Raw genomic sequence first — 56,583 nt, 5'->3', positions numbered from 1 at the left:
TAGCTACAAGATGGTTGATCAGTCTTCAAATATTACAGAATGTACATTGATTACACACTTTGGCGAGAGATCCTTTAAAGGAAGCAATTTATTAATTGAAGCAACAAACGAATGGTAACTGAAAATACTTAACATATTTTAAAGCGCAAACTCTATTATTGATCTGTTTTTTGTATATAGTAAAATCCACAAAAAAAATCCCCCAGTTATTTTTAACCGGGGGATTTTTATTATTACTTTCCTGCATACACTCTATCTGTTAACCTTGATTATTTTCGATATTCTTTCTTCCTCCATTTTAAGTAAGTAAGAAAGCAAACTATAGCAGAAAGAACTCCTATAACAGAAAATAACCTAACATGTTCATAATTTTCACCATAAAAAGACTCAATCGTCCATTGAAGCATCACTACGTTAACAATTAAAGTTATAAATATGATTATCCAATATTTTTTATGAACCATGACGGACTTTCCTTCCAACTGCGTAAACAACTCCATTTTTTACTTCTAACTCAATCAGTGGTAATTCTCGCTGAGGTGGACCAGCTAGAGGCTGACCATTGTCCACGCTAAAGAATCCTCGGTGACAAGGGCACAATAGCTTTGATTCTTCCTTATCATAAAAAACAGGGCATTGTAAATGAGTGCATTTATTATTATAGGCCTTTAGATTACCATCTTTTGTGTGTACTAGTATCGCAGGTTCATCTGCTGTTGGATAATTAAAGTTTATTGAACTATCTTTTGGTAAGTCTTTCAAACTGATAATCTTTTGTCTGTTTAAATCTTCTTTCTTGTTATTAAGGGCAATAGCTGAAAATGGAACAGTTGCTAAACCAAGAGTAACAGAAGCACCTACAACGGATTTCAGAAAGGATCTTCTGTTTAATTTTAAATCTTCATTTCTGTTTAAGTTATCGATTAAGTTAATCATATCATCATTTGTTTCTTTTACATTTCGTTTACCTTTATTTTCTTGAGGCATAGGTACGTCTCCTTTCGCCTTATGTTGTTATTCTGTATACACTCCAAAGAATTCTGGAACATATTCCCACTTATTTCCTTCTTGTGGTTTTTTACCTTCAACGAGATTCATCTGAGATCTTTTTCTGCGCAGCTGCTGCATTTCATCAAAGTCAATAAAACGAATCGCATCACTAGGACATACAGAAGCACACATTGGTGCAATATCGTATTTTGAGCGATCGTAGCACATGTCACATTTGTACATTTTATTTTCTTCAAAATCGAACTTTGGAATACCGAACGGACATCCAAAAGTACAATTTCTACATCCTATACATTTCTCTTCCATTGCTGAAAGAACTACACCTTCCTCTGTTATTTGAATGGCATTCGCGGGACAAACTCGTGCACAGGCTGGATCTTTACATTGCATACAAAGCATCGGATAGGTTTGTCGACTTTCCATGAAATCAACATATTCCACATAGTTTCTTTCTTTTGCGTCATGATCACCGCATTCTCGGCAAGCTGCTTGACATGAACGACATCCAATACATCGCTCAAATTCTAAATACATGATTTTATTCATCGATCCCGACCCCTTTCAAAAGTTATTTATATTTCTCAATCTTCAGTGAGCATACTTTAAATTCTGGCATTCGCGAAATTGGATCTAAACAAGGATTAGTTAATTGATTGACCGCTAATTCTTTCCCCCAATGATAAGGAACAAATACCGTATCGCTTCTCGTTGCTTTTGTTAATTTCGTTTTTACAACCATATGGGAGCGCGGTGTGATCAGTTTTACAAGATCGCCATTCTCCAATCCATATTGGCTTGCAAGTGCCGGATGCATCTCAGCAAATGGTTCAGGACATTGTTCCATAAGGAACTTGACTCTCCTTGTTTGTGCACCAGATAAATAGTGAAACACTACCCTTCCTGTAGTTAAGAACAATGGATACTCCATCGTTGGAGTTTCACCTGCTTCTTTCCATTCAACACTTGGGAGGTTTGCTTTACCATCTGGCGTTCCAAACTGCTCTGTAAACATCGTTGGAGTTCCTGGATGATCTTCAGAAGGACAAGGCCAAAACACTCCGTCTTCTTTATCAATTCGATCCCATGTTATTCCGTAGTAGTCTGCTTTCCCACCTTTAGTGGCTAAGCGAAACTCTTCAAAGATTTCTTCAGCATTTTTATATGGAAAATATTTACCTTTGCCCATTCGTTCGGCAATTAAGCTAACAATCTCCCAATCTGGCTTTGATTCACCTAAAGGCTCACGCACTTTACGGATTCGGATCACTCGGCCTTCGAGGTTTGTTGTTGTTCCGTCATCCTCTGCCCAAGTAGTGGCTGGTAATACTACGTCAGCAAACTCTGCTGTTTCAGATAAGAAGAAATCACTGACAACTAAGAAATCAAGCTTCCTGAACCCGTTCCAAATATGTTCTAGATTCGGTGCAGAGACTGCAGGGTTACTACAAATAACATGCATACCACGAATGTTACCTTTTTGAATTTCATCAAACAGTTCATAAGCAGAAACACCAGGCTTTGGCATTTCGCTTGGATCGATGCCCCATACTTTTGATACATACTTCACCGCTTCTGGGTCTGTTAGCTTCCTATATCCTGGTAAAAGGTCGGCTTTTTGCCCGTGCTCTCTTCCGCCTTGACCATTTCCCTGTCCAGTAAAAGTAGCAACCCCGGAAGCAAATTTACCTATTTGTCCCCTAAGCAGTGCCATCGATGTATAAAGTGAAACGTTATCTACACCTTTTGACTGTTGCTCAACACCTCTTGCAAACATAACAACTGATTTTTGAGATAGTCCATAAATATGAGCAGCTCTTACAATCTTCCCAATCGACACGCCTGTTATCTTTGAAGTATATTCGGGTGTAAACTTTTCAACTGTTTTCTTTAGTTCTTCAAAATTATTACATCTTTCATTTACATAGCCTTGATCTACATAGCCATTTTTAATAAGTAAATGAAGCATTCCGTTCGCCAATGCAGAATCTGTTCCCGGCTTAAGATCCAAATGTACATCTGCAACACGCGCTGTTGGAGTCTCTCGCGGATCTGCCACAATCAGTTTAGCTCCCTTGTCCTTTGCTCTCCACAACCATTGAATGCTCGTAGGATGACACTCGGCTGTATTAGAACCAGCGATAAAGAAACAATCTGTATGTTCTAATTCAGGCCACGGAAGAGTCGAACCTCTGTCAGTTCCTAGTGTCTTGAGGAATCCTCCTGCAGCAGAACTCATACAGAATCGACCATTGTAATCGATAAACCTTGTACCGAGACCAACTCTCGCATATTTACCTACTAAATAACATTTTTCATTTGTCATTGATACTCCACCAAAAACAGATAAAGCATCCTTTCCACTTTCTTTTTGTATTCGAGTAAAGTTTTCTGCAATAAGGTCTAGCGCTTCATTCCAAGTAGCTTTAACAAATTCGCCATTTTTCTTAATAAGTGGAGTAAGGATTCGTTCATCGTGCTCAACAGTTTGGTATGCGGTTACTCCTTTTGGACACATTTTCCCTCTTGTAACTGGCCAGTCATACCTTGGCTCTACCCCTACTACCTTTCCTGACTTCTCATTTACACGTATATGCATACCACACTGCATTCCACAGTAACAACAATGGGTAGTAATTAATTTTTCTCCTGGTTTATGAAGGTTTTTAACACCTTCTTTGGCAATGTATTGGCTCATTTTTCACTACCTCCTTCTTTATATTGATTAAGATCTTTTTGTACTTCCTCTGGAAAACGATAATAGTCATCAGATCTCTTTTTGCTAAAACCAGACATTTGAATTCCATTAAGTGTAGATATTGGATTACTGCTCTTAAGATGTGGCTCTGAATTTAGTTGTTTCATGACTCTAATTCTTCTTCGGCATGGTAAACAATAGTCTGAGAGATAACTTCTATCTTCTAGTTGTAAATCAAAGCTTTGGACAGCTAATATATCTTTTACATCGCTGATTTGATCATCAGAACTATAAGGTGTCCCACATCTTTTACATGGCCTCGTATCTACCCTTAGTTCTTGTTGATAGTTCATTGGAACTGCTGTTGCTAATGGACGGATCGGTAAATGAAATAACTTTCCGAATGGAAAATAGATAAGTAAAATAACGACTGTCAATTGGTGAATAAGTGTTAAATAATGATGCATCCAACCATCTAAAAGTACATATGAGACAGTTAATAGAAGTCCTGTCACTGTTACAGCTAGTAGTAAATATAAAGGTAATAAATCAAATTCAGCTCTTTGTGTCACCTTCACATCTTGACTCATAATTCTTCTTACAATCGCCATGATTACTCCAATAAGAACCATACTAGCTGTAATGTTTAACCCGTTGTAAACCATTTCAGCGAATAGACCGTGTGCTGCCATTGTAATGGTATCTACACCCATAACAACAATCGTGTATGTATTTGGATCAACGAGCTCAAAGTGCATCCAGCCAAATGTCAAACCAAAGGTGATTGCAAAGGAACCGATGCATCCCCAAGAAATTAGAAAATGCTGTATACCTCTGTAAATTCCCCTTTTAAAGATAAATTTCTGTAAGAAAATATTTTCAAATGCTGTTTTAGTGATCGATAATAAATTGCGTTTTTTTCTAGTATTTTCTTTTAAATTTTTCAAACTACGCTTTATAACTTGATGTGTTGCCGGCCTGATAAGCCATGCTGACATCCTGATCGTTAAGCCTACTGCAAAAATGAGCGAAGAAATAAAATAACCCATTAATGCCATATCGAAGTGTAAAAACCTGTCCGTTCCAACCCACGTTGTAAAGAGTAGAAACAAAATAATGAAAAATGAAAACATACTGCTTTTTGAATAAAATGAGCGTTCGAGCGGCTTTCTCATCTCATGTTCAACCTCCATGTGACTTTTTTAACATCGAAGTGCCTGATAAATTGATAAAATTGGGTACATGATGAAGTCTTCTTCTTTGTCATAATTGTACAGAAAGTCTATTTCCAGGACTGTGAAGTACATCACACAATTGACCCTTAAAATTTAAAAAGAGGTGTGTACATGTTATCAGGTAATGTAATTGCTATTACAAGTGGAAAAGGTGGAGTAGGTAAATCAACCGTATCGACAAATCTTGCAGTTTCCCTTGCTAGACAAGGTAAAAGAGTTGCTTTAATTGACTTAGATATTTATGGATTTAGCATTCCTAAAATGATGAAAATCGACATCAGGCCAAAAACTTTTAACGGAAAAATCATCCCTGTGGAGTCACACGGAGTAAAAATTATATCGATGGGTTTTTTTATCAAAAATAACGATCCGGTTGTTTGGAGAGGCCCTATGCTAGGAAAAATGGTTGAGCATTTCAGTAAAGATGTCATTTGGGGTGAATTAGACTATTGCATTTTAGACATGCCTCCAGGGACCGGTGATATTGCACTCGATATGCATCACATCATTCCTCAAAGTAAAGAAATTATTGTCACTACCCCTCATCAAACGGCATCAATTGTCGCCGAGAGAGCAGGTACGATGGCCCTAAAAGCGAACCATGATATTCTTGGAGTAGTTGAAAATATGTCTTACTTCCAACCTAAAGAAGGATCCGAAAAGTACTATATATTCGGAAAAGGCGGAGGCGATTTATTAGCAGATCGATTAGGAAGAAAGGTACTTGCTAAACTTCCGATTGAGGAAGTTATCGAAAATTCACCTACTCCGTCCATTTATGATGAGAATACTAGTTTGTTTCATCATTATAACGAGTTAGCTACTACAATTAATCTGAAATTTAACGCTTTAAATGCTGTTATAAGGGATTGAAATATACTAAAATAGCGACTTCATTTAGTAGAAGTCGCTTTTGTATATTGAAACTTCGCAGTAAAAAAAAGCAGAATCTACAAAAACAGAAAACTAGTTACCACTAAGAATATGACAGAATTGATAATCTCAATGATTCCCAATTGCATAATAGTAAGTTTTTTATTATGCAAGGAAATTGCTCTTATTAAACTAGGAAAGAAAGGAAGAATCCAAAGCCAAGAATCTTTTAAAGTAAAAATTAATAATAAGACGATTAAATGGTATCCCCATGAATACCAACGGAATCTCTTATTCTTTTTTTCTCGAATCATTGATTTCACAAAAAATGTACTACCTAAAAAGAACAAAAATACTAAGAGTGCTACACTCCAGCCTTCGCTTGTAAGTACCCCCTTCCCTATATAAAAACTAGCCAATCCACCTATACAAAAAACGCTAATCGCAACAATGTCATTCGTAAAGGCTCGTTCGTTTTTTCTCTTAACGAAGTATATATTTAATAAAAAGAATGGAATCATCGCTAAACCGAAGTATATCAATCTCCACTCTGCAAACATCACGAGTCCTAAAAATACGAATGAAATGAAAAAATAACCTACCGCCCAATTAAAATAAAATGACACTTGTTTCCCTTTGATCACCATAATTAAAGGATAGGTTGCAAGGTATAGAAAAAACCAACCTATAAATAAAGGGATATGAATTAAACGAAACGAACTCGCGACAACTCCAAGTATATAAGGAATTAATAGCATTGCCCAAGCACCGTGTTGTTTTGGAACTATTATTTTCACAATATAGCACCCTCTTTACTTATTATTCTTACATCATACTGAAACAATTTTGGGGGTTCTGTGATATAGTTCACTAATCTTTCAATTATTGTCCTGTATCATAAAGTAAAAACTTACAATGGGAGGAACATCTATGTTTGAGACTAATTTCGATAAGGACCCATTTATTGTGATATGGGAATTAACTAGAGCCTGTGAGCTCAATTGTCTTCATTGTAGAGCTGAAGCTCAGTACAAACGGCACCCTCTTGAACTTGACTTGGATGAAGGTAAAAAACTTATTAATGAAATTTATGAAATGAATAATCCAATGCTTGTATTCACCGGTGGCGACCCACTCATGCGACCTGACGTTTATGATCTTGCTTCTTACGCGATTCAAAAAGGTGTGCGCGTTTCCATGACACCTAGTGCTACGCCAAATGTAACAAAAGAAGCCATTGAAAGGGCAAAAGAAGTAGGTCTTGCTCGTTGGGCATTTAGCTTAGATGGTCCAACTGCCGAAATCCATGATCACTTCCGAGGTACTTCAGGATCATTCGATTTAACAATGAATGCAATTAAATACATTCACGAGTTAGAACTTCCATTACAAATTAACACTGTTATCTCGCGTTATAATATCGATTTCTTAGAAGAAATGGCAGATTTGATTCAACAATTAAATTGTGTACTGTGGAGTGTATTTTTCCTTGTTCCAACAGGAAGAGGCAAAGTAACTGACATGATTTCACCGGTAGAACACGAAAAAGTATTCCGTTGGCTAAATGAATTAAGCAAACGAGTACCTTTTGATATTAAAACAACTGCTGCACAGCACTATCGACGAGTAGTCATCTCAGAAAAAATAAGAAAAAATAAAGATACTCAAAAGAATATTCAATACCAAGATGCATTAAATGCTGGTAAAACAGGACAGTTTGACTTGGGTAGAGCACCAAGAGGCGTAAATGATGGAAATGGGATATTGTTTATTTCTCATATTGGTGACGTTTTCCCTAGTGGTCTGCTTCCCATTAAAGGCGGCAATGTAAGAGAAAAATCTCTTTCAGAAATCTACCGTTATTCTCCAATTTTTAAAGAATTAAGAAATCCTGATAAATATAAAGGAAAATGTGGAAAATGTGAATATCGCTATGTTTGCGGTGGATCTCGTTCTAGAGCTTATGCACTCACTGGTGATTACTTAGAAAGTGAGCCAGCATGTGTTTATATTCCTAAGGTTCAATCTTGAAAGGAGTATTCCAATGATAAAAAGAGATGATATTAAAAAGCATCTGCAAACAGTTCCATTATTTAAAGAGTTATCAGAAGAAGAGTTAGAACCTATTATCTCAATTTCTTCACCGAGAAAATATAACGCTCATTCCATCATTTTTATGCAAGACGAACTGTTAGACAGAGTATTCTTTATCCATACTGGTACAGTGAAAATTTATAAAACTGATGCGAATGGCAAAGAACAAATTGTATCTGTCCTCCAAGAGGGTGAAATGTTTCCTCATGCTGGCTTTTTCCGAAAAGGGACGTTTCCTGCAAATGCAGAAGTAATTGAAAATGCACAGCTAATCGTAACACCAATAAATGATTTTGAGAAAATTTTAATAAGTTATCCTGAACTATGTATAAAAATGTTTCGAGTATTGGGAGAAAAAATTGTTGATTTACAAAATCGTCTTGAAGAAAAAATACTTCACAATACATACGAACAAGTGATTATGCTTTTAATACGATTATCTAAATCAAATGGCGAGAAAATTGGAGACTCCTACAAACTCACAACCAAATTCACAAACACAGAACTAGCCAATATGATTGGAACTTCAAGGGAAACAGTAAGCAGAACTCTAACCCAGCTACGAAAAAAAGCTGCCATTTCACTTGATAGCAAAGATTTTTACGTCATTAATCTATGTAAATTAGAAGACGAAATCAATCATTAAGGATGTCAATCACAAATTAAGTTGAAACTTAGAATATCGTTTCTCTTAATTTATTGACATTTCTTAGTATTCATGAGAAATAGAAAAGCCCTCATCAGGGCTCTTCTGTTTCTCACTTTCTTCTAATTTTCGTACTCCATTTAATTCTCCAAACTATTTCACTGCCTTCTCATACTCTTGCTTAGGAACCCTACTTTTTTCTCTTACTTTTTTCAATAATTCCGTACTATTCAATTTAAGGAGCATTATACCAAGTAAAATTAAATCTGGTTCTTTTTGATTAAAAAATGCGAGTGCCTTTCACTTGATCGATTATAATCATCCTTTACTTGTTTTAAACGAAAGTAATGCGTTAGTTCAATTAGTTTATTTTATATAGACAACCTACCCTACAAAAATTGCAACTGCAATGTTCAGTACTCCTATTAACTTCATTTTTCTATTGTCATTTAGTAAATTATCGATTCTTTCCCTTTAGTTACACAAGAAAATCAAAATCTACTTTAACAGATCCTAAGATAAAAAAACTATTCTTTACAAGATAAAAAGCCCCTTAAAAAAGGGGCCTTTTCTATTCATCCTTCGCAACTCCACCGACGGACCAGTTTTCCTTTTGTATTTCGTTTATTAAGATCCTTACTTGTGGGGGCTGAACATCCAATGTACGACAAACAACTTCATTTAATTCTCTCATTAATTGTTTTTTTAATTCTGGACTTCTACCTTCAATCAGTTGAATTTGAATGATTGGCATAAAGTACTACCTCGTTACTTGTAGTGACATTGTCTCGATTCCATCAAAACGTGCTTCTACAACATCGCCCTCTTCAACGTGGATCGCTTCTGTAATACCGCCCGTTAAGATAATCATCCCTGGTTCAATTTGTTCGCCGTTTTTACTTAGCATCTGCACTAACTTTACGACAGATTCTACAGGATGATCTAGTACATCAGAGCTTACACCACTTTGTACTTTTACTCCATTTTTATATAATTCAACATTAATTTCATCCCAAGAAGTATATGTAGGTGAATATTGCTGTTTACCAATGATAAATTTTGATGAAGATGCATTATCTGCTACTACATCTGTTAACGTAAATGAGAAATTTTTATATCGACTATCGATTATTTCTAATGCAGGTACAATATACTCAGTTGCTTCCCATACATCTTTTGCTGTTACGTCATGTCCAAATAAGGGCTTGTTAATCATAAATGCGATTTCTGGCTCAACCCTCGGATGGATTGAACCTTCCATCTTTAATTCATTTTCTTCTAATTCCATCGATTTTGTTAAGCGTCCATAAATCGGCTCTTCAACATTAACAGATTTTTGTTTAGCAATACTTGTTAATCCCATTTTCCAACCAATTAATGGATCACCATTTTTAATCGCATTATCAATACTTAATTTTTGAATTTCATAAGCATTATTAACGTCTAATTCAGGATGTTCAATCGTAATTTTATCCATTTCTAGACCATTTTTTTGGTGCATATATATTTTATTCGCGATTTCAGTTATCATAAAACTCGTCTCCTCTCAAAAAACGGACAATTTTTTATTTGCTAACATACAAGCAACTTCTTGAATCATATCCTCTTGCCCACCGACTACTTTTTGTTTCCCTAATTCAATTAAGACATCTCTTGCATCAACATTCCATTTTTTAGCTGCTCGATTGGCATGTAATAGAAAACTAGAATACACTCCTGCATAGCCTAAAATTAGACTACCTTTAGTAATCTCTTGTGGTGTTTGAAGAATTGGTGCAACGATCTCCTCTGCTAAGTCCATCATCTTATAGAAATCAATTCCTGTCTTGATTCCTAATCGTTCTAATACACCAATTAACACTTCAGTTTGTGTATTTCCCGCTCCAGCACCTAAGCAGCGTACACTTCCATCAATTCTAGTAGCTCCTTCTTCAATCGCTACTAATGTATTTGCCATCGCTAGAGAAAGATTATTATGTGCATGGAATCCAACTTCAATATCAAGAGACCCTCGTAAAGCAGCAATTCGTTCTTTTACTTCATGTGGAAGAAACGCTCCTGCAGAGTCAACCATATATACAACATCCGCACCATAACTTTCCATCAATTTGGCTTGTTCAACTAATTTTTCAACTGGTGCCATATGGGACATCATTAAAAATCCGACAGTTTCTAATCCAAGCTCTTTAGACATAGAAATATGTTGTTTCGAAACATCAGCTTCAGTAACATGGGTAGCTATACGAGCCATCTTTGCTCCAATTTTTGCTGCCGTTTTTAATTCTTTTACTGTTCCAATACCAGGTAATAGTAAGACAGCAATCTTTGAGTGATTACATGAATTTACCGCTGCTTCGATCAATTCAAATTCATTTGTAGTTGATAAACCATATTGTAGTGAAGAACCACCTAAACCATCTCCATGTGATACTTCAATAAAAGGCATTTTTGCATCATCAAGAGCCTTCGCAATTCGAACGACTTGATCTACTGTATACGAATGAGCAATTGCATGACTTCCATCTCGAAGCGCTACTTCAGTTACAATGACTTCTTTTCCAAACATTGCACTCCCTCACTTTCTTTAGGCACTTTTTTAAACAGTTTTTACAGCTTCATATTGTGCAATCTCTTCTGCTACTTTTACTGCTGATGCAGTCATAATATCTAAGTTTCCTGCATAGCTAGGTAAGTAGTCCCCTGATCCTTGAACTTCTAAATAAACAGTTACAGTTGAACCATCTATAATTGGATCCATTCTTAAACGGTATCCTGGAACATACGCTTGAACCTTTTTCACCATTTGCTTAACGGATTGAATCATGCTTTCATGGTTAAAATCTTCATTCGTAACTTTGCAATAAACTGTATCTCTCATCATAATTGGTGGTTCTGTCGGGTTTAAAATAATGATCGCTTTTCCTTTTTTAGCTCCACCAATTTCTTCAAGTCCTCGAGCCGTTGTTACAGTAAATTCATCGATATTAGCACGTGTACCAGGACCGGCACTTCTTGAGCTAATTGTTGCAACGATTTCTGCGTACTCAACTTCTGCAATTTGACCTACCGCATGAACGATTGGGATCGTTGCTTGCCCACCACATGTTATTAAATTGACATTGCTTTCGATTATATGTGAACCTAAATTTACAGGTGGTACGACAAATGGCCCAATTGCCGCTGGCGTTAAATCAATCACCCGCTTCTTTAATTCACCAAGTACTTTTGCATGATGAAAATGAGCTTTTGCAGAAGTTGCATCAAACAATAAATCTGCCAGTTCTTTTCGTTCAATGAATCCTTGAATTCCATTATCGATTACTTCAATTCCTAATTCTTTTGCACGATTTAACCCATCAGATTCTGGATCAATTCCGATCATCGTTGTTAATTCTAGAAATGGATTATTCTGTAATTTCATCATTAAATCTGTTCCAATATTCCCCGAACCAATGATTCCGACTTTTAATTTATTCATAATTACACCTCATTTATTTAAATGAAATCGAGACGTCACCTAATAATGGAAATTTCGCAGTAAATAAGTCCCCAGCATTTACATTAATTGCAGCTGATAAAGCTCCTGATAAAATAATTTCTCCTGCATTTAGAGAGATTCCAAATTCACTTAATTTATTGGCTAACCATGCTACACAATGAATTGGGTTTCCTAACACTGCTTCTCCCTTACCTGAATTCATCAATTCTTCGTTACGATAAAATTCCATCGTTACATTCGGTAAGTCGATTTCCTTTACATCGAAACGCTCATTGCCAAGAACAAATAAGCATGATGATGCGTTATCGGCAACGGTATCCTCTAATCGAATTTTCCAATTTTCGATTCTACTATCAACTACCTCTAATGCTGGCACAATATAATCTGTTGCATTAACTACATCCTCAAATGTAATATTTGGACCGATTAAATCCTTTTTTAAGACAAATGCAATTTCAGCTTCTACTTTTGGTAAAATCATATTTGCAACTTGTACTTCACCGAAATTAGGAATATTCATATCTGTTAGTAAGTGACCGTAATCTGGTTCATCTACCCCTAATAACTCCTGCATGGCAATCGAAGTTAATCCAATTTTTTTACCGATAATTTTTTGCCCTTTTTTCAATTTTTCTTCGACATTTGTTAATTGAATTTGATAGGCTTCCCTTTCAGTTAATCCAGGAAAAATCTCAGTTAAAGCTTTTATACTAACCCCACTCTCTTCTGCTTCTTGTAGCAGAATCGTTAGCTCGTCTACACTAGTAATCTTCACCTTCTTTGGCCCCCTTTTTATCCTTATAATTTAATCGTAATATTCGATAATTCACTATAAAACTCAAAGCTATGAATTCCACCTTCACGACCTAAACCGCTTTGCTTCATACCTCCAAATGGTGTACGTAAATCTCTTAAATACCAAGTGTTTACCCAAATAATTCCTGCCTCAATTTGATGAGCAACACGGTGGGCTCTGCGTAAATCATTTGTCCAAATTGTTGCACCTAAACCATAATGAGTGTCATTTGCCCATTCAATCACTTCTTCTTCCGAATCAAAAGGCATAACTGTTACGACTGGACCAAATATTTCTTCTCTTACACATCTAGAATCACGACTTAGCCCAGTAATGATTGTCGGTGTGATAAAGCACCCTTTTTCAATTGATGCTGGTCTACTACCACCCGTTAAAATAGTTCCGCCTTCTTCTTTTGCAATCTCGATATAAGATAATACTTTATCATAATGTTCTTTACTAATGACCGCGCCGACTTTTGTACCTTCTTCAAACGGATCGCCAATTTTTAATTCCTTTGTTTTTGCGACAAATTTATCAATAAATTCATCAATGATTGATCTCTGAACATAAATTCTAGATCCACATAAACAAACTTCTCCCTGATTCATAAAAGATGATTTTAAAGTTGTTTCAATCACTTCGTCTAAATCAGAATCAGCAAAGATAATGTTTGGATTTTTTCCACCAAGCTCAAACGATAATTTTTTTAACGTTGGAGCTGCCGCCTTCATAATTGCTGAACCTGTTTTTGTTTCACCAGTAAATGTGATGGCATCAACATCTCTGTGCTCTGTTAAAGCTGAGCCTGCCGCATTTGCTCCAAATCCGTGTACAACATTTACAACTCCGTCAGGTACGCCTGCATCTTTACAAATTTCAGCTAAAACTGTAGCTGTCATTGGTGTCCATTCTGCTGGCTTCATAACTGCTGTATTTCCAGCCGCTAAACAAGGTGCAAGCTTCCATGTTAATAGTAATAAAGGTAGATTCCATGGGTTAATCATTCCGACTACACCAACTGGCCTACGATATGTATAATGTAAGGCAGTTTGATCTTGCATATGAGACTCAGAGCTTAAAGTTGTAATATAGTCAGCGAAAAAATAAAAATTATGAGCTGATCTAGTAATATCAACTTCTAAAGCAAGATCATATGGCTTTCCAGTGTCCATTGCCTCTAATGCCGCTAATTCTTCTTTTCGAGCTAATATTCCGTCGCCGATTTTCCTTAATACTGCCGCTCTTTGATTGCTTGTAAATTGTTTCCACTCACCTTTTAACGCTCGTTTTGCTGCTTTTACTGCTAAATCAATTTCTAACTCGCCACCTTCAGAAACAGAACCTAATACTTCTTCAGTCGCAGGATTAATATTTAAAAATGTTTTTTGATTAAAAGAAGGAATAGATTGTCCATCAATAAAATGCTTACAATCAATAGGTAATGTTTTATTTTTCTTCTCTGTAACTTGCATAATAGGCACCTACCATTCTAATAGAATAAAAGGTGACACGAGTGCCACCAAATTTTTCAATCCTCTATTTCTACAACCATTTCAATTTCGATCGCTGTATTGTGTGGAAGCTGTGCCATCCCAACAGCTGACCTAGCATGTTTTCCTCTTTCACCAAACACTTCTACTAAAAGGTCAGAAGCTCCATTCATCACTTTCGGATGATCATAGAAATCTTCTGTACTATTTACGAATCCTAATATTTTTACAATTCGTTTTACTTTTGAAAGTTCACCTAATTCGTACTTTAATACACTAATTAAATTTAACATTGACTCCCTAGAAGCTGCATATCCTTCCTCTAGCGTCAACTCTCGTCCAACTTTGCCATGGTACTCATCTACACCTTGACCAGATGTAAATAGTAGATTACCTGTACGAACAGACTTTACATAATTACCTGAAGCCGGTCTTATTGGTTTAAGTGCATAACCTAAACTTATTAATCTATCTTCTGGAGTCAATACTTTGTTTTCCATGAAGTAAATCTGCCTCCTTAATATTTAAAAATTTCATGGCATTTTTTCCTAAAATAGCTTCTTTCATTTCTTTATTAATATCCATTTGATTAATCACTCTTCCTGGTGGCGTTTCTCTTAATAAGAAAGGATAATCCGAGCCCATCACAATTTTGTCATAGCCAAATCGGTTAATTAAAAATTGGATATTAATAGGATCATAGTGAAGAGAATCAAAATAGAAATTACTTACATAATGACTTGGCGGATAGGCAGTTTTTCGCAAATGTGGCCATACCTTCCATCCTTGGTCTAATCTAGGTAGAATAAATGGGAATGAACCTCCGCCATGTGCAAAACAAATCTTTAATTTTGGATATTTTTCAATCACTCCACCAAATGTTAAGCTAGCAGCAGCTAAAGCTGTTTCACTCGGCATTCCAACCGTGTACATAAAGTTATGATCGGGTGTACGATCCTTCGCTAATGTTTCCCACGGATGAATAAACAATGGGACATTCCATTTTTCAGCCATTTCAAAAAATGGACTAAACTCGTCACTGTCTAAATTTGTTCCATTTACATTTGTACCAATTTCCAATCCACTTAATCCAAGTGTATGAATACAGCGATCCATTTCTTGAATAGCTATTTCAGCGTTCTGCATTGGTACTGTCCCTAATCCAATAAACTTTGAAGGATTCTTTTTAACTGTATTTGCAATAAAATCATTTTGAATTTGAGCCATTTCCAATGCAGCTGGAGCTGGTGCCCAATACGAAAAGGTAACTGGAATTGGCGACAGCACTTGCATTGTTACCTCTTCATTATTCATGTCCTCAATTCTCTTTTCAGGACTCCAAACTTGATCAGTTACTTCCCTAAATACTTTTCCAGCAACCATAATATTGGCACCGCATGAACATGTTGGTTGTAAAATCGGCCATCTTTCATGACCGTATTTTTCAAAAAAATTCGGTAAATCCTCTGGAATTATGTGTGTATGAAAGTCTATACGCATACCCATTCATCCGCTTCCTCTTTCATGACATGACCACAGTTTTTACATGTTCTTAATTCAAGGCTAGCATTGAATTGTTCAATCGCTTCTTTTACTTGCGTACCAATATCCGTTAATTGAACTGTCTTTTTATGCATTTCTTCATTACACTCATCACAGAACCAAACAAAGCTTTCTAATTCACCTTCAGCTCTTTTTCGTTCAAGCACAATTCCATATGAATCTTTTACTCTATGAGGTGAATGTGGAACAAAAGAAGGAAGCATAAAAATTTCACCTTCCCCAACTGTTACAACTTCACGCTTACCATCCGGTGTAATACACTCAACATAGCAATTGCCTTTAATTTGATAGAAAAATTCATCTGCAGGATCGATATGGAAGTCTCTACGTTTATTTGGTCCTCCAATAATCATTGCAGCATACTCTGAATCTTCCCAAATAACTTTATTATTAACTGGTGGTTTTAATAGCTCTTTATTATCCTCAATCAATTTGAAAATATTAAAAACTCGACTTTTAAGATTCATCTCTAATCCTCCAATTAATTCATTTTTATTTGAACTTAAGTAAGCGCTATCATTACGCATTAATATAACCAAGTTGATTTGAGACTGTTTTAGCAGTTTTCACAACATCCTGTATCATTCGACCAATATCTTGGCTCATCATATACGAAACTGGTCCAACCATATTTAATGCTGCAAAAGTTTGGCCAGTATATGTTTGAATTGGAGCTGCAATTCCGAATAATCCTAGATCATTTTCATTGTTGCTAATGCTATAGCCATTCTCTTTAATCGCAGTCATTTCTTTTTTTAATGCATCAATAGTCGTAATTGTATTTGTTGTATAAGCTTTAAAGCCTTTTTCAATCGTTGTTTTTAAGTATGCTGGATTATATGATAGTAGAATTTTACCGGTACTCGTACAATATGCAGGCCGTTTAGCTCCTATAAATGTTGGGACAGGTATCGAATGTTTAGAGGAAACTTTTAAGACAAATCTAACGTCCCCTTTATCAAACATTCCGATATGAACGGTACTATCATAATTTTTCAGTAGATTTTCTAATAATGGAATGGCCTCACTATATATGTCTTGTTGATACATAACGTGATTACTCCATTCAAGCAGCTTCCAACCAAGTCGATACTTTTTCTTACTATCCTGAATTAAAATCCCTTCAGCACAAAGAGTTCGAACTAAATGATGGACCGAGCTTGCATTCATATTTAACTTTTCAGCTATTTCTAAATTTCCTAGGACTGGCTCTTCTTCTGTAAAGCAATCTAATATTCTAGAAATCTTTTGAACTGAAGAGATCATTAGATCCCCTCCTCTTTGATGCTAAAACATTTCATAAAATCCCTGCTTTCTAAAATTAATCAGTTAACTTTAGAATTCGCTAGATTAGTCGATACTCCTTTTAAGTTTTTTGCTCCGTTTAATGCATCGTCCACCATACTAAACGTTCTCTTACGTTTCATTTGGTTATAGTAAATTGCTCTTTTTCGAATTGGATCACCAGTATAATATCTTTCATATTGAAGTGCTCTTTGTCCAAAAGCTTCTCCACATAAATCCCATGCAAGTTTGAATAATTGAACTCGGTCTAAAGAGGATACACCTTCACGTCCAACATAGTATTTATCCATAGCATCTCTTAGCTCAGGATGTTCAAAGTCTGCTTCTGTTGGTGACATTAATAATCCACCTGCACCAATTGTTTGAATCACTTCAATTGCTCTTGGGTACATAGTTGGAAGCAAGCCACGAATCGTCTCAAGTGGTTCCCATGCCGGTCTTACTTCGCCTGAAGGTAATGTCTCATACTCTATTTCGGAAACTCGAAGTAAAGCACGAATTGTTTCAACTGATTGTAGTAGCTCCCCTAAGTCATTTTGGACATTTAAATAAACATCTACTCCAATTGAATCAGCTAACCTGCATGCTACCTCTACTGCAAAAGCTAATTTTACGTAGCCTCTTACGCCAGACTGGTGAGCAGGCTGTTGTGCGATACCTGTTTTTGGATAAAGATTATTTGCAGCTTCAACATTATTATGAATAAATACACGATTCCAAGGAATTAACACATCCTCAAATACAAGAACAGCATCCATTTCTTCGAATCTAGATGCTAATGGATGATCAAAAAATGATCTTTTACCATCTTGCATCTGCTCTCTACATAAAATTTTTAATCCCGGCGTGTCAATTGGAAGCGCAAATGCTAAAGCATATCGCTCATCACCATCGTGGAATCCAGGGAATGAATAAATAATGACTTCATCTGTAATTGGTGCTAATGTCGCAAGCATTTTAGCCCCTCTAACGACTAATCCATCAACCGTTTCTTCAACAGCACCTAAATGAGTAAATAAATCTTTTTGTTCATAAGATGGCTTGCTGCGATCATTTTGTGGGTTAATAATTGCGTGCGTTAAGAAGATGTCGTTATCACGAACAAATTTGAAATAATTTTGGACATTTTTTGACCACTCTGGATTATATTTATCTAAAAACCATGAATTACTTGCCATTGAAGTTAAGACAATGTTCAAGAAATCTGGTGTTCTTCCCATTAAACCAAATGTTGACTTTGCATATGCTTCGAACAAATCTCCACGTTTTTTAATATCTTCAGATGACTTAGGCACTAAAAATGCATTAGAAATTCGCTCACCAGTTTCTTCACAAATATGTGTAATTTTGTCTTGATAAGCTGGATCGAACTGCATATCATATAATTTTGCAATCTCTAGAATCGGTTGTTTAAAAACTGGATGGTTTACGATATCTTCTACCTTTTCTCCACCTAGCCATACCTCTGGCTTTCTAGATCTTAGTCCATCAATATATTGCGCTCCTGTACGAATACCCATTTAATAATTCCTCCACTCCGATATGTAGTTTTTTTAAACATTTGTTTTTTAAATCGAATTCGGAAATTTTTTAAAGCGCTTTCAAAAAGATCAATTTCACTATCTTAAATTATTTACACCACCTACTACCTTTTATTTAACTTAATTTCACTATAAAAAATTATAAAATTTTGAACAATCAAAAAATTTCACAATGTGAAATTCCTTTATAAAAAAATGATTAAATTAATTTTTTACACGTGCAAAAAAAATAAGACGCCATTTGCGCCTTATTTAAAGTCCTTCCAAGAGATATTACTCTCGTTTAATAACTCTTCGAATGATTTATTTTTCTCACGTAATCTCTTTTCTTCACGAATACGGGATTCTTCTTCCTCTTTTAGCTTCGTTTCATTTTCTTGCAATTGTTTTTTTGTATTTTTTAATTTTTGAAGAATTTCTTCATTCATTAATGATCCTAATGATATTTTTTCTTTCTGTTCGTATGCCGGTTTTACAGGTTGCTGTGGTTTTCTTTTTTTCATTTTATATCACCTTCCATTTCCATTATTTTATCATTAATTTATAGTAGAAAGAGAAGTATTTCATCTTTTGTTATATTATAAAACTACTATTTCTCTTTTTTCAGATGCTAAAACTCAGATTCTTTTAGTTCTTCATAAAAACAATAGGATGCCGCAGGCATCCTATTGTTCATTTTTATATTTAAAAATCTGCATTTCCTGGTGTACGTGGGAATGGTATTACATCACGGATGTTTTTCATTCCTGTTAAATACATAACAAGTCGTTCAAATCCAATTCCATAACCAGAATGTTTTGTACCGCCGTATTTTCTAAGCTCCAGATACCACCAGTAATCTTCTTCATTCATACCAAGTTCTTTGATTCGCTCTACAAGGACGTCTTCTCTTTCTTCACGTTGACTTCCTCCGATTAATTCGCCAATACCAGGAACTAGTAAGTCTGTCGCAGCAACTGTCTTGCCATCCTCATTCGCTCTCATATAAAATGCTTTAATTTCTTTCGGATAGTCAGTTACGTATACAGGACGCTTGTAAATTTCCTCACTTAAGTAACGTTCATGTTCAGTTTGCAGATCTGTTCCCCATTCAACTGGGTAGTCAAACTTTTTACCAGAGTTCTGTAATAATTCAACAGCTTCAGTATAAGTAACTCTACCAAAGTCAGATTCTAATGCATTCTTTAATCTCTCAATAAGTGATTTATCAATAAAACTATTAAAGAATTCCATTTCTTCAGGTGCATTTTCAAATACGTAATTAATGACAAACTTAACCATGTCTTCACCAAGATCCATGATATCTGGTAGTTCTGCAAAAGCAACTTCCGGCTCAATCATCCAGAATTCTGCGGCATGTCGTGCAGTATTTGAATTTTCTGCTCTAAAAGTCGGACCAAATGTATACACATTACGGAAAGCAAGGGCATAAGCTTCACCATTTAATTGGCCACTTACAGTTAAGTTAGTTTCTTTGCCGAAGAAATCCGCGCCGTCATCCACTTTTCCGCCTTCAGCTTTTGGAAGTTGGTTTAGATCCATTGTTGTCACACGGAACATCTCTCCTGCGCCTTCTGTGTCACTTCCAGTAATAATCGGTGTATGTACATATACATATCCTTTTTCTTGGAAGAACTTATGAATGGCATATGATGCAAGTGATCTTACTCTGAAAACCGCTGAGTATGCGTTCGTTCTTGGACGTAAATGTGCAATTGTTCTTAGATATTCAAGAGAATGTCTCTTTTTTTGTAATGGATAATCTGTATCTGATAATCCTTCAATCACAATTTTTGTCGCTTTAATTTCAAAAGGTTGTTTCATTTCCGGAGTTGGAATAAATTCACCTTCTATTAAAACAGTAGAGCTAATCGGTAACTTCGTAATTTCTTTGAAGTTATCAAGATTGTCCTCAAATACTATTTGTACACTCTTAAAGAATGTACCGTCGTTTAACTCCATAAAACCGATTGTTTTAGAATCACGAAGAGTACGAATCCATCCTGAAATTTGAACGGTTTTGTCTTTAAAATTTTCTTGATTTCTGTATAAATCTTTTACTACAGTCTTTATCATAATTAGCCTCCTTATGTTAATTTCCCAATAAAAAAAGCCTTCTATCCCTATAAAAGGGACGAAAGACTAACTTCCGCGGTACCACCCAAATTGTCATAATATGACCAACTTTAAAGCTAACACTGCTTATCCCAGTTAATAACGTGCTGGTAACGTCTAAGCCTACTTAAGTGATCCCGTTCGGTTAGAACTCAAAGGTGTTCTTCATTCATGCTTCATCACTAGGCTTCCACCGTCCCTAGCTCGCTATCGAATATAGCAAAAACTACTTTCCTTTTCATCGATTTAAAATATGTAGTTTTTAAAGGAATTTTTCTTGTATAATTTATCATAAATCATAATCTCTTGTCTAGTTGTCCAACAAAATATATTCATTGGTATCTCTATTTTTAAACCCTTTAACTTAATTGAATCTATTTAATACACAAACATTTTCCACTTAGAGCCTTTACGGACCCATTCCTAACAAGTGCAAATAAAAAAAATGATCGACCAATTAGTCCATCATTTTTTTGTGTAAACAAAGTCCTAAAAAACTGGTTTTTAGTTGACCAACAAAAAAGGTTGATCTTTTGGATCTTCATCTTTTTTTGCTAAATAGTAATAAAAATGTGTTATTCATATACTATAAACTGGTTTCTTTCATCATCAGTAAGGTCTTTAGGCTCTAATCCTCTTTCTTTACAATATGTAAATAACGCCTTAACTTTTACTCTAGGTTCTTTTTTATAAATTGGTTCTACATAAACTCCATCAGGGAATCCCTTTTCAAACTTTTCAATTTCCTCAAGCATAGCATCACTCACCTTTTTATCAGTATCCCCTGCTATTGCATTAGTAAAAACTTTATAAGTTGAAAAATCACGTGCTATTTTAGCCATTGTATTACACCTCCCTGAAAATTTTCAGAGGCTAGTTTTTGTCCAATCTGCTCATCAAATACTATAATTTGACTACCTTCAAATAATTGCTTGCCTCCTAGCCCAAATTCTTCATTTGTATAAAATGGTATTGTCTCTGTTTTAGATTTTAAATATAAATACCCTTCACAGCCCTGATTTAAACTATATTGACAAGCAAATGCGACTAAATTGTAGCCTACACCTTTATACACTCTATCAAAATTAATACCGTTTGTCTTTTTACCGTTTATGTATACTTTATTAAAGTTAGTTGCCTCTATAGATTTAAGATACGTTGTGGACTCTTGTTTATTTGCTTTAAGAGCAACAATCCCTTGAACTGTTCCTCGATATTCTAATGTTTCTAAAACAAAAATTTCATAATCTTCTTCATAATCTAACTGAAAATCAAATACCCATCGAGGAGGTTTGTATTCAGCCACTTCACTAATTTCCACTTTTCGATAATAACAGTCAGCCCAATTTCTTGTCTTTAAATTGAATATCACTTATTTCAATTCACTTTCTACATTCATACAAAAATTATATCATAGTTGGATTATTTTTTTTGTGAACAAAAAGCGACAAAACTAAACTCGTTATTGTTCGCAATTTAATTACTCTTTTCTTATTTTTCTCAGATAAACTTTGCTTCTTATTTCAATTTTTCCTTTTTATTTTAACGTATTACTTGATTTAATTGTCAAAATCCCTTTATTAAATTTTCTTTTTCCTATGATACACTTTACTACAAAGGAGGGTTTTATTTATGGCTAGTGCAGAAGAATTGTTAAAGGATAAATTTGTTTGTTCGAAATGTAAACATACACACGCTAAAACTAAAGAAGTATCAATGTCGGGTTCAGGTTTAAGTAAGTTACTAGATATTGATTATAATCATTTTTTATTTGTTTCTTGTTTAAATTGTGGTTTTGTTGAGGTTTATAATCCTTCAATTTTAGAAGGTAAAACCCGTGGTGAGTTAACAACAATTTTTGATATTCTTTTTGGATAGAGAGTGATGGTTCTATTATGATGATCTGGCTTGTTGTAGTTGTTCTTTTTCTCATTTATTTTATTGGAGTTGGTTACTATTTTACGCAGCAAGTTTTGTTTATGAAAACAAATTCACTTGAGTTTATTTATCAGCGCGAGTTGGAAAACTTCCGATTTGATGAAGGATTGTATCGTTCTGTTCAAAAACAACCCTTTTCTATTCAATCTCGATATGGGTATGAATTAAAGGGATACTTGTTTGAGGCCTTTGATACAAATAATTGGGTCATTATTACACATGGTGTAACGGTTAATAAGAATAACTCAATTAAATATGCTGAGCTGTTTTTAAAGCTTGGCTTTAATGTACTTACTTATGATCATAGGCGACATGGGGAGTCAGGTGGACATACAACTAGCTATGGTTATTATGAGAAATATGACTTACAAACTGTTGTTCAATATTTAAAGGATTTAAAAGGTGAGATTGTTCTTGGCATTCATGGGGAGTCAATGGGAGCATGTACAATGTTACAATATGCTGGTTTTGTTGAGGATTCTGCAGCTTTCTATATTTCAGACTGCGCGTTCTCTACATTTGAGGAACAGCTTACATATCGTTTGAAAATGGATTATAAACTTCCTAAATGGGCAATCCTTCCAGTTTCTAGCATTTGGTTAAAGTTTCGGAATGGATTTTTCATTAAGGATATTTCCCCTTTACTGGCAACACATAATATTAAAAATCCCGTTTTATTTGTTCATAGTAAACCAGACCCTTATATTCCTTTTACCCATACACTTAAATTATTTGAAGCGAAAAATCAAAATAAGAGAGAACTATTCATTGCTGAAAATGGTGCACATGCTATGAGTTTAAATGAAAACAAAGATGATTACTATTCAATTGTTGCATCTTTTTTAAATAATATTGGCGTTAACCATCATTCAATATAAAAACTGGACAGAGTTATTTCTCTGTCCAGTTTTTATTCTTAAAGAGCTGCCTCTAAAATTTTCAATGCATCTTCTTGATCTAATTTTTTGAAGTTACCAAATGGACCATATTTAACCGTTTTAGCAGCCATTTCAGGTAGTTGCTCTTTTGTAATACCGTACTCGCTTAAACGACTTGGCGCACCGATCTGGTTCCAGAATGTGCGTAAAGCTTTAATACCAGCTAATGCCCATTCTTCTTTTGACATTGATTCTTGCCTAATATCAAATACTCTATCTGCAAATTGACAGAAACGATCAACATTTTCGCTCATTACATATTCCATCCAATGAGGGAAAATAATTGCTAATCCTCCGCCGTGTGGAATATCTGTTACTGCAGAAACTGCATGCTCGATATTATGTGTAGCCCAATCACCTTGGACACCCATACTTAAGATTCCATTTAATGCCATTGTTCCACTATATAATAGCGTTTCTCGAGCTTCATAATCATCTAATTTCTCTACTGCGATCGGAGCAGTTTCAATAACTGTTTTTAAAATCCCCTCACAGAAGCGATCTTGAATTTTTGTATTCGTTCCATGGTGGAAATATGACTCAATAACATGTGACATTATATCCACTGATCCATAAACTGTTTGATCTCGAGGAACTGTAAACGTATTTTGAGGATCTAGAATTGAAAACGTTGGGTAACTATATTTACTTCCCCAACCTAATTTTTCATTTGTTTCCCAATTTGTAATAACTGACCCAGCGTTCATTTCTGAACCAGTTGCTGCAAGCGTTAATACTGTTCCAAATTTTAATGCATCTGTTGGGAATGCTTTACGTGTAATAACATCCCAAATCTCACCATCAAATTTCGCACCAACTGCAATAGCTTTTGTACAGTCGATTACAGAACCACCACCAACAGCTAAAACAAAGTCAATATTTTCGTCTTTACAAATTTGTATACCTTTATGAACTGTTGATAATTTCGGATTTGGTTCAACTCCGCTTAGTTCATAAACTGTTTTATCAGCTTCTTTAAGAATACCTACTATTTGATCGTATAAGCCATTTCTCTTAATACTTCCACCACCGTATACAAGTAAAACATTCTTTCCAAAGCTAGCAGCTTTTTCTTTTAACTTTTGTACACTATCTTTACCAAATATTAATTCTGTTGGATTTGCAAATGTAAAAAAATTCATATGTATCCCTCCTATTGTTCAAACTTAATTTTAACTTAAACAATCGAAAGGATGCATCTTATACGACTTTTGTTTCGAATATTTTTTCATTTATTGGGAACACTAAATAATCGTATGAATGATTCATAATTGATCTAACTTTCTCATATTTAAATCCCACTTTTTCATATAATCGGCGAGCAGAAGGTTTGTCTTGATCTACATTTAATGAAACTCGTGAAATCCCTTTGTTTTTGGCAAAAGAAAGTAATCCTTCTAATAATTCAGTTCCAATTCCTTTGCCTTGATAATCTGGATGCACTGACAATGTATCAATATAAAAATCTTCATCATCTGCTTCCTTATCAACTTTAACATTTTGGATATTTAAATTACGACTTATTATTTCAAGCATTTCACGATCAAATACTGATAGTTCCATGGAATGGTAGGCTATAATCACTCCTACAACTTTTCCTTCAATTTCTTTTACTAAACAATTATGGTAACTTAGTCTATTTTGTTCAGATTGAACATAATATTCTAAAATTGGTGTTGCTTGTTCGTATGATGATGTCCCTGTTAACATAAATACAATATCTTCAATCGCTTGTACAATTAGAGGAACAATTTGTTTGGCATCTTCTTTTTTTGCTATTCGAATCATAAATTGTCACTCCTTAACTTAAATTTTTCTTAGTTTATCTTTAATTTTTCTTAGTAAAAAAAAACAACCTTTTCATTTTATAATAAATCCATGTTTCATGTAAAAAATTAATACTTTATTAAATTACACCATTTATTTTAACATAAATGTAATATATAATAATTTTAAGATGTGTAGGAGGAAATTAAATATGTCTGATGTTCAAATTAAGGTTTTAGATAATGGTCCTTTACGTGTCACTGGTACTGTTGAGTTAGTTGATGCTGAAGGGAATACATATCCGCAAAAAGCAGCTTTCTCATTATGTCGATGCGGCATGTCAAGTAAATTACCATATTGTGACGGTACTCATAAAGGAAAATTCGAATCTGTCGTTCGAGCTCCTAAAGAATCAGAATAATTTTATTTTTCTGGCGCCGATTATTGAGCAATTCTAAATAATCGGCTTTCTTATGCCCTCATGCCTTTAATACCTTTGCATCATTCATAAAACTGATCTAAACACACTTACATTCAGGGAATGCAGTATTAAGGGGGAAACAATATGAAAAAGGTATTGGCTTCAGTCGTTTTATCTGCGGCATTAGTAGTACCAGGTGTAACTGCATATGCAGCACCAGATGCAAATGAATTAAAATCTTATTTAGTTAGTATCGATCTAACTCAAAAGCAATTAGAGGATTATTTAAATTCTTACTACGGTGAGTCAATCTCTGATTTCGATTCAGTTGATGAGTTAAAAGATACTTTAGGTGAAAGACTTACACAAAAAACTTTAGACGATCTTCTAGATGAGTACGGTTACACTGAAGATGAAATTATCGATCTAGCAGTCTACTATGATGATATGGACAAAAATGCATCATTACTAGATACTTACTACTTTACTTCTGATATCGAAAACTTAATTTATTTAGATGAAGATGAGTCAGGTAGCAGTAGCGAAGATGATTTCCCTTCTATGGATGATATTTCTTCTGCTCTTTCAGAGTTCGGAATTACTGAAGCAGAGATTAATAATCTATCTGCATACTTAGAAAAAGTTGTAAATGATGATCCTGCTGTTGAAGCAAAATTAGAAGCATTAGGAGAACGTGCATCTGCATTAGAAGAAAATTATCCTGAATTTTTCTCAATGGATACTGAGGCTACTCCAGAAGAATTACCAGCTGAATTAAAAGTAGAATTAATGAATATCGTAAAAGAGCTTCAATCTACTTTAAAAATTGATATTAAAGTTGCAATTGAACAAAATGGCGTTAAAACTCCTTTAACTTTTGCTAAATTACTTACTATGGATGATTCTATGGATTCTATGGAAAATGTAAAAGTATATTTAGAGATTTATGACAACGCTGGTAATCTATTATTAGACGCTTTATTTTCACCTGAGGAACTTATTGGTGATGACGAAATAGTAGATATCGTTAAAGATACTCAAAAAGCAATTAAAAACCCAAAACCAACTGTTACAGTAAGAACGGAAAATGGCGGTAAACTTCCAACTACTGCAACTCATACAACTGAATGGACAATGGTTGGTATGTTAATGATGTTAACTGCTGTTGTTTTACGTAAAAAGGTAATTGTTAAACGATAAGCTATGAATCGTAAACGAAAAGTACTACTTATTTTTTCAGCACTCCTTTTTATTGTCGGATTATTTTTTGCTACAACAAATGCTTATTCTTTAATTAAAACTTATGTGCTGTATAAACAGTCTAAGGATGATTTCAAAAAAGAAATCAAAACAGAAACAGCAACTAAATTGAAGCAAATTAAAAGAGACGAACCGCTTTACAAGACTTATCCTAAATTTGGCGATGAAATGGGTTCATTAACGATTCCTCGAATTTCTGCAACTCTACCAATCTTCCACGGGACAGATGAGGATGAGCTTGCAAAAGGAATAGGTCATTATGCTAAATCTGTGATGCCAGGTGAAAGAGATAATAGTGTTCTTGCTGGACATCGAGATACTGTATTCCGCGAGCTTGGCAAAGTAAAAGTGGGCGATCCGTTAATTGTTAAAACTTCGGCTGGTACATTTACTTACAAAGTTCATAAGATTCGCATCGTTGATAAAGATGATCGCACCGTTATTATCCCAAAACCAAGACCAACTTTAACGGTAAGCACTTGTTATCCGTTTAATTTTATTGGACATGCACCACAGCGTTATATACTTGTAGCTGGTTTAGTTAAATCAGAAGTAAATAAATAAACAAAAAAATGCTTACTATTTAATAGTGAGCATTTTTTATTAGTAGTTTCATATTTTCATTAATTTTCTAGTGCAGCCCAAAACTTTTCGTTATTTAAATTGCGAACACTCCATTGGTAGTGTCCATCACTGCAAGTTTCCGAAAAGAAATTTGCCGAATAGATACTATAAAAAAGAACGTACAAATGGATTGTACTTCTAACTTCTTCGCCTAATCGATTAACTACTTTATTTAAATATTTTTCTAGCTTTGTTTCACCCAATTCATCATATAAATCAAATAAAATCCAGCTTAATGCAACATCAAATAATGGGTCTCCATATAACGTCATTAATCCGAAATCAATTACACCATTAATTTGTCCATCTGAATTTACTAATAGATTTGATGGATAATAATCACCATGTACTAATGCATATTCCCCTTCATATCCAACTGAAAATGCATCCATTAATCGTTTTAATTTCACTTCGTAATTTGATACATCTCTTTTTAAATAACGATCTACTTCTGTATTCTTTCTTAGTAACGATTGTTTTAAAAAATCGTTCCAGTCCTTTGAAGAAATTTCATCATAATCACTTAATAATTTGATGCCTTTAAAATGTTTTTCTAATTTAATTCTTTGAATACTTACTATTGTTGATAGATAGTTTTCAAAGAAAGAATCTAATACTTGCTCATCATAATTCGATAAATCCTTTTGAATATTTCTGCCTTCAATTCGTTTTTCAATTGTTAAAACAACGTCCTTCTCTTTTATAATCTCGTGAATTTTTGGTAATTCAAAATTTGCATCACTAGCATTCATTGATTCATAAAATTGCTTTAATATTTCTAGCTTTGAATATGCTGTTGGTTTATATAATTTTAAGACTCTTTTTTGATCATAAGAGTAAACTTCCGCTTCTTGTCCCTTTCCTAAAAAATTCGCTTCGCTGATATTGTACTTTTTCAAAATGTAACTTCTAACATTTTGTGTTATCATCTTTTGTTCCCCATTTTCCCTTATTAATCTTTTTCAATTCTATTCTCAACCATTCCTACTTCTTCCAAATTAGCCTACTATTTCTTATACGGCAATAAAAATTATTTAATGATCTTTCTGATTATTATCGGATCTACTCTTCCTTTGATACCCATGAGCCTTGTGCTTTTCGAATATAGAGGATTTGCCCAATATGATAAGCATTATGAGTACATAGATTAGATAACGCTCCCCACCAGATTGCATCTATGGGAAAATTTGGAATTTGTTCATAAAGCTTTGATTCATCTACTTCTTTTATAGCTTGCTGCCAATTCGCTAGATTCTCATCTAACCGCTCAACAAGCTCTTGCCAATCTTCCCTCGTTAAATTTTCCATCTCTCGAAAAGTTGAAGCATTACTTTCGACCACTTCAGTTGGGATCTCTCCTTTAAATCTTCTTAACCATCTTTCATTATAGAAATATAAATGGTATACGATTTCACCGATCGTATGAGTAGAAATTTTTTTCTCCAACTAATATTCTCTAAACTTAAATTATCCAATGCTACACTTAAAGGTTGAATCCAGCTTTCAACATTACGACAGACTTCTAATTGATCTAATAGAAACTCTTTTTTACTCATAGATCATTCTCCCTTTTTAATTTTATACTTTACGCTATGTACTTTCGTGGTTATTACTAGATTCACCTTTATTACTTTATGATTTTAACCTATTAAAAAATGCACTACTTTTTAAAAAGCAGTGCATTCTTATAACGGAATAGGGAAACTTCCCGAGGAGTAACGATTAAAACTTGTACTAATGAACTCTGAATAGATTAATTGTTGCTCCGGCACCTTGTAACAACTTAACATCTCCAACAAAGTCAAACAATTGAAGTGAAATTGTATCTCCAGCGTCTAATGGTAAGATCATTTGACTACCGTAAATGGATCTATTCACTTCATTTACGATTGCTGATGCATTAATAGGTCTACCGTTTATTAATATTCTTGTAGATACGGCTAATAGTGCATTTAAATTCACAGTGTAAGTAATAAAATAATTACCTGGTGCCTCAACTGTTAGTCGATCATTTGCTCGATCAATTGTAATTCCTTCACCTAAATACTGAAATGATGGAAAAGTTACAATTGTTCCTTCTATTATTACTGAAATTGTTCCACCACTATTTGTAACAAATGCAAAGCTTTCGCCAGGAGGCACTGGTGGAAAATGATGTCTTGGGTGTCTTGAATGTCTCATATTATCACCTTTCATTATTATTAGACATAAATCCTCTTAGGAGTAACATATTAAAGGCTTGTCTATATTGTTGATATAGTTTATTAATATGAAAGTTTTTATTTTTCGTTACAGTATGTCCCCTAGTTTTTTTATTTTTTTTATTTTAATAGAATAAAAGAACTTAGTCACCATCGGACTAAGTTCTTTTAAATTAAATAGTATTGCGAAAGTCTATGACCTCTCTAGTACATTTACAATCCGATTTAATAGTTCATTTTGCCTCTTTAATTCCTCGTTTCGGATTTTAAATAATTTATAGAAGTAGGAGATTACTACTATAAGACCTACAGGAATTGCTATGTTAAAAAGCATCATAATGATTGGAAATATACCTAAGGCTACATCCATTTTAACACTCCACATCCTTTATAGTTTATATTTAGATTATGTTAGCTTATACAAGCTTTATGTCTTTAAAATAGTAGAAAGGGAAAATTCGGATAAGAAACAAGCATAAGCGTTGATATTCAGTAATTTAAATGTTTGTGTTAGTTAAAAGGGAACTAATCATCGGCTCCCAAGTGATATTGAACTATTCAAATTGAGGGTTATATGCTGGTTTTCCATAAAATAATTGCTAATAATGCTTGAATTATAAAACCCAATATTAACAATACCCAAGAAACTTTATTTCTAATTGCAGAAGAAATCTCATGTCTCTTTAGCATTTGATCAATTCCCCAAATGGCAATAAGAAATCCTCCGATTACAAAAAACATAGCAACTTGAATAGCATTCATTTTTTTTCGCTCCTCAAAGGGTTATGGTATAAAATCAATCTTTGATATTGACTGCTTAACCATTAAATCCCTTCCAAAAACGAAAACAAAGTTTGTCTTGTGGATCTAATGTATTCGTATTGTTGATTTAATACCTCTAACATTCACATTCAATCCTATCAGTATTAAAATGCTTAAAGTTAACCAATTTAACGAACAAATGAGAGTTATTTTTAGCTACTATTTTTCTTCTTATTTATTATATTTCGTTTCTTTTTGAGTATGAAAGTTTCCTTGTTCTTATTCAACTAACCTGCCATTTTGTTCAATAAAAGAGACCGACAAATCGTCGATCACGTTGTTCAACTAATGCATGCGTTAGTTGAACAGGTAAACTAATTATCTTGATTTTTTTTCAAATAAGCACCATAGAAATCTGCTTCTTCTAAATCATCATATACGGGTGTAGCAATAATCGAATAGTTTTTCTTTTCATCTACTTTGAACAGTGCATAAGAAGGTATGTTGGCAACATTGATGATGGAAGCAGTTGTTAATCCATTTTTCCAAAAGTAGTAATCGTAGGCATCATTATCATCTTTTTCCAACGGTTTACCAAAGCGTTTTGTGTAAGTTGAAGTACTAATATTATCGTGTAGCTCTACTTTATCGAAGATTTCATTTGAAAGGTCTGTGGATTTTACAAATTTTGTATAGAATGGACCGTCTTCAAAGAATCTGTACGAATTAACAATCAAGCCAAATGCAATTAAAAAAATAAAAACGAAAATCATTTTTTTCTTCATAGAATCTCCTAACATTTACCCTTAACACATATATTTTACCATAAAATTCCAAATAATTATGCAACTAAACTGCCATTTTGTTCAATAAAAAAGGACCGACAAATCGTCGATCACGTTGTTCAACTAATGCATGCGTTAGTTGAATCATTAATCTTTAATTGGTACTGATAATAACTCTAAATCTCCATTAAAATTTCCCGTACATTGGCTAAGTACATAGTACTTAACCTCTTTTTCAATTTTTACTATTATATTTTTGCAGTTATACTTCTCAATAAATTTCCCATCGACACTATGTGAAACATTAATTTGTTCTCCATTAAATGTTAATGTTCTTACTCCACGTTGTCCCTCTATCCCATATTGAACATAATTTATTTCAGTTTCTTTTTGATTGTTTACATTATCAACAAAACTGTTTAACCCTTCTATATTCTCAATTTCATTATGCTTATTTACCACTTCTTGAGTATTACTAATATTTTTGTTTTTGGATTGACATCCTGCGATTACGAAAAGAAGTAGTGTTATCCCAATTAAAACACGCCACTTTTTATAGCCATCCCTAATTTTCATTAGCCCCTCCAAAAAGTATTAATATGACTATCAATTTATTACCTATCTCAATACTTATATTCTACAAATGAAAATTTTACCCTTTTCTTATTCAACTATCCTGCCATTTAGTTAGATAACGAAAATCAACAATCAACTTTAGCAGAGCCTAAGTAAATCAGCAACTTATCCCATAAAAAAAGAGAGCTCAAAAAGTACTTTAACTTTTGAACTCCCTCTTTTGCCAGTCTATAAACTAAATTTAATTAACTTTGCTTTAATTTTTGTTTTTGATCTAAAAAATGATAAATTGCATGAGCTACGCCTGCTTCTTCATTTGTTTTTGTAACAAATGTACAGTGACCTTTTAGCTCTTCTTTCGAATTTCCCATAGCAACTGGAAAACCTACTCGATTAAACATAGAGACATCATTAAAACTATCTCCAATTGCCATGCTCTCATTTAAATCTACTCCAAGGATTGGTGCAAGCTTTAATAATGCTGCTCCTTTACTTACATTTGCTGCATTAATTTCAACGTTATTTGAACCTGACGAAGTAATTAGCAGACCCTCTTCTTGCATTAGTTTTAGACGAATGCGGCTAATAACCTCTTCTTTATTGGAAAGAAATAATATTTTATATACATCAAGTTCATTAAAATCTTCAATAGAAGAATACGTTCGAACCTTTCTTAAAGTAGCTGTCACTTTGTGTGTCTTGCCAGTTTGCTTATCAGTGAAAAATTCATCATATAGTGTATCTCGACACTTTGTAAATGATCCTTCACTAGTACTAATAATAAATGTTTTATTTTCCGCTTCACATACGCTTAAGGCTTTCGCAAAAATTTCTTTATCCATTGAATCGTTGTGTAAAATTTTCGCCTCATAGTCGTATATTTGAGAGCCATTTAAACAAACAATTGGACATGTTAGACCAGCCTCATCTAATACTTCCTTCGCACTTTCATACATTCTACCTGTAGAAATGACAACATGGATTCCTTCCTTTTGTGCCGCCCGGATGCTTTCAATGTTTTCCATTGGTATTCCATTCTTACCATTTACCAGTGTACCATCCATATCAATTGCAATTAGTGCCATGTCGTTCTCTCCTTTTCTACTATTCTCTTATAATCTGAATGCTAACTATTCCCCAATTCTACTAAAGCATTCTTATTACAATTTAACTATTTTCTATTTTATGTTTTCATTCTTTATTATTATAACGCAAAAAAAGACCTTCTGCATTTCTGGACTTAACTCTGTCAAGTAGACATATTTAAAAAGACTGACTATGCAGCCGTTGTTAACCTGTAATTTACAGGGGAACAACGGTTTAGTCGTTTTTGTGTACGCTCATAATTGTAAAACTGTATGTACTCTGTAATTTCTTGAATAAGTTCCTGTTCTGAATTAAAATTAGATAGATACACCAATTCACATTTGAAGTGTGAGAAGAATGATTCAACGCATGCGTTGTCTAGACAGTTTCCTTTGCGAGAGTGGCTGCCTAATAGATTATTCTTTTCTAAGAACTGGCTGTATTTTGTAGACGTGTACTGGAATCCCTGATCTGAATGCAGGATACTTCCATACACGTTTCTTTTTTTACATAAATCTTTAACTGTTTCCATGACCAATTTAAGATCATTTCGATTGGAACACTTCCAAGACACAATTCCATTATTATAAAGATCTTGAATGACTGAAAGATAATAAAACCTGTCTCCAACTTTGATATATGTAATGTCAGTTGCGAATGCAACGTTCGGTAAATCTTGTTTAAATTGACGATTTAAAAGGTTAGGATAAACATTTGATGCTTCCTTCCCATAGTATTTTCTTTTTTTACGAATGACGGATTTTATATCTAATTCTTTCATAATTCGATAAACCTTTTCTATACTTTTTTACCCAATCTTTCAGTTGAGTTGAACTGCGTAAACCTAACTCCTCTGAAATTGAAACGTAACTTCCACAGCCATCCTCATATAACTTTACTGCCTTTAGTTTTAGTTCAGTTGAATAGTGTTTAAATTTTGTTCCTTTTAAAGCCATAATAAATCCCCCTATAGTAGACTGCCTATCCATTTTATCAGATAGGCTTTTTCACGTGTCTACTATAAGGGGATAATATCATTTCAGAAGGTCTTTAGACTGCCTACAAAACTCTTTTCCTAATAGAGCTTATAACTCAATCTCAATAATCTCCTTACCAACTAAGCGTGCGCCTTGTTTGGCTACGACAATTCCGCTTGTAGAAGTGAATACGTTGTTTGCTACAATTTTATCCATTACTTGATTGATTAATGTTGGATTAACTGGAATTGTTGGATTGTCTACTGTTAGCGTAACAACCTTTTCGTTTTCATTTAAAAATTTAAGCTCTAATGTTTGAATCATATCTCTTTCCTCCTTTTTTATAGACTGTTTAAAAGTAGTCCATTGCTTAATACTTCTAGCTCTACTAATGGTAGATCTTGCAATGATGCTAAGGCATTACCGATTTCACTTAGCTTCACTAAATCAACATCAACTCGGACATTTTTATATGCCTTCCTCTTGATAATGATTTTTCCTTGTGCATCTTTTCCTGCATGTAAATTTACATACAATGTTAGTTGTTGAGTAGCAATTTGTGCCATTTTCAACTCCCCCTTTCGATGTATATGTACTTAAAAAAGGGGGAATTTTCGTTAATGGTTAATTATTTTTTTGGATGTTCAAGATCCAATTTTCACGTCCACAATATCACTTAATAACAGCTCCATATATCCAGCCTGTTCTTCATAAATAGATAGCCTATTTTGGTGTAAATTAATTTTCCCTATTTTTCCTTTTACATTATGGTGATAGTGGTCTTTATAATAAGTAATTTGTACACTTTCATCTTCGTGAATTGCCTGTTGAAGATGACGGTTCATTTCCTCTAATAGTTGTTCATCTACATCTTTTTGTTGTTCATAATTTTGTGATACTTTCCAATCACGAAGCATTTTTACATGTTCTGGTAACATCATTGACGTCCATTTAATCGTGCCACGGTCACGAATCATCGGCATTCTTCTCCTTTTCTTCTCTTTTTACCTTAGGTAGAACTAGTGGCTTTCACTTGCAGGGGGAAAAGGACAAAAGGAAATTTTTTAACCTTTGTGTCCACCTACCAGCTTGCTTCGGGCAAGTGCTGTTCCTCCTTCCGCATAAGAAACAGCCCAGAGGAGCGAAGATGATCCGTATTTTTTTCGGACTGCGTCCATCACATATCCTAAATTGCGCTTTTGAGGTTTTTTCTGATCAAACAAATTTAACTGCATGATTTCGTCACTTACAATATTCGAAAGAGAAATGAGAATTTGCCGAACTGTCTTCCCTTCATAATATCGATCAAATAATTTCGTACATACTTCATATAAATCTGAAGTAATATTTGTAGGGTCATCCATTGTAAACGCATGAGAAAACCCTCCACCGAATTCTTCACGACTATATCCAATTCCTAATGTAATCGTCCGTCCTGCCTTCTTAGCATTACGAGTTCGGCGTGCAACCTCTTCACACATTTCACGAATAACAAATTTAATTTCTTCAACTTTCGTATAATCCCTCATTAATATTTGGCTTTTACCAAAACTAATTTGTCCGTTCATTATTGGTGCACCAAGCTCAGACAGATCTACTCCCCACGCATGATGATATAGTTGATTTCCCATCACTCCGAATTTCTTCTCCAGCAAATGAAGAGGATATTTCGCTAACTGTCCTACTGTAAAAATACCCATTGTATTTAAAGTTCGCTCGGTTCTTTTACCGATTCCCCACATTTCACTAAGAGGACTCACCTGCCATAGCTTTTTTTCTACATCTTCATAAGTCCACTCGGCTATCCCATCTTTTTTTCCTTCTAAATCTAAACAGAGCTTCGACAAAAGCATGTTCGGTCCAATCCCAATCGAACAAGGTAATTGAAATCTTACCATAATCTCAGAACGAATTTTTTCGGCAATCTCCCATGCATCCCCCCATAATCTCTTCACTCCATCCACCTTTAAAAAACATTCATCAACACTGTATACATGTAAATCTTCTAAAGGTACAAATTCATTTAACAACTTTACTATGTTTGTTGAGATTTCTAGATATTTTGACATTGAAGGATTTACAATTTTAATTCGCGGATCTTTTGGTATTTCAAAAACCCTTGATCCTGTTTTGATCCCAAATTCCTTTTTTAATCGTGGGGAAGCTGCAAGTACGATACTTCCTTCCCTCTCCACATCTCCAACAACTGCTAAATAACATTCTAATGGATCTAATTGGAGCATAACCGCAGAACAACTTGCATAAAAGCTCTTCATATCGATGCATAATATCCGATGATGTGGTAACTCTTCATAACAAATGCTCATACATATCACTCCGATTTTCCAAAAAATAGCAGAACTAATGTTCTTATTTTATTATAAACATATATTAAACGAATATACGTTCGATTTCAATAAAATTTTTTCGCTAGGAACAATACAAAATTTTAGCTATACTAAAATTAGCTTAAGGGAGGTAAGACTATAAGTGGATGGACAGTTTGTAAAGCAGATGATTAAACGAGCATTAATGCAATATAGAGGAGAACACGAACAGTGGATTACAGCTGATATGCTAGATAAACTGTACGAACAAATCGTTACCGAACAATTAAATGATGACCGTGAATTATATGAAATAGTACAAGATATTGTTTACGAATACGTAACGAATTATGCCTAAGCAATCGAAAAAACCCGAGAAAGAACATCCAGTTCTCTCTCGGGTTTTATGAATAGACAAATGATATTTCACTCGTAATTCCATCTTCTTCATCAAAACCAATAATAATTTCCATTGCATAGGATGAAAAACGATGAATTTCTTCCAAGTAAAAACCAATTGCGTCAGATATTTGTTGCTCATAATACAATACGTTCCGATAATTAGCCGAGACTTGGCAGCTTACTCCGTCATCCTCATCGAATTGAAACTCAATTTGCACACTTTCTAGGCGAATTCCTTCTAAATCTGCCACATATACACAAATTGCATTGGCAACATCTTGTTCATCAAAATAGATTTTCACAAGTCACCTCAAAAGTGGAAAGTTAATATCGGTTTCTACGAAAGATTTTCTTAATAAACCAAATAATCACTACTATTACTAAAAAATCTAATAATAATCCAAAAAATGAAAAACCAAACTGCTGACCACCATAGTAGCCACCAAATGGGTTTAGCATCGATCCAAAAAGAGAGCCTAACCCAAATGCACCTGCATACCCTAAAAAATTCCTTCCAGGACTTCTATATGATCGATAGCTCGATCTAGGTGCTGTTGGTCGAAAACTTCTATTAGAACGATACGATCTCCTAATTGCAAGATGCGTTGATGGTTGTTTGCTAGAAACAAAAGAATTAGTATTCACTTTAATACGTTGATGGTTATACGTATTACTACTTGCATCAACCGGGATTGACAAAGCAAGCATAAAAAACAAAATCCACATGGATATTAGAGAATTTATTTTTTTCAATATTGACCCTTCTTTCATCATCACATCTTTCTTAGTATGGATCTTTTTTAATAAAAAAATGTGACAATTAAAGAGGTTATAACCACTTAATACTTTGTTTTGTAAACAACTGATCCGCTAATAGGTGAGAAAAATAACCGACTGTACCAGCTAACCATAATCCATTAACATTTAAGTCTTTTTGCAGCAAATAACAAATTCCACTCCAAACAGCTAAAAAGTAAAGGGAATGAGTTGGGCCACGATGCTTTAATCTCGAAGAAACAGCAATAAATAATCCAAGCGCAAAGATTGACCAATAACCATAAAAGAAAAACCAACCAATAACTGCAATTAATATGCCTGTTAACATTAGTATTGTTTTTAAATTCCGTAACCAGCTAACACAAATAATAAATAATATGAGTATACCTACTGCATAAATCCATGATCCAGAATAAATTAACTTCCCTGTCTTCACAACAATAAATAATGTAACTGCTAAAAATAATAAGCTGAACAGAACTTTTAGCGGCATTGAAACTTTTTTTGTTAGTAAACCATTATGATGATCTAAATCAGGAGCCAAACTACTGATTGCACCAACTATAAGCGGGACGGTCATAGAATCATTTTTTGTTGCATACATTGTGACACCAGTTGCAAATAATCCTACAATTACATGACTTTTTCCATCCAAAATACGTACCATCCTTATCTTTCATACTCATACTTTTATTATAGTCGGATAAGGTTAGTTTTCATATGAATAAATTAACAAATGATGGTAATTTAAGAACAATTAATGTCTTTATATTCATTGACGATTGTTCTTTTTTCTGACAAAATATAGGAAGCTCAATATTATAGAAAACTAGTCGATTGGTGAGCCTTTTAGGCGAAGACTAAAGACGTAGTTGCACTTACACTTTATTCCTAGAATTGGCAAACTAAATCGAGTAATGTACATAATCGACATCGCTAGCCAATTTATACTTTTTAAAGTGTAATAAAATACTTTCACAGTTTGCTTTGGGGGAAATTATGCAAGAAAAAGAAATGAGTGTCATTGACCATTTAGATGAGCTTCGAAATCGAATAATAAAAGTTATTGTTGCATTCGTTATTTTTTTAGGGATTGGATTATATTATACGAAAGCTATATTCAATTTCCTTGTTCAAGATTTGCATGGAAAGCTTCTAGCGCTTGGTCCAAGTGATGTCCTTTGGATTTATCTAATGATTGGTGGAGTGTTCGCGATCGCGTGTAGTATCCCTGTCATAGCTTACCAAATATGGGCGTTTGTAAAGCCGGCCTTGCATGTAAAAGAACGAAAAAGCACAATGCTTTATATACCAGCTTTATTCTTATTGTTCGTTTGTGGATTAGCATTTGGCTATTATTTCATCTTTCCAAACGTTTTAAAATTTTTACAGGACATCGGAGAAGACTTAGTAACAGTTACTTTCACAGCTGAACGCTATTTTAGCTTCTTATTTAACTTAGTTGTTCCTTTTGCGTTTTTCTTTGATTTACCAGTCATTATACTATTTTTAACAAGTATCGGAATCGTATCACCAGCATTTTTAAGAAAATCTCGACGATTTGCATATTTTATCCTTATTATTATCGGAACAGCAATTTCACCGCCTGATTTTGTATCTGATATGATGACAAGCTTACCATTGTTAGTTATATACGAATTAAGTATTCTTGTTTCATCAATTGCATATAGAAGACGTATTAAACGCCTACAACATGAATCAGAATAAAAATAAAAAAATGGACAGCAATTAGTATGCTTGTCCATTTTTTTTTGACTATTCCTTATAATAAAATATGTGATGTATACAAAGTAACAACTAAACCTGAAAAACTATAAATTAGCGATGCTTTAATAGCAATTTTTCTTTGAAAATCTTTATGTAAGTCATTAAATTCTAATCCAGCAGCACGCAACCATTGATATCGCTGCAGAGGAGTATAACTTACTTTTTTAGCTGTTTTCCAATAAAGGAAGACCGTCGTAACGAATCCTACCATAATAGCAATATTACTAGCCGATGAATCCGAGAGAACACTAACAAGGAACGTCAAAATTACTTGTACAATTAAAATAGCAAAAACGTAAATGAACTTTTTCATGTTAATCCTCCTTATTTAAGCTTATTTAAATTATAACAAAGATGTATTTTTCAGAATAGTAAAAATTTTGTAGAAATCATGGGTAATTAGAACTGAATAGACAACAAAGTGATAAGAGAAAGAGTCTGTTTATAAGACAAAAATGTAAAAGATATGAAAAAATTCTATTCCCTTCTTCCTATTTAAGTTCGTACGTTCGACTTTAAATTTGCATAAAACGAACATTAGTTCTATAATAAATATAGAAAAAAGATTCCCACATATATGAGAATCTTTAAGTTATTAATTGTTAGTTTGAGCTGATCTCATCTTTCGATTTCGGCACGATGATGATTGTTTCTCCTTTTTTAGAGAACATGTATTGATCACGAGCATAGTTTGCTATAAAATCCGGATCATTTAATAGTCTAGTCTGTCTGTTTAAATCTTTTTCAGTTTTAGCTACTTTTTTTTGTTCGACATGTAATGTTGAAAGTTCATGTTGCTTTGCCGAAGAGATCTTGTTTTGACTATACATATATATACCAGACGCGACAATTAAAGACAAAAATAAGGTTGTCAAAATGATTCGATGGATTCGTATTGTTTTTCTTTTTTGAGTCTGCGGAAATTGATTACGAGAAGGCTTGTTTAATTCTTCTCTTTGTGGATTATATAGTTTTCGCGCTTCTGCCTTCACGTTAAAAACCTCCCTTTAAAAATATTATTCTACTCTAGTTTAACAATTAATATCTTTTTAGAAAAGAAAAAAAAGGTAAAACAAGTAAAAATTTGACTATTTTACACAAAAACTCGTCTTTTTTGTCGAGTTCTAGTCACGTATATTATCAATAAAAAGATACCACTAATTACCTTATTTTCTTATTTTTTGAATATTTTAAATTTTTTTAACAAAAGTGGTTGACGAATATTTTCCCATCATGTATATTAAATATAAATTAACTGAATATTTAAACAGTTAAATTTTAGTAATCATGTTATACACATCCCCCCAATCCCTATCACCCAATTAGATAGGGATCTTTTTATGTTCAAAATCACAAGCCAACAAATTACCAATTTAGGGAAAGTTGGATTATAATACTTTTTAAAGGAGGTACGAGAAAATGCAAAAATTAGAAATTGGTGCTGCCCAAGATGCACTTCAAAATTATATAAATCAAACAGTATATTTACATTTAGAAACTACAAATGGTGCATATGCTAATCACTTTAATGAAAAAGTAATGACGGTAAATGCCTTTATTAGAAATACGAAAGTAATCATTAGCCGTGCTACGATCACAGGCAAATACCCATACCGTGTCGGATTAAAGCTTGAAGAAGGCTGGGTTGTTGCAGAAGGATTAACTGATTTTGAAGTTGATGACCAAGGTCGCCTCCTACTAGCAGGTCATAATGAGGATGGAAAGCTTGCAATCGCAATACATTTAAGCTATACGCCATTTTAAGAGAGGAGCACTAAAAATGAGTCAAAAACAAGAAAAAGTATTACTTGTGTTCCCTCACCCTGATGATGAAGCTTTTGGGGCTGCTGGAACGATTTCGAAGTTTACAAATAAAGGGATTCCGGTTACATACGCTTGTTTAACATTAGGAGAAATGGGACGAAATATGGGAAATCCATTTTTCGCAACAAGAGAATCACTTCCTACAATACGTAAAAACGAATTAATCGACGCTTGTAGAGAAATGGGAATCCAAGATTTAAGAATGCTAGGATTTCATGATAAAACAATTGAATTCGAAGACCCTGAGGATGTAATTAGTCCAATAAAGGAAATCATCGACGAGATTCAGCCAACTTTATTAATTACTTTTTATCCAGAACACGGTGTCCACCCAGACCATGATGCAACTGCAAGAGCTGCTGTTGAAGCAGTTCGACGAATGGATAAAGATGATCGTCCAACAGTATGGTGTATTGCAATTACAAAAGAACGCTTTGAAGTTTTAGGGAAACCCGATATCGTGAATGATGTAATGGATGTTGCAACCCAGAAACTAAGAACGATGAAAGCACACCGCTCTCAGACAGAGGCGATGCTAAAAGACGTTGTAAAAATCGAAAAATTTGAGGATATACCTGATGATCGATTAAAATCATTTTTTGCGAAGGAATCATTCTATACCTATCAGTTTGAATAAGCACTTGCCAAAACCAATGTAAGAAGGTAAAAACCTTATATATGTAGAAAGAAAAAGAGATTAAACTATTCTGGAGGTTAATGAAATGTTGAAAATGAGGTATTTAATTTTATATGTTTCAAGTCTAGAAAAATCTCTTACTTTCTATACTGAGTCTTTAGGCCTTCCTATTCGTGGAAATCATGGTACGTATGTAGAATTAGATACTGGCAATACCGTACTTGCTATGATTGAACGTGGCAATGTTCAAGAACTGACTGGATTAAATTATAAAAATACTGAAGCATCCTCTCAAACCTTTGAAATCGGATTTATAACTGATGATGTGCATTCTACAATAGAAGATTTACGAACAAAAGGTGTAAACATCATCAAAGACCCCATTACAAAGCCATGGGGTCAAACAGTAGCATATGTAGCAGATCCAGACGGTCATTTTATTGAAATTTGTAGTTCAATGGACTAATAAAATAGCTAAAAAATCCATCTCTTAAATAAAGAGATGGATTTTTTTTATACTTACACAAAATTTCTAGTAGAACTATTACGACTAAACTTATAAATAGCAATTAAGAAAAATGCAGTCGCAAAAACTAGAAGGATTAAAATGTTTAAATATAAGCTTCCTAAACTACTTCCTTGTTGCAACTTCGTCAATGTCTCTAACGTCCATCTTTGTGGAAGAAAATCCGCAATTCTTTGTACTGATGATGGCATAATCTCAATTGGCCAGAAACAACCGGAGATCATAACAGTTGGAACAACGATTAAATTCTGCAATGCTCCAGATGATTTTGAACTATTAGAGAACGCCACAATCATTAATGAGATCCCGACTGAGACCAAAGCAAAAAGCATCATAACAATTGCCGCTTCCCAAAATGGAATATGAATATCGATATGAAACACTTTAGTCATAAAGATGAGCGTAATAATTACTTGGATAGTCATGACAATCATATTTACTACAACATTTGAGAAGATATATTTTCTAGCATTAATAGGTGCTGACAAAAGTCTGTAGTAAATTCGATTTTCTTTTTCCTTTAAAATAATTTCAGAAAGATTCCCTGCAGACATTAACATAATCATAATCAAAAAGCCTAAACTATATGTCGTCATATTTTCAGATTGAGATGAATCTGATAATGTTTTTGTTGCTACCTTGAAGCTTGCATTTTGGTAGTTGGAATACATTTCATTAAATTTAGTTTGGTCTGTTTTTGCCACTCTACTAATAGCTGAAACATTGTCGATATAATTGTATAAATAAGATTTTACAAAGCTCGTAATTTGAGCACCTTTTATAGAAGATATTTGAATATGATTTGGGTTACCAGAACGTACACTATCTGTAAAACCATCATGGAACGAAATAACACAATCAAGTGATCCTGAAGCGATCTTATCATTGGCATCAGAATTGTTTATTATTTCAATACGAACGTTATCTAAGTGTTCTAAAAACTTAATCGTATCATTTGCAATATATTGATGATCCTCATTGACAATCCCAACATGAACGATCGTTTTATTGGAACCACCATAAGCTAGAAAGGAAATAAAAATACCAATTAGAGGCACTAAAATATACATAATAATATTTTTCTTATTTTTAAAAGTAGCTCTTAAAGTATTCGAAATTAGCCAAAAAACTGTCTGCATCTTACAGCCCCTCCCTTCTTTGTAGAGAAATAGATGCAAGAAATAGGAATAATAAAGAAAAACCTATATTAAAGACAAGCGCCGGGATAGCAGCTGACAAGTCGTTTGCATAAATAATTTTTGTAATTGCAGTATTAACCCATGTAAGTGGTGAAAGCTGAGTAATGAATTTTAAAATCCCACTAGTATCGTCCAACTTAAAGTAAGCTCCACCAAAGAATGAAGACAGCTGCACAACAATCATGATGATTGCTCTAGATGATGCATTTGATTTCGTTATATAGCTTACAACTAGCCCTAAACTAATTGATAGAAGAACTTCCGTTAGTAAAACAATAAAGACTAATAATAGATGGCTACCCCAATTGGCTTTAAAAAAGTATTTGCTGAAATAGACAACTACAATAATGCACAGAAAGTTAGCAACCAAACTTCCAAGTATTTTCCCTATAAAAATCTCAAATTTAGAAATAGGAGAAACGATTAATCGATCAGCAGTTTTTCTAACTCTTTCTCCCGTGATCAATTTACTCGCAGACATAGCTGCATAAAGAACAATCATAGTCGTCATTGCAATCGCGTAATAATCCATCGAACCTGGCTGTTTATTTGATGAAATCGACGTGTCTTTAATATAATCATCATGAGCATTACCTAAAAAGACTTCTTTAACTTGAGTTGGATCGACTTTTGCAACTTCCACGCCAACATTATATTTATCTACAAAAGAAGTTAACATTCCTTGAATAACACTACCCTCAACACTGTTTCCTTCATTGATATAAAGCTTAATTCCGTTATCTTGAATAGAAATATAGCCATCATAATGATTTCGTTTCACTTCATTCTCGCCATTTGTATTACTCGCAGCTTTTTTAAAATGAATTCCAGACTTTTTCGTGCTTTTAATTAATTCGTTAAAATACTGCGAAAACTCACCAGTTGTTGATTGTTCTTTATATAAAACATGCACATCTTTAATCGGGACGGATGTTGAAAAGGCATTTGAAAGTGAAGTACCTAAGACAAGCATTAAAATGATTGGAAATGCTAACATAAAAAATAAGTTCCTTACATCTCGAAAGTCACGCTTAATTTCCATGAAAGCAATATTAAAAATATTCAAGCTAATTGCCTCCTTATTAAATAATTTTCCATGAAGTTAATCACGTAAATTTCGGCCTGTTAATGTAAGGAAAACAGTTTCTAAGTTAGGCGCATTTTCCTGTAATGAACTGATTTCGATTTCATTATTAATAAAATGTTGAATGATTTTATTTAAATTATTCACACCATTATCTGAAGTAATCGTAATAACATTATCTAAAATATGAACGTTCTCAACACCATTAATCGCTTTAAGTTCCGTAACATCAATATTTTCAGTCGTTTTAACTTCAATTCGAATATCCTTTGTATTCGTAATAATCGATTTAAGCTGTTCCTTTGTTCCTTCAGCGATGATTTTTCCATGGTCAATAATCGAAATACGTGAGCATATTTCTTCAACTTCTTCCATGTAATGGCTCGTATAAATGATTGTACAACCCATTTCATTAAGCTTACGTACACTATTAAGAATATAGTTTCGTGAATGTGGATCAATCCCAACAGTTGGTTCATCCATAATAATCAGTTTAGGTCGATGTGCAATCGCACACGCAATATTTAACCTTCTCTTCATTCCACCAGAGAAATTTTTTGGATATTCCTTAAATTTATCTTCTAACCCTACAAATTGTAAGGCTTCTTCTACTCTTTCATTTAATTCCGAACCTCTTAAACCATATAGTCCAGCGAAAAATCTAACATTTTCATAGGCAGTTAAATCTTCATAAATAGCTAAGTCTTGAGGTACCATTCCAATATTCATTTTTGCGAACTTACTATTCTTCTTACTGTTTTTACCTAGAATTTCTACAGTACCTTGATTACTTCGGAGTAGCCCTGAAATAATATTAATTGTCGTACTTTTCCCCGCTCCATTTGCTCCAAGAAATCCGAAAATTTCTCCTTCTTCAATTGATAAAGACATATTATCTACTGCTATAAAATCCCCGAACTTTTTAGTTAAATTTTTTATCTCTAAAACTTTCATCCTCTCACCTCTTAAGCTTTTTGTATGATGCTATTATAAGCAAAAGGGTGAACTAATATCAGTGTATTAGTTCACCCTTTTCACATGAGAATATTCATGTTTTTATTTAGGCAAAATCATGATGGACTTAATAGAAATTCATAACACATGTTAAGATTATTGGATTGGAAGCAACGTTGTAACTGAAAAACCATCATGACCATCCACTATTATTTTCCCGTTTATAGCCGCTGTTCTCTCTTCCATCCCAATGATGCCTAAACCTTTTTTAATTTTCACTTTCCCTTTACCATTGTCTTTTACATTTGTTTTTATCATTTTATTCATGACATGTATTTCAATCGAAACCTCTGTAGCATTTGCATATTTCATCGTATTTGTTAAAGCCTCAACTACATTTTCTTGAATTACTTTCCATTGAATTGGCGTAATAAGATCGAGATTTCCTTTATAGACAAACAATGTTTTTAAATCATGCTTAGCAGAAAATTCATCTATGAATAATTTCATATGATGAATTCCCATTTGTTCAGTTGGAGGCTTCATATTTTTTAAAGTGAGTCTTATATTTTCAATACCATCCTTTGAAATATTTATCGCATTTTGAAGCAATTCTAATGCTTTATCTTGATTAGTACTCATTAAATGTTTAGCTGCTTCCATTTGAAATAGCGCACCTGTCATTGAATGCCCTATTTTATCATGTATTTCTTGAGAAATACGATTTCGTTCCTCCAATTTAAAGGTATATTCCGATTGCTCAATAAACTCATTATGGTTATTTATCTTTTTTGACAGCTTTTGAATCGTTCTCCTCATTTTGTCAATTTGATCTTCTTTAAACCGTAATCTAGTGTTATACAAATTAACAAGCGAAAAAACGATAAAACTAAATAATGAAATTAATCCATAAATAGGCTGTAAAGAAATAGATAAGTAGAAAATTGGAAGTAGTGCCAAAAAGCAACCAATCCATTTTTTCGAAGTAAAAAAAGAAACAAGCTCTAAGATCGACATTGGCAGTAGTAAAAGAAATAATGGCTGAATCTTTAAATTGGAATAGACAATTAAACAAATTGATAAGATTAGTAAAAATTTTATCAACGATCTATTTTTAATTAAATAAAGACTAATATTTAAACAAAAATAAACAAGCAATGCAAACAGTACCCAAGAGAAATTAGGAATTTCTTTTTGAATACAAATTAAAGCTATATACAATATAACAGAGAGCTTATTTAAAATAATCCAACGCTCCATATGTAACTCCTTCGCGTTAGTCTACTTTCCCAGTAATATAGAAAATAGCAATTTGTGTTCGATGTTCTAGCCCTGTTTTTCCGAGAATTGAAGTAATATAATTAGCAACTGTTCCTTCAGAAATATAAATTTGCTTAGAAATTTCCTTATTCGAAAACCCTTTTGCAATTAGAGCCATTACATCTAACTCTCTTTGGGTAAACAAACTCGTATCTATTTTCGTATCTGCTGTATTTGCATTGCTTGTTAAATTCGTTCTAATTTTATCCAGTACTAAATCTTGCATGACTGTATTTCCATGATAAACACTTTTGATCGCTTCTCGAATACGTTCTGGTTCATTATTTTTTAATAAATAGCCCTTTGCTCCATTTTTCACAGCATCAATAATGTACTCATCATCATCAAAAGTCGTTAAAATAAGCGGCTTTGTTTTAGTTTGCTCGGAAATATGCTTCGTAGCTTCTACGCCATTCATATTTGGCATTCGAACATCTAAAAGCGCAACATCTACTTCATTATTTTGACAATATTTTAACGCTTCATTCCCATCATTTACTGTTTCTAATACTTCAAACTCTTCATAAGAGCTCAATATAATTTTAAGCCCTTCCCTAATAAATGAATTATCATCAGCAATAATTAATTTTATTTTCATTTGAATAGAGGGAGAAAATTTCTACCTCGTTTTCACATCCTTTATTCCACGAATTATATTTCCATTATATACCACTACTGATTAAAAACCATGAGAAGAACAAGATTAATCTTATAGGGTTCATAAAACAAATCACTTAATTACATAATTTTATTGTTTTACGAAGCTTTGACGTATTCATTAATAAAAAGGTATACAAAAACACGAACACTCAGAGGTTTGATTTCAAGCTCAAAATGAAATGGTAAGAAAAAATCCCCATGCATATGCAAAAGGGATTCAATAAAATTACTTATTTTCAATTAATACTTTACCATATTGAACTTCATTATTTTCAAAGTAATCATGAGCGTCCTTCACTTGATCAAATGTAAAAGATTTTGGATTGATTAGCGGTTTAAGCTTACCTTCTTCAACTAAAGTAGCAATTTTATTTAAAATAGCACTATGTTCTTTACGCCCTTCCTCAGTTTTTTGAGTAAGCAGAATAAAAATTACATGTAAAGATAAAGATTTGTTATGTAAAAGTGTTAAATCATGCGTCGAACGTGCTGCGATTGCTAGAACAGTACCTTTTGGTTTAACTGCAATAAATGATTTATCTAGGTTTTCATTACCGACAGTATCAAAAACAAGATCAAAGCCTTGCCCATCCGTTAGGCGGTTAACATATTCTTGGACGGTCTCTTCTTTGTAATTAATGACATGGTCTGCACCTAGTTTTTTAACTAAATCAGCTTTTTCATTCGACGAAACAGTTGTCGTAACAGTAGCTCCAAAAGCTTTCGCCAACTGGATAGCTAGATGACCAACACCACCTGCCCCGCCATGAATTAAAATATGATCACCTTGTTTTAAATTACCTCTGTCAAAAAGTGCCTCCCATGCAGTAATAGCTGTTAATGGTAAACTTGCAGCTTCTTGAATAGGTAAATTTTTTGGAGCTTTAGCAATTACTGTTTCTTCTATTAAAAAATAATCTGAAAGACTACCCGTAAAGACATTTAAACCGAAAACAAAATCTCCAACTGAAAAACGTGAAACATTTTCACCAACTTCAACAACTTCACCAGAAAAATCACTATGTAAAATCATCGGAAAATTAGGATGGAACGCATTCGGTACAATCCCTTTTCTAATCTTTGTATCAATCGGATTGATACTAGTCGCAGAAACCTTAACTAAAACTTGATGACCAGATGGCTTCGGTATTGAAAGTTCAACATTTTTAAACTCAGAGCTATCTCCATATTGATGAATGACAATTGCTTTCATAATAGCCTCCTCTTTCAAAATAGAAAATATTATTAAGTCATTTTAGCATAAAACAGATCGAAAAAAATACAATTTTAACTTCAAATCGAATCATAAGGTTTTGATTATAATGGTTAAAAATTTATAATTTATATTGTTTTTTCACATTGTTTCAGTATAATCAATATAAATCTTTTAATCTTAATTCATGGAGGAAAATGACTATGGTAAACAAGTTAGAGGAATTAAATGAGAGAAATACGTTAAACCATAGAAATATTGTAAAGTATGTAAAACACGTCTTTGATGAGTTAGACTTAAAAGTTAAAAAATTTCGTGAAGAAACAGCAATTAAGGCAGCTCATCATGCAAAACCAGATTTAGAAGAAGAAAAATTATTTTATAACAATATTCACCATATGAAGACGTTACTAATTGACGTATTAGAACGTACTACTGAAGATCTTGAACATATGGGAGATAAAAACTGGAATAAAAACTTCAAAGACGGCGTAAACGCTTAATTTAAATAAAAACGTATTTTCTCTATAAATAAGGATAGGAAGGTATTTAAACCTTCCTATCCTTTTGATTATTGCTTTATATCCGACTTCAAATTTCTTACATAATTTTTCAATACAAAAAGTACACTTTCATCAATTGGAATATTTATACCAAATCCATCACTTTTTTCAAGCGAAACAAAACCATGAAGCAAACTTCTAAAACCTCTTACCGCATGAATAAGTTCAATGTCCGTTAAATTATACGGTTTCATTAATTCATAGATTACGTTCAATATTTTATTCCCCGTTAAACGATACTCATCACCTGGTGTTTGAGACGGAGATAAGGTAGCTTTATATAAACCAGGATGGGTTCTAGCATAATCAAGATAAGCAAAAGCTAATGCAAAAATTGCTTTCTCACTTTTTTTACCTTCAACCGATTCACGAAGTTTTTCATAAAGTTGTGTAATTCCATGTAATGCAACACTATTTTTTAGTTCATCCAAATTCTTAATATGATTATAAATCGATGGTGGTTGAATCGTTAGCTTCTTTGCAAGATAACTAATCGTTAAAGCCTCCCACCCTTCTGTATCGACAATTTTAATTGAAGTACTCAGTAATTGATTAAAATTCAATCCAATTCTTGGTGACATTACGAATTCCCCTTCACTTACTGCTTTTTAAGAGCACGGTCAATTGCTTCTTGTGGATGACTTAACATCGTACCATGACCGACTGCTAATAGTGTAGGTTTTAATTCACTAATTTTCTTAGCACTATTTAAAGCAGCATCTTTATTCCATGTTGCCATAGATGGAAAAGGAAATAAAATTCTTAATTGACCAGAGATCGCAAAACCACCTCTTAATGAAAAAGCATCACCAGCGATAATGGCATTTGTACGTTGATCTAAAAATGCCATTGAACCAGGTGTATGACCGGGAACTTCAACTGCTATTAATGACCCAATAGTGTCTCCTTCCTGTAGTAACCGATCCGGAATAGTTTGGATATTTTTAGGAACGCCACCTTTTATAGGAGTATTTGGCTCACTAGCTTCTAAACTAGTGTCTCCTTTTAATAATTTTGCATCCCTTTTTGAAATGGAGACGACTGCATCAGGAAGTAGTGATTTTAATTGATCAAGCGCTCCAACATGGTCACCGTGCGCATGCGTTAAAACGATATTCGTAATTTTTTTGCCGATTTGATTAGCTGCTTCAATAATTTTAGTCGCACTAAAGGATAGCGCTGTATCAATTAACGTAAGTTCGTTTTCTTCTTCAACTAAAAAACAATTTACAGGAAAGAAATTGGGTAAGAAGCTCAACTCATAAAGATAATTATTTTTCGTAATCTTCATTTTATCCCCTCCTAATAATAAAAACTAATACCTTTAGTTTTATAATACTAAAGGTATTAGTTTTTGTGAACAAAAATTCCAAATTTACAAAAAAATCGTTAAAATGACTAAAAAGCCCTTCCATCAAAATGAAAGGGCTATACTCTATAGTTATTTTCTAGATAAGTCCATCTCTTTATAAGAAACAACTTTTGTTTTGTGTTTAACTTTATAACCTAACCAAACAATTAAAAACACAGGAATTCCAATGTATGAAACAAGTACACCTTGCCAATCAATTGCATTACCAGTAAATGCTTGCCAGTTTTGAGCTAGTACAATAAATAAACAAGCTAAAAATGCTAAGATTGGACCTAATGGGAACCATTTTGCGCGATAAGGTAGGTCATTCAAATCTTTACCTTGAGCAACATAAGCCTTACGGAAACGGTAATGAGAAATCGCAATACCTAACCAAGCAAGGAAACCTGATAATCCTGATAAATTTAATAACCAAGTATACACTTGACCTTCACCGAAGAATGAAGATAAACAAGCAAGTGAACCAACTGCAAGTGTTATATATAAAGCATTAGTAGGAACACCATTTTTATTTACTTTTGTTAAGAATTTAGGAGCTTTTCCTTCGATTGCTAGAGTATATAACATACGAGTAGATGCGTATGTTCCACTATTACCTGCCGATAAAACTGATGTTAAAATAACTGCATTCATTACAGAAGCCGCAAATGCAACACCTAATTTTTCAAATACTAAAGTAAATGGACTAACAGCCACGTCGTTTTTCACTAGACCAGGATCTGTATAAGGAATTAATAAACCAATTACGATAATAGCTAAAACATAAAATAAAAGGATACGCCAGAAAATTTGACGGATAGCTTTTGGAACATTTTTTTCTGGATGTTCTGTCTCACCTGCTGCAACACCGATTAACTCTGTACCTTGGAATGAGAAACCTGCAACAATAAAGATTGATAATACACCTAAAAATCCATTATGAAACGGAGCATCTCCAACAGTAAAGTTTTTGAAACCTGCATGATGTCCACTTAAAATACCAAAAATCATTGCAATACCAACAACTAAAAAGACAACAACAGTTACAACTTTAATTAATGAAAACCAAAACTCTGATTCACCATAGCCTTTAACTGAAAGTAAATTTAAACCTAAAATAATCACTAAAAAGATTCCGCTCCATAAAACAGCTGGAGTATGTGGGAACCAATATTTCATCAGCATTGCCGAAGCTAATAATTCAAATGCTAAAGTGATTGCCCAGTTATACCAATAATTCCAACCCATAGCAAAACCAAATGCTGGATCAACATAGCGAGATCCATAAGTACTAAATGAACCAGAAACTGGCAAATAAGTCGCCATTTCACCTAAACTAGTCATTAAGAAGTAAACCATAATACCAATTAGTCCGTAAGCTAAAACAGCTCCACCAGGTCCAGCTTGGCTAATTGAAGTTCCACTAGCTAAAAACAAACCTGTCCCAATTGAACCACCAATTGAAATCATCGTTAAATGTCTTGCTTTAAGGCCCCTTTTTAAAGAACCATCGTGAGTATTCGATACTACTTTATCATTTTTAGGGTTTGTTAGTCCCATCTTATTGCCTCCTCTTCATTCTTGCAATCTTATCTTTACGCGAGAATATGGGACGGTAAAAAAGTGTTGTATGATGTGTATTTTACTCAGTATTTTCGTCAATATGTAAAGAATGGAAAATCTGGTAAAATACAAAAAAACACGTGAAGCAATGTTCACGTGTTTAAGACTCAAATATATGTGTCAAACAGCATCAACATCTCTTCAATAGCCCTCCACAAGAAAATCTTGTGACAGTCCTATGCTTATTCAGCAATAGGCCCAGTAATAAATTTAAATGGTAAATTTATTACTTCGGCAGTTTCACCTTTTATTACTTTTCACAGGTACCATAAACCTCAAAGTAACGACTAATCAAAACTGCGCCTCTATCCATACGAGATAAAGATTATATTAAATTAATTTTTATAAACTCAATATACAATCTATTAATCTAGTTTGTCAATAAATTTTTCGACAAAAATAGACTCAACCTTAGAAATCTATTTCTTGATTTTCGCTTCATGATGCTCATGTCTTGTACCTAGCACTTATGTTTTTGTATAATAATTCTATGTACTTCAAAGGAGGAATTTTTCACATGACAATTTATAAGGCATTGACACTTGCGGGATCTGATAGTAGTGGTGGAGCTGGATTACAAGCTGATATTAAAACGTTTCAGGAACGTAATGTTTATGGCATGAGTGCAATTACAACTTTAGTAGCAATGGATCCTCATAATCATTGGCATCATCAAGTATTTCCAATTGATATAGATACAATTGCAGCACAATTAGAAACAATCGTTGTTGGCGTTGGAATTCAAGCAATGAAAACAGGTATGCTTGGTTCAACTGAAATAATTGAGTTAGCTGCAAAAACAATAAAAAAACATAATATCGATCGAGTTGTTGTAGATCCAGTTATGATTTGTAAAGGAAATGACGAGGCTCTTCACCCAGAGACAAATGATGCATTAAGAGAAATCTTAGTACCACTTTCAACAGTTGTAACACCAAATTTATTTGAGGCAGCTCAATTAGCTAAAATGCCACCAATCTGCACTGTAGAACAAATGGAAGAAGCAGCACGCAAAATCCATGAATTAGGTGCTAAATATGTTTTAGTTAAAGGTGGAAGCAAAATTCAGCATGAAAATGCAATAGATGTGTTATTTGATGGTGAAAAAATCGAGCATCTAGAATCTGACAGAATCGAAACTACATATACTCACGGTGCGGGTTGTACTTATTCTGCAGCGATCTGTGCAGAGCTTGCTAAAGGAGCAGAACCAAGAGAAGCAATCTACACTGCAAAGAAATTCATTACTGAAGCAATTCGTCACTCATTCCCACTTAATCAATACGTTGGCCCAACAAACCACATGGCATATCGATTACATGGAGAAGGCTAATATCAAATAATGGGGCTGTCTCATAAGTCAGATTAAATGACGTATGAGGTACCCTTTTTTTAATTGTAAAAAAGGGTGAATGTACTGATGCCTAGGGGAAATCTCAACAGTGCTTTAACTTGAGGCTGATATGAATGATCTTTTTAGATAAATAATAGAATTTATCAAGTTTTTATTCGGTTTGGAACAGATTTACTAGTTTTTGATTTAAAAGTATCTACTATTGTCTAATTTGAAGGTCATAATACCTTAACTGGTAATGGTAATTTTTAATTTTATTTGCGATTCCATGGAATTTAATTGCAGTTTCGCCAAATTTAATTGCGGTTTTCGGATTTTATTTGCAGTCCACTTATATTTTTTTTAAAGAATAAAAAAGGGTAAAGGTTTCCCTCTCCCCTATGTTTCCACTTTTCACTTAACAATTCCCTTAATTGCCCTAAATGCATTTCTTCCTTTGAAATAAACAAATCTTTCCCATTTAGCTAATAAACCATTTCCATTTTCACCATTTTCAATCTGAAGCGCGTGCTGTTTATGAAAATCAGCAACTCGTTCATTATGTTTTGTATGCAAAGTGTTTAGACGCTTGTGAAGATGTAATGCATGTTTGTTTTGTCCCATATGATCACCTCCTCCTATAGTTAATACACAATTAATTTTTCTATTAATTTCTACTCTATTTTCTATATACTTTTACATTTTCAATAATTTTTTAATACTAAGTCAAATTACCATGATTTAACATTTTTTTATGTATTACATGTTATTATATATAGAAAGGAAGTGGATTTTATGAGAAAAAATTTTTCCATATTAATGATAACATTTATGCTTTTTTTAGTAATTGGTTGTGAAAAAAATAATAACGAAAATATCCAAGGGATTGCATATGCTAGCTTAACAAGAACTGAACAGGCTGCGTTAAGTGATAAACATGGAGTCGTTAAAAAAGTAGAATCTATACCTAATCAAGCGACTATATTTAATAAAAATTATCATAAAGATAAACTATATTCTGTTACTTTTAATGGAGATAATCCTGAAGAGAAGATCGTTATCTATATAGATACTGAGACAAACAAAAAAGTAGGAATGATTGGTGAGGATTAATTTTTAATCCATATAACCCCTAAAAATAAAGAGCAATATTAGTCATTAATCGCTCTTTATTTTTTAAATTGGTTTTAATAAAACTAATCATTTAATCCTTTTCCATCGAGAATTTGATCAATGTATTTTTCAACCCTAGACGTACGTGTTTTCGATTGTTTCGGTTGAGAAAAATAATAAATATAAGCTCTTTGACGTCCTGGCGTTAATGCTTCAAAAGCCGTTTTTAAGGCCGGATTTTCATCTAATTTAAGTTGTAATTCTTCAGGAACTTCATAATCTGAAGTCTTTTTTAATTCTACTTGTAAACCTGCTTTTTCCACTTCAATGGCTTCTTTAATATAGTCCTTTAAAACGCTTTCCATTTCAATTATTTCCTGAATATTGGTGAACCGGATCTGACGTGCTGATTGCACATTTTCTGTTTGTTGAATCAGGATACCTTTTGGATCTTTTAGCAACGCACCTTTGTGAAACAGAAGTGCACAATATTCTTTAAACCCATGAATTAAAACGATATTTTTATTATCAAGCGTGTAGCAAGGATGCATCCATTTAAAATCTTCAGTCAGTTCACAGTCAATGACGATTTCCCTTAACTTATAAAATTCTTCTTGCCACTTTTTCGCTCTTAATAAAAATGCTTCAACTTTAGGATGCATATTATTATTTGTCATTGATAAACACCTCTCATTAATTACACTTTTTTAGCATTACATAAATATAAATTCACATTAGAATTTTCATCTCAATATTATTAGTAGTACTTCATCAAAAATCTTCGTTATAAATTTTACTATACATGTTTTTATAATACCACTCGGATTGGCTCATCCACATTATTCTTAGCTAGTTAGATGGAAAATTAGTCCCCTCCAAAAAGTTATTCTTTAAACGGACGCAAATTTCCTTCAAGCAAAAAAAGAACAGGTCCAAGGTTTCCCTTTTCCCTGTTCTTCATAATCTTCTTAGTGCTTAGTACTGATCCCAAGCAACAACTTCATCTAAAGTTAACCGAACTTTTTCGAAGCCTGCTTTGATTCCTTTACCAACTGAAATTAACATAACTGGTTTGAAGTTTGCTGGTACATTGAATGCTTCTACAAACTTCGCTTGGTCAAATCCACCCATTGGAACTGTATCTAAACCTTTTGCTTTTGCTGCAAGCATAAATTGCATTGAAACTAATCCACCATCAACCATCGCAACTTTTGTTGCAATTTCTTCTGGTAAACCACCGTAGTTTTTCACGATTGATCCTACGTAGAAGTCTTTCACTTCCTGAGTCATCATGCCTTTTTCAACTAATTCATCATAAATGCGATCAGCATTTTTGTATGCTTCTGTATCACCTAAAACAGCGATTACCGCAGATGCATCCACAACTTGTTGTTGGTTATTAGCGATTGGTAATAATTTTTGTTTAGTATCTTGGTCCTTAATGACAAGGAATCTCCAAGGTTGTAAATTTGAAGAAGATGGAGCTTGAACTGCAATTTCTAGTAATTCCTTAATTTCATCATCAGACATTTGAAAGCTTGGATCGTAGTGACGAACTGATCTTCTTTCCTTTGCTACAGTGAAGAAATCCGTACTATCAAGTTCTTTTGGAGCTTCCTTACCAAAATCTATTTCGTTTACTTTATTTAAATACTCTTCTTTTTCAGATTTAACATTAGACATATTTA

Annotated in this window: 69 protein-coding genes, 1 riboswitch and 1 other annotated feature (1 of these 71 cut by a window edge); of the genes, 17 read left to right on the top strand and 52 right to left on the bottom strand. The window is 33.5% G+C overall.

Annotation, left to right across the window (positions count from 1 at the left end):
- Positions 1-118, top strand: partial view of a hypothetical protein gene (locus ABEY15_RS21710; protein ID WP_429892131.1) — the final stretch only. The gene continues 419 nt to the left of window position 1, outside the view; only the last 118 of its 537 coding nucleotides appear in the window; its start codon lies beyond the left edge, outside the window; its stop codon occupies positions 116-118.
- A gap of 335 nt (positions 119-453) precedes the next feature.
- On the opposite strand, the gene ABEY15_RS21705 is transcribed toward ABEY15_RS21710, so the two are convergent.
- The 4 genes from ABEY15_RS21705 to ABEY15_RS21690 are packed head-to-tail and all read right to left on the bottom strand — an operon-like array spanning position 454 to position 4,881.
- Positions 454-987, bottom strand: a complete 534-nt coding sequence (locus ABEY15_RS21705; protein ID WP_429892130.1) for a Rieske 2Fe-2S domain-containing protein — start codon at positions 985-987, stop codon at positions 454-456.
- A gap of 27 nt (positions 988-1,014) precedes the next feature.
- Positions 1,015-1,557 (bottom strand): 4Fe-4S dicluster domain-containing protein, encoded by a 543-nt coding sequence (locus ABEY15_RS21700; RefSeq protein WP_098809554.1) that lies wholly within the window; start codon positions 1,555-1,557, stop codon positions 1,015-1,017.
- A gap of 22 nt (positions 1,558-1,579) precedes the next feature.
- Positions 1,580-3,706, bottom strand: coding sequence for a formate dehydrogenase subunit alpha (gene fdhF, locus ABEY15_RS21695; RefSeq protein WP_429892129.1), 2,127 nt, complete (start codon positions 3,704-3,706; stop codon positions 1,580-1,582).
- The gene (locus tag ABEY15_RS21690; protein WP_429892128.1) at positions 3,703-4,881 is read right to left on the bottom strand and encodes an MFS transporter; all 1,179 of its coding nucleotides are present in this window, start codon (positions 4,879-4,881) and stop codon (positions 3,703-3,705) included. The genes fdhF and ABEY15_RS21690 overlap by 4 nt, the downstream gene beginning before the upstream one ends.
- A gap of 171 nt (positions 4,882-5,052) precedes the next feature.
- Between ABEY15_RS21690 and ABEY15_RS21685 the strand changes: the two genes are divergently transcribed.
- Positions 5,053-5,814 carry an Mrp/NBP35 family ATP-binding protein gene (locus ABEY15_RS21685; protein WP_429892127.1) on the top strand — a complete coding sequence of 254 codons (762 nt, stop codon included), beginning with the start codon at positions 5,053-5,055 and terminating at the stop codon, positions 5,812-5,814.
- A 77-nt stretch (positions 5,815-5,891) separates the two neighbouring features.
- Here ABEY15_RS21685 and ABEY15_RS21680 read toward each other — a convergent pair whose 3' ends face one another.
- The gene (locus tag ABEY15_RS21680; protein ID WP_429892125.1) at positions 5,892-6,611 is read right to left on the bottom strand and encodes a YwiC-like family protein; all 720 of its coding nucleotides are present in this window, start codon (positions 6,609-6,611) and stop codon (positions 5,892-5,894) included.
- A 133-nt stretch (positions 6,612-6,744) separates the two neighbouring features.
- On the opposite strand from ABEY15_RS21680, the gene ABEY15_RS21675 reads away from it, so the two are divergent.
- On the top strand, positions 6,745-7,845 hold the full coding sequence (locus ABEY15_RS21675; RefSeq protein ID WP_429892123.1) for a TIGR04053 family radical SAM/SPASM domain-containing protein: 1,101 nt from the start codon (positions 6,745-6,747) through the stop codon (positions 7,843-7,845).
- Between the two features lie 16 nt (positions 7,846-7,861).
- Complete coding sequence (locus ABEY15_RS21670; RefSeq protein WP_429892137.1) at positions 7,862-8,554, top strand: Crp/Fnr family transcriptional regulator; 693 nt, start codon at positions 7,862-7,864, stop codon at positions 8,552-8,554.
- A gap of 571 nt (positions 8,555-9,125) precedes the next feature.
- Here the strand turns inward: ABEY15_RS21670 and ABEY15_RS21665 are convergent.
- The 15 genes from ABEY15_RS21665 to ABEY15_RS21595 all read right to left on the bottom strand — a co-directional run bounded on the left by ABEY15_RS21665 (position 9,126) and on the right by ABEY15_RS21595 (position 22,172).
- A complete protein-coding gene (locus tag ABEY15_RS21665) occupies positions 9,126-9,308 on the bottom strand; it encodes a tautomerase family protein (RefSeq protein ID WP_429892122.1) in 183 nt (60 codons plus the stop codon).
- Between the two features lie 6 nt (positions 9,309-9,314).
- Positions 9,315-10,085: a 2-keto-4-pentenoate hydratase gene (locus ABEY15_RS21660; protein WP_429892121.1), complete on the bottom strand. Its 771-nt coding sequence runs from the start codon at positions 10,083-10,085 to the stop codon at positions 9,315-9,317.
- Between the two features lie 15 nt (positions 10,086-10,100).
- Positions 10,101-11,120 (bottom strand): 4-hydroxy-2-oxovalerate aldolase, encoded by a 1,020-nt coding sequence (dmpG, locus tag ABEY15_RS21655; protein ID WP_429892119.1) that lies wholly within the window; start codon positions 11,118-11,120, stop codon positions 10,101-10,103.
- A 30-nt stretch (positions 11,121-11,150) separates the two neighbouring features.
- Positions 11,151-12,032 (bottom strand): acetaldehyde dehydrogenase (acetylating), encoded by an 882-nt coding sequence (locus tag ABEY15_RS21650; protein WP_429892117.1) that lies wholly within the window; start codon positions 12,030-12,032, stop codon positions 11,151-11,153.
- A gap of 13 nt (positions 12,033-12,045) precedes the next feature.
- Positions 12,046-12,822, bottom strand: a complete 777-nt coding sequence (locus tag ABEY15_RS21645; RefSeq protein WP_429892136.1) for a 2-keto-4-pentenoate hydratase — start codon at positions 12,820-12,822, stop codon at positions 12,046-12,048.
- A gap of 29 nt (positions 12,823-12,851) precedes the next feature.
- Complete coding sequence (locus ABEY15_RS21640; protein WP_429892115.1) at positions 12,852-14,324, bottom strand: aldehyde dehydrogenase; 1,473 nt, start codon at positions 14,322-14,324, stop codon at positions 12,852-12,854.
- Between the two features lie 56 nt (positions 14,325-14,380).
- Positions 14,381-14,842, bottom strand: coding sequence for a RidA family protein (locus ABEY15_RS21635; RefSeq protein ID WP_069033372.1), 462 nt, complete (start codon positions 14,840-14,842; stop codon positions 14,381-14,383).
- Positions 14,811-15,848: an amidohydrolase family protein gene (locus ABEY15_RS21630; RefSeq protein WP_429892114.1), complete on the bottom strand. Its 1,038-nt coding sequence runs from the start codon at positions 15,846-15,848 to the stop codon at positions 14,811-14,813. The genes ABEY15_RS21635 and ABEY15_RS21630 overlap by 32 nt, the downstream gene beginning before the upstream one ends.
- Positions 15,833-16,372: a 3-hydroxyanthranilate 3,4-dioxygenase gene (locus ABEY15_RS21625; RefSeq protein ID WP_114343061.1), complete on the bottom strand. Its 540-nt coding sequence runs from the start codon at positions 16,370-16,372 to the stop codon at positions 15,833-15,835. The genes ABEY15_RS21630 and ABEY15_RS21625 overlap by 16 nt, the downstream gene beginning before the upstream one ends.
- 52 nt (positions 16,373-16,424) lie before the next feature.
- Entirely contained in the window at positions 16,425-17,171 is a 747-nt protein-coding gene (locus tag ABEY15_RS21620; RefSeq protein WP_098233825.1) for an IclR family transcriptional regulator, read from the bottom strand.
- Positions 17,172-17,230: 59 nt separating this feature from the next.
- Positions 17,231-18,730, bottom strand: a complete 1,500-nt coding sequence (locus tag ABEY15_RS21615; RefSeq protein WP_429892113.1) for a 4-hydroxyphenylacetate 3-hydroxylase family protein — start codon at positions 18,728-18,730, stop codon at positions 17,231-17,233.
- A gap of 269 nt (positions 18,731-18,999) precedes the next feature.
- On the bottom strand, positions 19,000-19,254 hold the full coding sequence (locus tag ABEY15_RS21610) for a YqkE family protein (RefSeq protein WP_429892112.1): 255 nt from the start codon (positions 19,252-19,254) through the stop codon (positions 19,000-19,002).
- A 181-nt stretch (positions 19,255-19,435) separates the two neighbouring features.
- On the bottom strand, positions 19,436-20,827 hold the full coding sequence (asnS, locus tag ABEY15_RS21605; RefSeq protein ID WP_429892110.1) for an asparagine--tRNA ligase: 1,392 nt from the start codon (positions 20,825-20,827) through the stop codon (positions 19,436-19,438).
- A 51-nt stretch (positions 20,828-20,878) separates the two neighbouring features.
- Positions 20,879-21,117, bottom strand: a binding site (T-box leader).
- 324 nt (positions 21,118-21,441) lie between these two features.
- Positions 21,442-21,708 (bottom strand): hypothetical protein, encoded by a 267-nt coding sequence (locus ABEY15_RS21600; protein WP_429892109.1) that lies wholly within the window; start codon positions 21,706-21,708, stop codon positions 21,442-21,444.
- Positions 21,696-22,172: a hypothetical protein gene (locus tag ABEY15_RS21595; RefSeq protein ID WP_429892108.1), complete on the bottom strand. Its 477-nt coding sequence runs from the start codon at positions 22,170-22,172 to the stop codon at positions 21,696-21,698. The genes ABEY15_RS21600 and ABEY15_RS21595 overlap by 13 nt, the downstream gene beginning before the upstream one ends.
- Before the next feature lie 326 nt (positions 22,173-22,498).
- Here ABEY15_RS21595 and ABEY15_RS21590 point away from each other — a divergent pair, with 326 nt between their 5' ends.
- A complete protein-coding gene (locus ABEY15_RS21590) occupies positions 22,499-22,744 on the top strand; it encodes a zinc ribbon domain-containing protein (RefSeq protein ID WP_429892107.1) in 246 nt (81 codons plus the stop codon).
- A 17-nt stretch (positions 22,745-22,761) separates the two neighbouring features.
- A complete protein-coding gene (locus ABEY15_RS21585; protein ID WP_429892106.1) occupies positions 22,762-23,682 on the top strand; it encodes an alpha/beta hydrolase in 921 nt (306 codons plus the stop codon).
- Positions 23,683-23,720: 38 nt separating this feature from the next.
- Here ABEY15_RS21585 and ABEY15_RS21580 read toward each other — a convergent pair whose 3' ends face one another.
- Both ABEY15_RS21580 and ABEY15_RS21575 read right to left on the bottom strand, forming a co-directional pair.
- Positions 23,721-24,884 carry an iron-containing alcohol dehydrogenase gene (locus ABEY15_RS21580; protein WP_429892105.1) on the bottom strand — a complete coding sequence of 388 codons (1,164 nt, stop codon included), beginning with the start codon at positions 24,882-24,884 and terminating at the stop codon, positions 23,721-23,723.
- 58 nt (positions 24,885-24,942) lie between these two features.
- On the bottom strand, positions 24,943-25,530 hold the full coding sequence (locus ABEY15_RS21575; RefSeq protein WP_429892104.1) for an N-acetyltransferase family protein: 588 nt from the start codon (positions 25,528-25,530) through the stop codon (positions 24,943-24,945).
- Positions 25,531-25,720: 190 nt separating this feature from the next.
- On the opposite strand from ABEY15_RS21575, the gene ABEY15_RS21570 reads away from it, so the two are divergent.
- The 3 genes from ABEY15_RS21570 (at position 25,721) to ABEY15_RS21560 (ending at position 27,754) form a co-directional block, all read left to right on the top strand.
- Positions 25,721-25,930, top strand: a complete 210-nt coding sequence (locus ABEY15_RS21570; RefSeq protein ID WP_069033382.1) for a CDGSH iron-sulfur domain-containing protein — start codon at positions 25,721-25,723, stop codon at positions 25,928-25,930.
- Positions 25,931-26,074: 144 nt separating this feature from the next.
- The gene (locus ABEY15_RS21565; RefSeq protein ID WP_429892103.1) at positions 26,075-27,130 is read left to right on the top strand and encodes a processed acidic surface protein; all 1,056 of its coding nucleotides are present in this window, start codon (positions 26,075-26,077) and stop codon (positions 27,128-27,130) included.
- A gap of 3 nt (positions 27,131-27,133) precedes the next feature.
- Positions 27,134-27,754 carry a class D sortase gene (locus ABEY15_RS21560; protein WP_248268813.1) on the top strand — a complete coding sequence of 207 codons (621 nt, stop codon included), beginning with the start codon at positions 27,134-27,136 and terminating at the stop codon, positions 27,752-27,754.
- A gap of 59 nt (positions 27,755-27,813) precedes the next feature.
- Here the strand turns inward: ABEY15_RS21560 and ABEY15_RS21555 are convergent, their stop codons facing one another.
- The 13 genes from ABEY15_RS21555 to ABEY15_RS21495 all read right to left on the bottom strand — a co-directional run bounded on the left by ABEY15_RS21555 (position 27,814) and on the right by ABEY15_RS21495 (position 36,528).
- Positions 27,814-28,743, bottom strand: coding sequence for an aminoglycoside phosphotransferase family protein (locus ABEY15_RS21555; protein WP_429892102.1), 930 nt, complete (start codon positions 28,741-28,743; stop codon positions 27,814-27,816).
- A gap of 133 nt (positions 28,744-28,876) precedes the next feature.
- Positions 28,877-29,260, bottom strand: a complete 384-nt coding sequence (locus ABEY15_RS21550) for a DinB family protein (protein ID WP_429892101.1) — start codon at positions 29,258-29,260, stop codon at positions 28,877-28,879.
- A gap of 288 nt (positions 29,261-29,548) precedes the next feature.
- The gene (locus ABEY15_RS21545; RefSeq protein ID WP_429892100.1) at positions 29,549-29,995 is read right to left on the bottom strand and encodes a BclA C-terminal domain-containing protein; all 447 of its coding nucleotides are present in this window, start codon (positions 29,993-29,995) and stop codon (positions 29,549-29,551) included.
- 590 nt (positions 29,996-30,585) lie between these two features.
- A complete protein-coding gene (locus ABEY15_RS21540) occupies positions 30,586-30,777 on the bottom strand; it encodes a hypothetical protein (RefSeq protein WP_429892099.1) in 192 nt (63 codons plus the stop codon).
- Positions 30,778-31,151: 374 nt separating this feature from the next.
- Entirely contained in the window at positions 31,152-31,562 is a 411-nt protein-coding gene (locus tag ABEY15_RS21535) for a hypothetical protein (protein WP_429892098.1), read from the bottom strand.
- Between the two features lie 147 nt (positions 31,563-31,709).
- Positions 31,710-32,138: a DUF4362 domain-containing protein gene (locus ABEY15_RS21530; protein WP_429892097.1), complete on the bottom strand. Its 429-nt coding sequence runs from the start codon at positions 32,136-32,138 to the stop codon at positions 31,710-31,712.
- 245 nt (positions 32,139-32,383) lie between these two features.
- Positions 32,384-33,223, bottom strand: a complete 840-nt coding sequence (locus ABEY15_RS21525) for a Cof-type HAD-IIB family hydrolase (protein WP_429892095.1) — start codon at positions 33,221-33,223, stop codon at positions 32,384-32,386.
- Positions 33,224-33,414: 191 nt separating this feature from the next.
- Positions 33,415-34,005: an IS3 family transposase gene (locus ABEY15_RS21520; protein ID WP_429892094.1), complete on the bottom strand. Its 591-nt coding sequence runs from the start codon at positions 34,003-34,005 to the stop codon at positions 33,415-33,417.
- Positions 33,971-34,180: a transposase gene (locus tag ABEY15_RS21515; RefSeq protein WP_429892093.1), complete on the bottom strand. Its 210-nt coding sequence runs from the start codon at positions 34,178-34,180 to the stop codon at positions 33,971-33,973. The genes ABEY15_RS21520 and ABEY15_RS21515 overlap by 35 nt, the downstream gene beginning before the upstream one ends.
- 129 nt (positions 34,181-34,309) lie before the next feature.
- A complete protein-coding gene (locus ABEY15_RS21510) occupies positions 34,310-34,525 on the bottom strand; it encodes a DUF2922 domain-containing protein (protein ID WP_056475532.1) in 216 nt (71 codons plus the stop codon).
- Positions 34,526-34,542: 17 nt separating this feature from the next.
- Complete coding sequence (locus ABEY15_RS21505) at positions 34,543-34,767, bottom strand: DUF1659 domain-containing protein (protein ID WP_098234305.1); 225 nt, start codon at positions 34,765-34,767, stop codon at positions 34,543-34,545.
- Between the two features lie 78 nt (positions 34,768-34,845).
- On the bottom strand, positions 34,846-35,178 hold the full coding sequence (locus tag ABEY15_RS21500) for a YolD-like family protein (RefSeq protein WP_056475525.1): 333 nt from the start codon (positions 35,176-35,178) through the stop codon (positions 34,846-34,848).
- An 87-nt stretch (positions 35,179-35,265) separates the two neighbouring features.
- A complete protein-coding gene (locus tag ABEY15_RS21495) occupies positions 35,266-36,528 on the bottom strand; it encodes a Y-family DNA polymerase (protein ID WP_429892092.1) in 1,263 nt (420 codons plus the stop codon).
- Positions 36,529-36,691: 163 nt separating this feature from the next.
- Here ABEY15_RS21495 and ABEY15_RS21490 point away from each other — a divergent pair, with 163 nt between their 5' ends.
- Entirely contained in the window at positions 36,692-36,886 is a 195-nt protein-coding gene (locus ABEY15_RS21490) for a YqzH family protein (protein WP_069033396.1), read from the top strand.
- A gap of 46 nt (positions 36,887-36,932) precedes the next feature.
- Here ABEY15_RS21490 and ABEY15_RS21485 read toward each other — a convergent pair whose 3' ends face one another.
- From ABEY15_RS21485 to ABEY15_RS21475, 3 genes are all read right to left on the bottom strand, one after another.
- Entirely contained in the window at positions 36,933-37,232 is a 300-nt protein-coding gene (locus tag ABEY15_RS21485) for a DUF2653 family protein (protein ID WP_429892091.1), read from the bottom strand.
- A gap of 22 nt (positions 37,233-37,254) precedes the next feature.
- Positions 37,255-37,683: a hypothetical protein gene (locus ABEY15_RS21480; RefSeq protein WP_429892090.1), complete on the bottom strand. Its 429-nt coding sequence runs from the start codon at positions 37,681-37,683 to the stop codon at positions 37,255-37,257.
- 76 nt (positions 37,684-37,759) lie between these two features.
- Positions 37,760-38,362, bottom strand: a complete 603-nt coding sequence (locus ABEY15_RS21475) for a metal-dependent hydrolase (protein WP_429892088.1) — start codon at positions 38,360-38,362, stop codon at positions 37,760-37,762.
- A gap of 344 nt (positions 38,363-38,706) precedes the next feature.
- On the opposite strand from ABEY15_RS21475, the gene tatC reads away from it, so the two are divergent.
- On the top strand, positions 38,707-39,435 hold the full coding sequence (tatC, locus tag ABEY15_RS21470) for a twin-arginine translocase subunit TatC (RefSeq protein WP_069033400.1): 729 nt from the start codon (positions 38,707-38,709) through the stop codon (positions 39,433-39,435).
- Positions 39,436-39,490: 55 nt separating this feature from the next.
- Here the strand turns inward: tatC and ABEY15_RS21465 are convergent, their stop codons facing one another.
- A complete protein-coding gene (locus tag ABEY15_RS21465; protein WP_056475504.1) occupies positions 39,491-39,808 on the bottom strand; it encodes a hypothetical protein in 318 nt (105 codons plus the stop codon).
- A gap of 289 nt (positions 39,809-40,097) precedes the next feature.
- On the bottom strand, positions 40,098-40,487 hold the full coding sequence (locus ABEY15_RS21460) for an FtsB family cell division protein (protein ID WP_429892087.1): 390 nt from the start codon (positions 40,485-40,487) through the stop codon (positions 40,098-40,100).
- A 427-nt stretch (positions 40,488-40,914) separates the two neighbouring features.
- On the opposite strand from ABEY15_RS21460, the gene ABEY15_RS21455 reads away from it, so the two are divergent.
- The 3 genes from ABEY15_RS21455 (at position 40,915) to ABEY15_RS21445 (ending at position 42,422) form a co-directional block, all read left to right on the top strand.
- Positions 40,915-41,259: a YojF family protein gene (locus tag ABEY15_RS21455; RefSeq protein ID WP_056475499.1), complete on the top strand. Its 345-nt coding sequence runs from the start codon at positions 40,915-40,917 to the stop codon at positions 41,257-41,259.
- 16 nt (positions 41,260-41,275) lie between these two features.
- The gene (bshB2, locus tag ABEY15_RS21450; protein WP_429892086.1) at positions 41,276-41,956 is read left to right on the top strand and encodes a bacillithiol biosynthesis deacetylase BshB2; all 681 of its coding nucleotides are present in this window, start codon (positions 41,276-41,278) and stop codon (positions 41,954-41,956) included.
- An 85-nt stretch (positions 41,957-42,041) separates the two neighbouring features.
- Positions 42,042-42,422, top strand: coding sequence for a VOC family protein (locus ABEY15_RS21445; protein WP_429892085.1), 381 nt, complete (start codon positions 42,042-42,044; stop codon positions 42,420-42,422).
- Positions 42,423-42,475: 53 nt separating this feature from the next.
- Here ABEY15_RS21445 and ABEY15_RS21440 read toward each other — a convergent pair whose 3' ends face one another.
- The 6 genes from ABEY15_RS21440 to ABEY15_RS21415 form a co-directional block, all read right to left on the bottom strand.
- A complete protein-coding gene (locus ABEY15_RS21440; RefSeq protein ID WP_429892083.1) occupies positions 42,476-43,621 on the bottom strand; it encodes an ABC transporter permease in 1,146 nt (381 codons plus the stop codon).
- A 1-nt stretch (position 43,622) separates the two neighbouring features.
- Positions 43,623-44,747 carry an ABC transporter permease gene (locus tag ABEY15_RS21435; protein ID WP_429892082.1) on the bottom strand — a complete coding sequence of 375 codons (1,125 nt, stop codon included), beginning with the start codon at positions 44,745-44,747 and terminating at the stop codon, positions 43,623-43,625.
- Between the two features lie 36 nt (positions 44,748-44,783).
- Positions 44,784-45,719 carry an ABC transporter ATP-binding protein gene (locus ABEY15_RS21430; protein ID WP_129688594.1) on the bottom strand — a complete coding sequence of 312 codons (936 nt, stop codon included), beginning with the start codon at positions 45,717-45,719 and terminating at the stop codon, positions 44,784-44,786.
- A gap of 156 nt (positions 45,720-45,875) precedes the next feature.
- A complete protein-coding gene (locus ABEY15_RS21425) occupies positions 45,876-46,979 on the bottom strand; it encodes a sensor histidine kinase (RefSeq protein WP_429892081.1) in 1,104 nt (367 codons plus the stop codon).
- A 16-nt stretch (positions 46,980-46,995) separates the two neighbouring features.
- Positions 46,996-47,637: a response regulator gene (locus tag ABEY15_RS21420; protein ID WP_429892080.1), complete on the bottom strand. Its 642-nt coding sequence runs from the start codon at positions 47,635-47,637 to the stop codon at positions 46,996-46,998.
- Positions 47,638-47,925: 288 nt separating this feature from the next.
- Complete coding sequence (locus ABEY15_RS21415) at positions 47,926-48,912, bottom strand: zinc-dependent alcohol dehydrogenase family protein (protein ID WP_429892079.1); 987 nt, start codon at positions 48,910-48,912, stop codon at positions 47,926-47,928.
- Between the two features lie 203 nt (positions 48,913-49,115).
- On the opposite strand from ABEY15_RS21415, the gene ABEY15_RS21410 reads away from it, so the two are divergent.
- Entirely contained in the window at positions 49,116-49,415 is a 300-nt protein-coding gene (locus ABEY15_RS21410; protein ID WP_429892078.1) for a hypothetical protein, read from the top strand.
- Positions 49,416-49,483: 68 nt separating this feature from the next.
- Here the strand turns inward: ABEY15_RS21410 and ABEY15_RS21405 are convergent, their stop codons facing one another.
- From ABEY15_RS21405 to ABEY15_RS21395, 3 genes are all read right to left on the bottom strand, one after another.
- Positions 49,484-50,056, bottom strand: a complete 573-nt coding sequence (locus tag ABEY15_RS21405) for a TetR/AcrR family transcriptional regulator (RefSeq protein ID WP_429892077.1) — start codon at positions 50,054-50,056, stop codon at positions 49,484-49,486.
- Between the two features lie 17 nt (positions 50,057-50,073).
- Positions 50,074-50,766, bottom strand: coding sequence for an MBL fold metallo-hydrolase (locus tag ABEY15_RS21400; RefSeq protein ID WP_429892076.1), 693 nt, complete (start codon positions 50,764-50,766; stop codon positions 50,074-50,076).
- Positions 50,767-50,916: 150 nt separating this feature from the next.
- Positions 50,917-52,386, bottom strand: coding sequence for an amino acid permease (locus ABEY15_RS21395; RefSeq protein WP_429892075.1), 1,470 nt, complete (start codon positions 52,384-52,386; stop codon positions 50,917-50,919).
- A gap of 200 nt (positions 52,387-52,586) precedes the next feature.
- Positions 52,587-52,765: riboswitch (Lysine riboswitch) on the bottom strand.
- A gap of 201 nt (positions 52,766-52,966) precedes the next feature.
- Here ABEY15_RS21395 and pdxK point away from each other — a divergent pair.
- Complete coding sequence (gene pdxK / locus ABEY15_RS21390; protein WP_098429334.1) at positions 52,967-53,782, top strand: pyridoxine/pyridoxal/pyridoxamine kinase; 816 nt, start codon at positions 52,967-52,969, stop codon at positions 53,780-53,782.
- A 414-nt stretch (positions 53,783-54,196) separates the two neighbouring features.
- On the opposite strand, the gene ABEY15_RS21385 is transcribed toward pdxK, so the two are convergent.
- Complete coding sequence (locus ABEY15_RS21385) at positions 54,197-54,406, bottom strand: hypothetical protein (RefSeq protein WP_429892074.1); 210 nt, start codon at positions 54,404-54,406, stop codon at positions 54,197-54,199.
- Between the two features lie 171 nt (positions 54,407-54,577).
- Between ABEY15_RS21385 and ABEY15_RS21380 the strand changes: the two genes are divergently transcribed.
- A complete protein-coding gene (locus ABEY15_RS21380) occupies positions 54,578-54,895 on the top strand; it encodes a hypothetical protein (protein ID WP_429892073.1) in 318 nt (105 codons plus the stop codon).
- Between the two features lie 83 nt (positions 54,896-54,978).
- On the opposite strand, the gene ABEY15_RS21375 is transcribed toward ABEY15_RS21380, so the two are convergent.
- On the bottom strand, positions 54,979-55,572 hold the full coding sequence (locus ABEY15_RS21375; RefSeq protein ID WP_098429337.1) for a YdeI/OmpD-associated family protein: 594 nt from the start codon (positions 55,570-55,572) through the stop codon (positions 54,979-54,981).
- Between the two features lie 298 nt (positions 55,573-55,870).
- Positions 55,871-56,578 (bottom strand): nitroreductase family protein, encoded by a 708-nt coding sequence (locus tag ABEY15_RS21370; protein ID WP_129688582.1) that lies wholly within the window; start codon positions 56,576-56,578, stop codon positions 55,871-55,873.
- Positions 56,579-56,583: the final 5 nt, after the last annotated feature.

This window comes from Gottfriedia acidiceleris, assembly GCF_050457485.1.
Taxonomy (GTDB): Bacteria; Bacillota; Bacilli; order Bacillales; family Bacillaceae_G; genus Gottfriedia; species Gottfriedia acidiceleris_D.
Note: the sequence above shows the minus strand (reverse complement) of the source record. Positions and strands in the feature narration are given on the sequence as shown.

Bases quoted from the DNA above. Each gene is read 5' to 3' on its own strand.
- ABEY15_RS21660 (WP_429892121.1), bottom strand. From the start codon at position 10,085: ATGATAACTGAAATCGCGAATAAAATATATATGCACCAAAAAAATGGT.
- ABEY15_RS21590 (WP_429892107.1), top strand. From the start codon at position 22,499: ATGGCTAGTGCAGAAGAATTGTTAAAGGATAAATTTGTTTGTTCGAAA.
- ABEY15_RS21610 (WP_429892112.1), bottom strand. From the start codon at position 19,254: ATGAAAAAAAGAAAACCACAGCAACCTGTAAAACCGGCATACGAACAG.
- ABEY15_RS21530 (WP_429892097.1), bottom strand. From the start codon at position 32,138: ATGAAAATTAGGGATGGCTATAAAAAGTGGCGTGTTTTAATTGGGATA.
- ABEY15_RS21675 (WP_429892123.1), top strand. From the start codon at position 6,745: ATGTTTGAGACTAATTTCGATAAGGACCCATTTATTGTGATATGGGAA.
- ABEY15_RS21665 (WP_429892122.1), bottom strand. From the start codon at position 9,308: ATGCCAATCATTCAAATTCAACTGATTGAAGGTAGAAGTCCAGAATTA.
- ABEY15_RS21540 (WP_429892099.1), bottom strand. From the start codon at position 30,777: ATGAATGCTATTCAAGTTGCTATGTTTTTTGTAATCGGAGGATTTCTT.
- dmpG (WP_429892119.1), bottom strand. From the start codon at position 11,120: ATGTTTGGAAAAGAAGTCATTGTAACTGAAGTAGCGCTTCGAGATGGA.
- ABEY15_RS21430 (WP_129688594.1), bottom strand. From the start codon at position 45,719: ATGAAAGTTTTAGAGATAAAAAATTTAACTAAAAAGTTCGGGGATTTT.
- ABEY15_RS21395 (WP_429892075.1), bottom strand. From the start codon at position 52,386: ATGGGACTAACAAACCCTAAAAATGATAAAGTAGTATCGAATACTCAC.
- ABEY15_RS21415 (WP_429892079.1), bottom strand. From the start codon at position 48,912: ATGAAAGCAATTGTCATTCATCAATATGGAGATAGCTCTGAGTTTAAA.
- ABEY15_RS21385 (WP_429892074.1), bottom strand. From the start codon at position 54,406: ATGGGACAAAACAAACATGCATTACATCTTCACAAGCGTCTAAACACT.
- ABEY15_RS21630 (WP_429892114.1), bottom strand. From the start codon at position 15,848: ATGGGTATGCGTATAGACTTTCATACACACATAATTCCAGAGGATTTA.
- ABEY15_RS21575 (WP_429892104.1), bottom strand. From the start codon at position 25,530: ATGATTCGAATAGCAAAAAAAGAAGATGCCAAACAAATTGTTCCTCTA.
- ABEY15_RS21520 (WP_429892094.1), bottom strand. From the start codon at position 34,005: ATGAAAGAATTAGATATAAAATCCGTCATTCGTAAAAAAAGAAAATAC.
- tatC (WP_069033400.1), top strand. From the start codon at position 38,707: ATGCAAGAAAAAGAAATGAGTGTCATTGACCATTTAGATGAGCTTCGA.
- ABEY15_RS21620 (WP_098233825.1), bottom strand. From the start codon at position 17,171: ATGATCTCTTCAGTTCAAAAGATTTCTAGAATATTAGATTGCTTTACA.
- bshB2 (WP_429892086.1), top strand. From the start codon at position 41,276: ATGAGTCAAAAACAAGAAAAAGTATTACTTGTGTTCCCTCACCCTGAT.
- ABEY15_RS21625 (WP_114343061.1), bottom strand. From the start codon at position 16,372: ATGAATCTTAAAAGTCGAGTTTTTAATATTTTCAAATTGATTGAGGAT.
- ABEY15_RS21545 (WP_429892100.1), bottom strand. From the start codon at position 29,995: ATGAGACATTCAAGACACCCAAGACATCATTTTCCACCAGTGCCTCCT.
- ABEY15_RS21535 (WP_429892098.1), bottom strand. From the start codon at position 31,562: ATGAAGAAAAAAATGATTTTCGTTTTTATTTTTTTAATTGCATTTGGC.
- ABEY15_RS21455 (WP_056475499.1), top strand. From the start codon at position 40,915: ATGCAAAAATTAGAAATTGGTGCTGCCCAAGATGCACTTCAAAATTAT.
- ABEY15_RS21500 (WP_056475525.1), bottom strand. From the start codon at position 35,178: ATGATTCGTGACCGTGGCACGATTAAATGGACGTCAATGATGTTACCA.
- ABEY15_RS21685 (WP_429892127.1), top strand. From the start codon at position 5,053: ATGTTATCAGGTAATGTAATTGCTATTACAAGTGGAAAAGGTGGAGTA.
- ABEY15_RS21650 (WP_429892117.1), bottom strand. From the start codon at position 12,032: ATGAATAAATTAAAAGTCGGAATCATTGGTTCGGGGAATATTGGAACA.
- pdxK (WP_098429334.1), top strand. From the start codon at position 52,967: ATGACAATTTATAAGGCATTGACACTTGCGGGATCTGATAGTAGTGGT.
- ABEY15_RS21570 (WP_069033382.1), top strand. From the start codon at position 25,721: ATGTCTGATGTTCAAATTAAGGTTTTAGATAATGGTCCTTTACGTGTC.
- ABEY15_RS21445 (WP_429892085.1), top strand. From the start codon at position 42,042: ATGTTGAAAATGAGGTATTTAATTTTATATGTTTCAAGTCTAGAAAAA.
- ABEY15_RS21635 (WP_069033372.1), bottom strand. From the start codon at position 14,842: ATGGAAAACAAAGTATTGACTCCAGAAGATAGATTAATAAGTTTAGGT.
- ABEY15_RS21585 (WP_429892106.1), top strand. From the start codon at position 22,762: ATGATGATCTGGCTTGTTGTAGTTGTTCTTTTTCTCATTTATTTTATT.
- fdhF (WP_429892129.1), bottom strand. From the start codon at position 3,706: ATGAGCCAATACATTGCCAAAGAAGGTGTTAAAAACCTTCATAAACCA.
- ABEY15_RS21640 (WP_429892115.1), bottom strand. From the start codon at position 14,324: ATGCAAGTTACAGAGAAGAAAAATAAAACATTACCTATTGATTGTAAG.
- ABEY15_RS21515 (WP_429892093.1), bottom strand. From the start codon at position 34,180: ATGGCTTTAAAAGGAACAAAATTTAAACACTATTCAACTGAACTAAAA.
- ABEY15_RS21580 (WP_429892105.1), bottom strand. From the start codon at position 24,884: ATGAATTTTTTTACATTTGCAAATCCAACAGAATTAATATTTGGTAAA.
- ABEY15_RS21425 (WP_429892081.1), bottom strand. From the start codon at position 46,979: ATGGAGCGTTGGATTATTTTAAATAAGCTCTCTGTTATATTGTATATA.
- ABEY15_RS21615 (WP_429892113.1), bottom strand. From the start codon at position 18,730: ATGGGTATTCGTACAGGAGCGCAATATATTGATGGACTAAGATCTAGA.
- asnS (WP_429892110.1), bottom strand. From the start codon at position 20,827: ATGATAAAGACTGTAGTAAAAGATTTATACAGAAATCAAGAAAATTTT.
- ABEY15_RS21705 (WP_429892130.1), bottom strand. From the start codon at position 987: ATGCCTCAAGAAAATAAAGGTAAACGAAATGTAAAAGAAACAAATGAT.
- ABEY15_RS21505 (WP_098234305.1), bottom strand. From the start codon at position 34,767: ATGGCACAAATTGCTACTCAACAACTAACATTGTATGTAAATTTACAT.
- ABEY15_RS21380 (WP_429892073.1), top strand. From the start codon at position 54,578: ATGAGAAAAAATTTTTCCATATTAATGATAACATTTATGCTTTTTTTA.
- ABEY15_RS21690 (WP_429892128.1), bottom strand. From the start codon at position 4,881: ATGAGAAAGCCGCTCGAACGCTCATTTTATTCAAAAAGCAGTATGTTT.
- ABEY15_RS21525 (WP_429892095.1), bottom strand. From the start codon at position 33,223: ATGGCACTAATTGCAATTGATATGGATGGTACACTGGTAAATGGTAAG.
- ABEY15_RS21410 (WP_429892078.1), top strand. From the start codon at position 49,116: ATGGTAAACAAGTTAGAGGAATTAAATGAGAGAAATACGTTAAACCAT.
- ABEY15_RS21405 (WP_429892077.1), bottom strand. From the start codon at position 50,056: ATGTCACCAAGAATTGGATTGAATTTTAATCAATTACTGAGTACTTCA.
- ABEY15_RS21565 (WP_429892103.1), top strand. From the start codon at position 26,075: ATGAAAAAGGTATTGGCTTCAGTCGTTTTATCTGCGGCATTAGTAGTA.
- ABEY15_RS21495 (WP_429892092.1), bottom strand. From the start codon at position 36,528: ATGAGCATTTGTTATGAAGAGTTACCACATCATCGGATATTATGCATC.
- ABEY15_RS21560 (WP_248268813.1), top strand. From the start codon at position 27,134: ATGAATCGTAAACGAAAAGTACTACTTATTTTTTCAGCACTCCTTTTT.
- ABEY15_RS21400 (WP_429892076.1), bottom strand. From the start codon at position 50,766: ATGAAGATTACGAAAAATAATTATCTTTATGAGTTGAGCTTCTTACCC.
- ABEY15_RS21375 (WP_098429337.1), bottom strand. From the start codon at position 55,572: ATGACAAATAATAATATGCATCCTAAAGTTGAAGCATTTTTATTAAGA.
- ABEY15_RS21440 (WP_429892083.1), bottom strand. From the start codon at position 43,621: ATGCAGACAGTTTTTTGGCTAATTTCGAATACTTTAAGAGCTACTTTT.
- ABEY15_RS21370 (WP_129688582.1), bottom strand. From the start codon at position 56,578: ATGTCTAATGTTAAATCTGAAAAAGAAGAGTATTTAAATAAAGTAAAC.
- ABEY15_RS21420 (WP_429892080.1), bottom strand. From the start codon at position 47,637: ATGAAAATAAAATTAATTATTGCTGATGATAATTCATTTATTAGGGAA.
- ABEY15_RS21465 (WP_056475504.1), bottom strand. From the start codon at position 39,808: ATGAAAAAGTTCATTTACGTTTTTGCTATTTTAATTGTACAAGTAATT.
- ABEY15_RS21555 (WP_429892102.1), bottom strand. From the start codon at position 28,743: ATGATAACACAAAATGTTAGAAGTTACATTTTGAAAAAGTACAATATC.
- ABEY15_RS21700 (WP_098809554.1), bottom strand. From the start codon at position 1,557: ATGAATAAAATCATGTATTTAGAATTTGAGCGATGTATTGGATGTCGT.
- ABEY15_RS21510 (WP_056475532.1), bottom strand. From the start codon at position 34,525: ATGATTCAAACATTAGAGCTTAAATTTTTAAATGAAAACGAAAAGGTT.
- ABEY15_RS21600 (WP_429892109.1), bottom strand. From the start codon at position 21,708: ATGGCTAAAATAGCACGTGATTTTTCAACTTATAAAGTTTTTACTAAT.